The sequence below is a fragment of the Serratia sp. Z4 genome (assembly GCF_009900725.1).
Classification (GTDB): Bacteria; Pseudomonadota; Gammaproteobacteria; order Enterobacterales; family Enterobacteriaceae; genus Serratia; species Serratia nematodiphila.
On the sequence record NZ_JAAABD010000003.1, the window covers coordinates 229722 to 287392 of the forward strand.

The following is a 57671-nucleotide window of genomic DNA, read 5'->3' on the forward strand; positions in this document are numbered from 1 at the left end:
CCAACTTGTTGGTGTGCATAAGTCCTCTGCGATAACAGAAAATTAACGGAAACAGCGAATTAAAATCATAAATGGTCTGAATGGCCAAAAAATCGAAGTTTTCCACCAGAGCGCGCGCATCATAATGATCCCCGCAACCGGAAACAATGATCTGAATGACGATAAAAAAAGAAATTTTTTTCGCCTTGCCCCTTGATGCCGGGTTGGATGGCCCCATCTTATTTGCAACCGCAGCTGCTAACCGCGGGTCGCACTGAGATATCGGGCAGTTGAAAAGCAAAAAATCGCCCGCATATAGGTTAGCAACCTGACTGATTATGAATTTTTTAGTGGAGACGTTTAGATGGGCAAAATTATTGGTATCGACCTGGGTACGACCAACTCTTGCGTAGCAATTATGGATGGTGCCAAGGCACGCGTGCTGGAAAACGCCGAGGGCGACCGCACCACTCCTTCTATTATCGCATATACCCAGGACGGTGAAACTCTGGTTGGCCAGCCGGCTAAGCGTCAGGCAGTCACCAACCCTGAAAACACCCTGTTCGCCATCAAGCGCCTGATCGGTCGCCGCTTCCAGGATGAAGAAGCGCAGCGCGACAAAGCGATCATGCCGTACAAAATCGTCGAAGCCGACAACGGCGACGCCTGGCTGGAAGTGAAAGGCCAGAAAATGGCTCCGCCGCAGATCTCTGCGGAAGTGCTGAAAAAAATGAAGAAAACGGCGGAAGATTACCTGGGCGAACCGGTAACTGAAGCGGTTATCACCGTACCGGCTTACTTCAACGACGCCCAGCGTCAGGCGACCAAAGACGCCGGCCGCATCGCGGGTCTGGAAGTCAAGCGCATCATCAACGAACCGACCGCGGCGGCCCTGGCCTATGGCCTGGACAAAGAAGTCGGCAACCGCACCATCGCGGTTTATGACCTGGGCGGCGGTACTTTCGATATCTCCATCATCGAAATCGACGACGTTGACGGCGAAAAAACCTTCGAAGTGCTGGCGACCAACGGTGACACCCACCTGGGTGGCGAAGACTTCGACAGCCGTCTGATCAACTACCTGGTGGAAGAGTTCAAGAAAGATCAGGGCATCGATCTGCGCAACGATCCGCTGGCGATGCAGCGTCTGAAAGAAGCCGCTGAGAAAGCGAAGATCGAACTGTCTTCCGCTCAGCAGACCGACGTTAACCTGCCGTACATCACTGCAGACGCGACCGGTCCAAAACACATGAACATCAAAGTGACTCGCGCCAAACTCGAGTCGCTGGTTGAAGATTTGGTGGCGCGCTCCATCGAGCCGCTGAAAGTGGCGCTGAAAGACGCAGGCCTGTCGGTTTCCGACATCCAGGACGTGATCCTGGTGGGCGGCCAGACCCGTATGCCAATGGTGCAGAAGAAAGTCGCAGACTTCTTCGGCAAAGAGCCGCGTAAAGACGTGAACCCGGACGAAGCGGTTGCCGTGGGCGCTGCGGTACAGGGCGGCGTGTTGGCCGGTGATGTGAAAGACGTTCTGCTGCTGGACGTGACCCCGCTGTCGCTGGGTATCGAAACCATGGGCAGCGTGATGACGCCGCTGATCACCAAAAACACCACTATCCCGACCAAGCACAGCCAGGTGTTCTCTACTGCGGAAGACAACCAGTCTGCGGTAACCATCCACGTGCTGCAGGGTGAGCGTAAGCGCGCCAGCGATAACAAATCTCTGGGCCAGTTCAACCTGGACGGCATCCAGGCGGCGCCGCGCGGCATGGCGCAGATCGAAGTGACCTTCGATATCGATGCCGACGGCATCCTGCACGTGTCTGCCAAAGACAAGAACACCGGTCGTGAGCAGAAGATCACCATCAAGGCATCTTCTGGCCTGAACGAAGACGAAATCCAGAAAATGGTGCGCGACGCCGAGCTGAACGCTGAAGCGGACCGCAAGTTCGAAGAGCTGGTGCAGACGCGTAACCAGGCGGATCACCTGATCCACGGCACTCGCAAGCAGCTGGAAGAAGCGGGCGACAAACTGCCGGCGGAAGACAAAACGGCGATTGAAGCGGCGCTGAAGGATCTGGAAGCGGCGGTGAAAGGCGAAGATAAAGCCGAGATCGAAGCGAAGACTCAGGCACTGGTGCAGGTTTCCGGCAAACTGCTGGAAATGGCTCAGGCGCAGCAGGCTCAGCAGGGTGCTGACGCCGGCGCGGACAACGCGGCGCAGAAAGACGACGACGTGGTTGACGCCGAGTTCGAAGAAGTTAAAGACAAAAAATAATCGCCCTTAAGCGGGCACGGGGCGGCCGAGGTGCCGCTCCCGGAAACCAGCACGGGCGTCGAGGCAACTCTGCGCCCGTGCACGCATGTTAAGGGTAAGCGAAAGAATGGCGAAGAAAGACTATTACGAGATTCTCGGCGTCAGCAAGACGGCGGATGAACGTGAGATCAAAAAGGCGTACAAACGCCTGGCGATGAAATACCATCCTGACCGCAACCAGGAACAAGACGCCGAAACCAAGTTTAAAGAAGTTAAAGAAGCTTACGAAGTTCTGACCGACGACCAGAAACGCGCGGCCTACGACCAGTATGGGCACGCGGCCTTTGAACAGGGCGGCATGGGCGGCGGCGGCTTTGGCGGCGGCGCCGACTTCAGCGATATCTTTGGCGACGTGTTTGGCGACATCTTCGGCGGAGGCCGCCGTCAGCGCGCCAGCCGCGGTTCCGATCTGCGCTATAACATGGAGCTGACCCTCGAGGAAGCGGTACGTGGCGTCACCAAAGAGATCCGCATCCCGACGCTGGAAGAGTGCGACGTCTGCCACGGCAGCGGCGCCAAACCGGGCAGCTCACCGGTCACCTGCCCAACCTGTCACGGCCAGGGCCAGGTGCAGATGCGTCAGGGCTTCTTCACCGTGCAGCAGGCGTGTCCGCACTGCCATGGCCGCGGTCAGATCATCAAAGATCCGTGCAACAAGTGCCACGGCCACGGCCGGGTAGAAAAATCCAAAACGCTGTCGGTGAAAATTCCGGCCGGCGTGGATACCGGCGATCGTATCCGCCTGGCGGGTGAAGGCGAAGCCGGCGAGCACGGCGCACCGGCGGGCGATCTGTACGTTCAGGTGCAGGTGAAGGCGCACCCGATCTTCGAGCGTGAAGGCAACAACCTGTACTGTGAAGTGCCGATCAACTTCGCCATGGCGGCGCTGGGCGGCGAGATTGAAGTACCGACGCTGGACGGCCGGGTGAAACTGAAGGTGCCTTCGGAGACCCAAACCGGCAAGCTGTTCCGCATGCGCGGCAAGGGCGTGAAATCGGTGCGTGGCGGCAGCCAGGGCGACCTGCTGTGCCGCGTGGTGGTGGAAACCCCGGTCAATCTGAACGACAAGCAAAAGCAGCTGCTGCGTGAGCTGGAAGAGAGCCTGGGTGGCCCGTCCGGCGACAAGAACAGCCCGCGCTCGAAGAGCTTCTTCGACGGGGTGAAAAAGTTCTTTGACGATCTGACTCGCTAACCTGCTGTTTCTGTTGGTTTATGTGCGAACCCCGGGCATCTGTCCCGGGGTTTTTATTTGCGCGCTAAACCGCTAATTCCACAACGTAAATGTGACTTATTCGTGCTTTTTATCGATTTTTTCGAGTTATTTAGCATTTATAAACTTATTTTTTCGAACTAAAACGCCCTCTATACTCACTTCATGACTGTGGTTCGCAGGGCGCTATGTCCTGCACAGATTTGGAGAGACGTACTGTGACTAACATCATTCGTCAATTTTTACGTCAGGAAGCCGCGGGCGGTATCATTCTGATCGCGGCGGCGATCGTCGCCCTGATCATGGCCAACACCCCGGCGCAGGGGATCTATCAGGCATTCCTTAACCTGCCGGTGATGGTGAAGGTAGCTTCGCTGGAGATCGCTAAACCGCTGCTGCTGTGGATAAACGACGGCCTGATGGCCATCTTCTTCCTGGTGGTGGGGCTCGAGGTCAAGCGCGAGCTGATGCAAGGCTCGCTGTCCGGGCGTGACAAGGCGGTGTTTCCGGCGATCGCCGCGCTGGGCGGCATGTTGGCGCCGGCGCTGATTTACCTGCTGTTCAACGGCGCGGATGAAGTTACCCGCCAGGGTTGGGCGATCCCGGCCGCGACCGACATCGCCTTTGCGCTGGGCGTCATGGCGCTGCTGGGCAACCGCGTGCCAACCAGCCTGAAAGTGTTCCTGTTGGCGCTGGCGATCATCGATGACCTGGGCGTGATCATCATCATCGCGCTGTTCTACACCCACGAAGTGTCGATGGTGGCGCTGGGCGTGGCGGCGGCGGCGACGGCGCTGCTGGCGGTGATGAACTGGCGCGGCGTGGGCAAGACCTCGCTGTACATGATGGTCGGCCTGGTGCTGTGGGTGGCGATCCTCAAGTCCGGGGTGCATGCGACGCTGGCCGGGGTGATTGTCGGCTTTATGATCCCGTTGAACGTCAAAAAGGGGCCATCGCCGTCGGAAACGCTGGAGCATGAGCTGCACCCTTGGGTGGCGTTCATGATCCTGCCGCTGTTCGCTTTCGCCAACGCCGGGGTCTCTTTGCAGGGCGTATCGCTGGAGGGATTGACGTCGCTGCTGCCGGTTGGGATTGCGGCTGGCCTGTTTATCGGCAAGCCGCTGGGGATTTTCCTCTTCAGCCTGCTGGCGGTGAAAATGGGCATCGCCCGTTTGCCTGAAGGTATCGGCTTCAAACAGGTGTTTGCCGTTTCGGTGCTTTGCGGCATTGGTTTTACCATGTCGATTTTTATCGCCTCGCTGGCGTTCGGCGATGCGGATGCGGCGCTCAGCACCTATTCCCGCCTGGGGATCCTGTTGGGCTCCACCACTGCGGCGGTGGTAGGGTATGGATTACTGCGTCTGGCGTTGCCGCGCGTGCGTTAATCCTGAATGTGCCCGGTAAGGGCACATAATAAAATGGCTGGTCGGAGCTGTACGGTATAAAATATGTGCAGCTTCGGCCGTTCTTCGTTGGGACTAATGGGGCTATACGTTGTCTGAAGCAGGGAAAGGAAGTTTGTCGCTCGTCACGGCACACCGTTTGCCGCTGCGAAACGTTGTTAAGGAGAGCCGCTCGTGAGGATGTCGCATATCAACTTTAATCACCTTTACTATTTCTGGCAGGTCTGCAAGGCCGGTTCCGTGGTCGGTGCCGCCGAAGCGTTGTTTCTGACGCCGCAGACCATCACCGGCCAGATCAAAGCGCTGGAAGAGCGGTTGGACGGCAAGCTGTTCAAACGCCAGGGGCGCGGGTTGGTGCCTTCGGAGCTGGGGCAGCTGGTGTTCCGCTATGCCGACAAGATGTTCATGCTCAGTCAGGAAATGCTGGATATCGTCAACTACCGCAAAGAGTCCAACCTGTTGTTCGACGTCGGCGTGGCGGACGCGCTGTCGAAGCGGCTGGTCAGCCAGGTATTGGAAACGGCGGTGGTGGTGGACAACGAGCAGATCCACCTGCGTTGCTTTGAATCGACGCACGAGATGCTGCTGGAGCAGCTCAGCCAGCACAAGCTGGATATGATCCTGTCGGATTGCCCGGTGGACTCTAGCCAGCAGGAAGGGCTGTTCTCGCTGAAGCTGGGCGAGTGCGGCATCAGCTTTTTCTGTCGCCAGCCGGCGCCGGAGCTGCCGTTTCCGGCCTGTCTGGAGCAGCGCAAGCTGCTGATCCCCGGCCGTCGTTCGATGTTGGGGCGCAAGCTGCTCAACTGGTTCAATACGCAGGGTATTCAGGTGGAAATTCTGGGCGAGTTCGACGATGCGGCGCTGATGAAGGCCTTCGGCATGTACCACAATGCGATCTTCGTGGCGCCGACGCTGTATGCGCAGGATACCTACAACGATGACAACGTGGTGGAGATTGGGCGCATCGACAGCGTGCAGGAGGAGTATTACATCATCTTCGCCGAGCGCATGATCCAGCATCCGGCGGTGCAGCGCGTCTGCAACAAAGACTTCTCGGCGCTGTTTTCCTGCTAGCGGTTCACTGAACGCAGGACGTAAAAAAACCGGCCTGAGCCGGTTTTTTTATCAAGCAGATAACGAAATGCTTATTGCATTGCGTTGATGCGTGCAGTCAGGTTTGACTTATGACGCGCTGCTTTGTTTTTGTGGATCAGGCCTTTAGCTGCCTGACGGTCCACCAGTGGCTGCATTACCAGGAATGCATTTTGTGCTGCTTCTTTGTCGCCAGCTGCGATAGCTGCGTCTACCTTCTTGATGAAGGTACGCACCATTGAGCGACGGCTTGCGTTATGCTTGCGGCGTTTCTCAGACTGTACGGCGCGTTTCTTAGCTGATTTGATATTAGCCAAGGTCCAACTCCCAAATATATTCTATTGAGGACAATTCAAAGGCCGAGGAATATGCCCTTTTAGCCTTCGTTTGTCAATGGATTTGTGCAAATAAGCGCCGTTTGTACAGGCGGCACTCGCTACGTTGTGATGGCGCAGGATTTTACCAGCTTCGCTCTTGGGAATACAGTGTTTCGCGAGAAAATTCGCCAATGATTTGCCGCGGCGGGCGCAAGCCGTTGGCCGCGGTCGAGAATCGCCCCGGCAGCGCCGGATAAACTGTGGCGAAGCCGTTTCACGCACAGATTATCTCCGGTATGGTATGTCTATTACATAAAGGCACCAATCGCGGGTTAACCTTACCGGCTGTACAAGGTATAATCCGCCGATTTCCACTGTTTTGAGCCAGCTATGGAGCTAATTCGCGGCATTCACAATATCCGGGCGCGCCACCATGGTTGCGTGCTCACCATCGGCAACTTTGACGGCGTGCATCGCGGCCATCAGGCGTTGCTGGAACAGTTGAAGCAACAGGGGAAACGCCTCGGGCTGCCGGTGATGGTCATGATCTTTGAGCCGCAGCCGCTGGAGATGTTCGCCGCAGACAAAGCGCCGGCCCGCTTGACGCGCCTGCGCGACAAGGCCAACTATCTGGCGCAGGCGGGCGTCGATTACCTGCTGTGCGTCAAGTTCGATCCGCGTTTCGCCGCCAACACCGCGCAGGCGTTCGTCGCCGAGCTGCTGGTGGAAAAACTGGGCGTCAAATTCCTGATGGTGGGGGATGATTTTCGCTTTGGCGCCGGGCGTCAGGGCGATTTTCCGCTATTGCAGCAGGCCGGAAAAGAGTACGGCTTCGACGTGGTCAGCACCCCGACCTTCCGCGAAGGCGAGCGGCGCATCAGCAGCACCGCGATCCGCACCGCGCTGAGCGAGGACGATCTGCCGCTGGCGGAGACCCTGCTGGGCCACCCGTACAGCATTTCCGGGCGCGTGGTGCACGGCGACGAGCTGGGGCGCACCATCGGCTTCCCGACTGCCAATTTGCCGCTCAAGCGTCTGGTGGCACCGGTGAAAGGAGTGTATGCGGTGGAAGTGTACGGCCTGGGGCCGAAGCCGCTGCCGGGCGTGGCCAATATCGGCACGCGCCCGACCGTCGCCGGCGTGCGCCAGCAGCTGGAAGTGCATCTGCTGGATGTCACAATGGATCTTTACGGGCGCCATATTGAGGTGGTGCTCCGCGCAAAATTGCGCAATGAACAGCGGTTTGCTTCGCTCGATGCCCTTAAGCAGCAAATCGCCAATGATGTGGTGACGGCCCGGAAGTTCTTCGGGTTAAAAACACTGGTTTAATCGTTTACCCTAAACAATTCGAGTTGCATCGCGGCGGCAACCGCGCGAACCCCGATGAGCTTGCATAGGCAAGTGATTCGGGTGAGAAAGGGCGGCCGACAAAGATGCAGCTTGAAGTGTGACGGGTAAATAGCCGAAAACGGAAACGAGAATCTCATGAGTGACTACAAGAATACCCTGAACTTGCCGGAAACAGGGTTCCCGATGCGCGGCGATCTCGCCAAGCGCGAACCTGGCATGCTGCAACGTTGGTATGAACAGGATCTGTACGGGATTATTCGTACTGCCAAAAAGGGCAAAAAAACCTTCATTTTGCATGACGGCCCTCCGTATGCGAACGGCAGCATTCACATTGGTCACTCGGTTAACAAGATTCTCAAAGACATTATCATCAAGTCGAAAGGGATGGCCGGCTTCGACTCGCCTTATGTGCCGGGTTGGGACTGCCACGGCCTGCCGATCGAACTGAAGGTTGAGCAACTGTACGGCAAGCCGGGCGAGAAGCTGACGGCGGCCGAGTTCCGCCAGAAGTGCCGCGAGTACGCGGCCGAGCAGGTTGAAGGCCAGAAGAAGGACTTCATCCGTCTGGGCGTGTTGGGCGACTGGGATCGTCCGTACCTGACGATGGACTTCAAAACCGAAGCCAACATCATCCGCGCGCTGGGCAAGATCATCAGCAACGGCCACCTGCTGAAAGGCGCCAAGCCGGTTCACTGGTGCACCGACTGCGGCTCGTCGCTGGCGGAAGCGGAAGTGGAGTACTACGACAAGACTTCGCCGTCGATCGACGTGAGCTTCCATGCGGCCGACGCGGCTGCCGTGGCGGCCAAGTTCGGCGTGAGCCACTTCAACGGCGCCATCTCGCTGGTTATCTGGACCACCACGCCGTGGACCTTGCCGGCCAACCGCGCGATCTCGCTGCACCCGGACTTCACCTATCAGCTGGTGCAGGTTGACGGCCAGTGCCTGATCCTGGCGGCCGAACTGGTGGAAAGCGTGATGAAACGCGCCGGCATCACCGAGTGGACGGTGCTGGGCAGCTGCAAAGGCGCCGATCTGGAGCTGCTGCGCTTCAAACACCCGTTCATGGACTTCGACGTGCCGGCGATCCTCGGCGAGCACGTGACGCTGGACGCCGGTACCGGTGCGGTGCATACCGCGCCGGGCCACGGCCCGGACGACTTCGTGATCGGCCAGAAATACGGCCTGGAAGTGGCCAACCCGGTAGGGCCGAACGGCTGCTACCTGACCGGCACCTACCCGCTGCTGGACGGCAAGTTCGTCTTCAAGGCCAACGATCTGATCGTCGATCTGCTGCGTGAGAAAGGCGCGCTGCTGCACGTCGAGAAGTTCCTGCACAGCTATCCGTGCTGCTGGCGCCACAAGACGCCGATCATCTTCCGCGCCACGCCGCAGTGGTTCATCAGCATGGATCAGAAAGGCCTGCGTCAGCAGTCGCTGGAAGAGATCAAGGGCGTGCAGTGGATCCCGGATTGGGGCCAGGCGCGCATCGAAATGATGGTCGCCAACCGCCCGGACTGGTGTATCTCGCGTCAGCGCACCTGGGGCGTGCCGATGTCGCTGTTCGTGCATAAAGAGACCGAACAGCTGCACCCGCGCAGCGTTGAGCTGATGGAAGAAGTGGCCAAGCGCGTCGAGCAAGACGGCATTCAGGCCTGGTGGGATCTGGACGCGGCTGACATCCTCGGCGCGGAAGCCGCCGACTACGTGAAAGTGCCGGATACGCTGGACGTGTGGTTCGATTCCGGTTCCACCCACGCCTCGGTTGTCGACGTGCGTCCTGAATTCAACGGCCACGGCGCCGACATGTATCTGGAAGGCTCCGACCAACACCGCGGCTGGTTCATGTCATCGCTGATGATCTCCACCGCGATGAAGGGCAAGGCGCCGTACAAGGAAGTGCTGACCCACGGCTTCACCGTCGACGGCCAGGGCCGCAAGATGTCCAAGTCGATCGGCAACACCGTCAGCCCGCAGGACGTGATGAACAAGCTGGGCGGCGACATTCTGCGTCTGTGGGTGGCGTCGACCGATTACACCGGCGAGATCGCGGTGTCCGACGAGATCCTCAAGCGTTCCGCCGACTCTTATCGCCGCATCCGCAACACCGCGCGCTTCCTGCTGGCCAACCTGAACGGGTTCGAGCCGAGCACCGATTGCGTGGCGCCTGAAGACATGGTGGTGCTGGATCGCTGGGCGGTCGGCCGCGCGCTGGCGGCGCAGCAGGATATCGAGCAGGCTTACGCCAACTACGATTTCCACGAAGTGGTGCAGCGCCTGATGCAGTTCTGCTCGGTCGAGATGGGCTCCTTCTACCTGGATATCATCAAGGATCGTCAGTACACCGCCAAGAGCGACAGCGTCGCTCGCCGCAGCTGCCAGACCGCGCTGTATCACATCGTCGAAGCGCTGGTGCGCTGGATGGCGCCGATCATGTCGTTCACCGCAGACGAGATCTGGGGCTTCATGCCGGGCAAACGCGCGCAGTACGTGTTCACTGAAGAGTGGTACGACGGCCTGTTCGGGCTGGCGGAAGGCGAGCCGATGAACGACGCTTTCTGGGCTGAGCTGCTGAAAGTGCGCGGTGAAGTGAACAAGGTGCTGGAGCAGGCGCGTGCCGACAAACGCCTCGGCGGTTCGCTGGAAGCGGCGGTGACGCTGTATGCCGACAGCGAGTTGGCGGCGCGTCTGAACAGCCTGCAGGATGAGCTGCGCTTTGTGCTGCTGACCTCTGCGGCAAGCGTTGCGCCATTGGCGGATGCGCCGGCCGATGCGCAGGCCTCCGAGCTGTTGAAAGGGCTGAAGATCGCCTTCAGCACAGCGCCAGGTGAGAAGTGCCCGCGCTGCTGGCATTACACCACCGATATCGGCCTGGTGGCGGAGCATGCAGACATCTGCGGCCGCTGTGTGAGCAACGTCGCCGGTGACGGCGAGAAGCGTAACTTTGCCTGAGAACTTGCGCCTGATGAGTAAACCAATTTGTTCGACCGGCCTGCGTTGGCTGTGGGTTGTGGTGGCGGTGCTGGCGCTGGATTTCGGAAGCAAACAGTGGATCCTCGCTAACTTTACGCTGGGCCAGTCCCAGCCGTTGATCCCGTCGTTCAACCTGTTTTACGCGCGCAACTACGGCGCCGCGTTCAGCTTCCTGGCCGACCATGGCGGCTGGCAGCGCTGGTTCTTTGCCGGCATCGCCATCGCCATCGTCGCGGTGCTGCTGGTGATGATGTACCGCAGCACCGCGCAGCAGAAGCTGAACAACATCGCCTACGCCTTTATTATCGGCGGGGCGTTGGGCAACCTGTTCGATCGCCTGTGGCACGGTTTCGTGGTCGACTTCATCGACTTCTACGTCGGTGACTGGCACTACCCGACCTTCAATCTGGCGGACAGCTTTATCTGCGTGGGTGCGGCGATGATCGTGCTGGAAGGTTTCCTGTCGCCGGCGAGCAAAGGCGCAAAGAGTAAAGGTGAGTAATATGACGGCTCAGGTTATCAGTGACAGCGCGGTGCTGGTTCACTTCACGCTGAAACTGGAAGACGGTTCGACCGCCGAATCCACCCGCAGCAGCGGCAAACCGGCGCTGTTCCGCCTGGGTGACGGCAGCCTGTCGGCGCCGCTGGAAGAGCAACTGCTCGGCCTGCGCGCGGGTGACAAGTGCGCCTTTACCCTGCAGCCGGAAGCGGCGTTCGGCGCGGAGAACCCGGATCTGGTCCAGTTCTTCTCGCGCCGCGACTTCGCGGAAACCGGCGTGCCGGACGTGGGCACCATCATGCTGTTTACCGCCATCGACGGCAGTGAAATGCCGGGCGTGGTGCGCGCGGTGGCGGAAGATTCGATCACCGTCGATTTCAACCATCCGCTGGCGGGCCATCCGGTGACCTTCGACATCGAAGTGCTGGAGATCGATCCGCAGCAGGAGGAGACGCATGCAAATATTGCTGGCTAACCCGCGCGGCTTCTGCGCCGGGGTTGATCGTGCGATCAGCATCGTGGAACGCGCGCTGGAGCTGTATGGCGCGCCGATCTACGTAAGGCATGAAGTGGTGCACAACCGCTACGTGGTCGACAGCCTGCGTGAGCGCGGCGCCGTGTTTATCGAAGAGATCGCCGAAGTGCCGGACGGCTCTATCCTGATCTTTTCGGCGCACGGCGTGTCTCAGGCGGTGCGCGCCGAAGCCAAGGCGCGCGATCTGACCATGCTGTTCGACGCCACCTGTCCGCTGGTGACCAAGGTGCATATGGAAGTGGCGCGTGCCAGCCGCCGCGGCACCGAAGCGATTCTGATCGGCCATGCCGGGCATCCGGAGGTGGAAGGCACCATGGGCCAGTACAGCAATCCGCAGGGCGGCATGTACCTGGTCGAGTCGCCGGATGACGTGTGGAAACTGCAGGTGAAAGACGAAAACAACCTGTGCTTCATGACGCAGACCACGCTGTCGGTGGATGATACCTCGGACGTGATCGACGCGCTGCGTCAACGCTTCCCGAGCATTATCGGTCCGCGCAAGGATGACATTTGCTACGCCACCACCAACCGTCAGGAAGCGGTGCGCAACCTGGCCGGCGATGCGGACGTGGTGCTGGTGGTGGGGTCGAAGAACTCCTCCAACTCTAACCGTCTGGCGGAACTGGCGCAGCGCGTTGGAAAACCGGCTTATCTGATCGATTCGGCGGCGGATATTCAGGAAAGCTGGCTGAGCGAAGCGCGCAATATTGGCGTTACCGCCGGCGCCTCGGCACCGGATGTGCTGGTGCAGGAGGTGATCTCCCGCCTGAAAGCGCTGGGCGGCCTGGACGTGCATGAAATCAGCGGGCGTGAAGAGAACATCGTGTTCGAAGTGCCGAAAGAGCTGCGCGTGGACGTCCGTCAGATTGACTGAGGTGCGTGAGTGAATGACAACGGGGAGCTTAGGCTTCCCGTTTTTTTTGGAATGCCAACGGCATTGAAAATAAAATGCTGAGTATATTCAAATTTTCTGCTAACTAAAGTCAAATTTATTCTGAGTATTTGAAATAGCGGTGGCGTCATTAATTATATAGGCTGAATGAAGTCATTAAATAGAATATCATTAGGCTGCAATCTAAATAGGGCCTGGTGTCGTCAACGTGATTACAATAATTACAATAGTAGTCTTGCAGATGTTTCTTATTTTATTCTTGTCGAATCTGTTCTAGGTCGTTTAATCCTTTCTCCTTTAAATAGAGCTTCATATGCTCCAGCAATCGCCGGACTTTTAATGGCTGGATCTCCCGTCTCGGCATAATGGCATAGCAATTAATTTCCGGTAATCGCCAGTCGGGCAATATTTCAATCAGCTCGCCGCTGCGCAACTCTCGTTCAACGTTGGCGAAGAAATTGCGAATGATGCCTTTGCCGGTCAGCGCCAGCTCCTTCATCGCCATGCCGCTGTTGGTGAACAGTCGCCCGGTCATGCGCATGCGGTGCTCGCCGCCGTCGCGATGGATCAGGCGAACAAACTGCGGATTGCCGAGCGGCGTAAAGGTGACCCAATGATGATGGGTCAGCGCCTGAGGCGAATCCGGCACCCCGTGGTGTGCCAGATAGGCCGGGGACGCGCACAGCACTTCGCGGCAGCGCGCCAGCCGCGTTGAGACGTAGCTGGAGTCAGCCAGCGCGCCGCCGCGTATTGCCAGATCGATGCGTTGCGCGATGAGGTCTATTCTCTCATCGTGGATTTCCAACCGCAGCGTGATGCGCGGGTGTTCGTCGAGGAAGCTCTGCAGCGCCGGCACCAGATAATGGGTGGCGAATTCGGTCGAGGTGGCGACGCGCAGTTCACCGACCAGCTCACCGCGCAGCGCGGCGATCCGCTGTTGCCCGCGCTCGGCGGCGTGGATCATCAGCAGACAATCTTCATAAAAGCACAATCCGGCTTCGGTCAGGCTCAATGAGCGCGTCGATCGCAACAGTAATTGAATGCCCAGATGTTCCTCCAGCTGGCGAATATGCTGGCTGACGGCCGATGTCGTCATGCCCAATTCTTTTGCCGCCATGCTGAATGCGCCACAATCGACCACTTTTGAGAAAATGGCCATGCGTTTTAAAATATTGCTCATAGTTTGTTAAGCACAACTTAACCTAGATTGTGATTTATACGGGCTAATAATATAGCACCATCTTTCCTATATTGCCTGAAGCATATAAACGACGGGCTGATTATTATTTTGCATGCGTTTTATCTCTTTTTGATAAATCTTATTGCGCTTGCCAATAATACACCCGCGCCACATCGCAACAGGAGCTCATTGTGGATAGCGCACAGAAAAAAGAAGAAATAGCATTAAAAATCCTACGTGAATTATTGCAATATCGACGTCGCCTCATCGCCGACGATGCTTCTCTGGCTGAAGAAGAGCGGCAGGTCACTCAGGTGCAATTGCCGCGCATTCGGGCATTCATTGAAAACGACCAGCGCATCGAATTCGTGCTGCCGGCTTTTCCGACCAAGTCACCCAACGCCAATAAGGTGATAGGCGCGGTGCCGGACATGGCGGAGCGGCTGTCGCTGATCTTCCTCAACTCGCTGTGCCAGCGTATTCAACTCTATTACCCGCCGGGCGCGCATATCGTTATCTGTTCCGACGGCCACGTGTTCGGCGATCTGATCCGCGTCAGCGACGAAGCGATCAACCATTATCAACGCGAGATTGAAAGCCTGCTGCATGAAGTGGGCGCAACCCACCTGAGCGTGTTCAACCTCGGCGATGTCAAAGGCCTGGCGGAGCATACCGATGACTACGATCTGCTGCGCCGGCTGTTGGTGGACGGTTATGCCGAATCGGAAGAGGCGATCAAGCGCCAGCTGATGCAGGACGAGCAGGGATTAATGCTGTATCGCGCCATCACGCGCTTCTTGTATGAAGACAGCCTCCTGCCGGGCTACAGCGGTTCCAACGCCGCGCTGCAAAAAGACGCCAAACGGCGCGCCTGCGGCGTTATCCAGCGCAGCTGGGCCTGGGGCAACCTGCTGGCCCAGCATTTCCCGGCGGCGATCCGCCTGTCGATTCACCCGCAGCCGGCCGACAGCCTGAAGATAGGCATCCACATGATGCCGACCAAAGACGACTGGCTGACGCCGTGGCATGGCGTGGCAGCCAACGTGAACGGCCAGTTCGTGCTGATGAAGCGTAAAGATGCGCAGAGCCTGGACGGCGAATTGGTGGAGATCCGCGGCACGCCGAGCCATTACCTGATCGAACAACCGCAGATGGCCTGAGGCCGCTGCAGGCTTTTGCGCCCGAAATCCTGGCGGACGCGTTTTGACGGCACGTTGCCGTGTGAGCAGCACATTCGATGCAAGGAGAATCACCGATGAATAACCAACCGCTTAATTGCCATATTCAACCGAATACCCCGTTCGGCGCGATCCTGACGCCGCAGCATCCGGGGCAAAAGATCGGCGAACTGCCGGTGGCAGCGCTGCGGGCGCTGGCGCAGGAGCATCACTTGCTGGTGCTGCGCGGATTCGACTCCGGTTTTAGCGATGGGGAGGTTTTGACGCGCTACGCCGAGCAGTGGGGCGAGATCATGATGTGGCCGTTTGGCGCGGTGCTGGACGTGAAGGAACATCCGGACGCCAAGGATCATATTTTCGACAGCAGCTACGTCCCGCTGCATTGGGATGGCATGTATAAGCCGACCATCCCCGAGTTCCAGTTATTCCACTGCGTGGCGGCGCCGTCGCCGGACGAAGGCGGATGCACCACCTTCGTCGACACCACGCGCTTGCTGGCCAATGCGGACGAAGCGTTGCTGGAGCAGTGGCTGTCGGTCTCGATCACCTACCGCATCAAGCAGGTGGTGCACTACGGCGGTGAAGTCTGTTCGCCGCTGGTGGTGCAGCACCCGAACGGCAGGGGCTTGATCATGCGCTACAATGAACCGCCGACGGAGGGGAAAAAATTCCTCAATCAACATGCGCTGGAATATCACGGCGTGCCGGAACAACAGCAGGAACAGTTCCACCACACTCTGCAGCAGCATCTGTACGATCCGCGTCACTATTATGCCCACCAATGGCAACAGGGCGACGTGGTGGTGGCGGACAACTTCTCGCTGTTGCACGGCCGCGAGGGCTTTACCGCCCGTTCCGCGCGTCATTTGCAGCGCGTGCATATTCAAAGCAATCCGGTGTGCGCCAATCTGGCGCTGAAGCCGGCCAACGCAGAAGCTTAAAAGGAGCATTATGGCAAGGATACTGATGGCGGCGGTCGCCACTCCGGGGCACGTCTACCCGATGTTAGCTATCGCTCGCCACCTGATTGCCCAAGGGCATCAGGTGCGGGTGATGACCGGCGCGCTGTTCCGCGAACGCGCCGAGGCGGCGGGCGCGAGCTTCGTGCCGTTCGACGCGCAGGTGGATTTCGATTACCGCCACCTGGAGCAGCACTTCCCCGAGCGCGCCGCCCTGCCGCCGGGCAATGCACAGATGGCGCTGGCGCTGAAAGATTTCTTCGCCGCGCCGATCCCGCTGCTGGATCGGCAACTGCGTGCGACTATCGCTGCCGAAGACACCGATCTGCTGATGGTGGAGAACTGCTTCTACGGCGTGCTGCCGCTGCTGCAGTCTGCCGAACGGCCGCCGGTCTTCGGTATCGGCGTTACGCCGCTGTCGTATTCTTCGCGCGATGCTATTTTTTATGGCCCGCGCATCCCGCCGGCGCTGCTGCCGCAGGCGTTGACCCGTGAGCAGTTGGTGGATGAAGAAACGCGCGTGCTGCTCGATGAAGTACAGCAGAGCTTCGATGCGGCGCTGGTGCAGGCGGGCGGGCGGGCGCTGGATCGCCCGTTCACCGACGCGCTGATCGGCGGCTGCGAGCGTTTCCTGCAGCTGGCTACCACGGCGCTGGAATATGAGCGCGACGATCTGCCGAGCGGCGTGCGCTTCGTCGGCCCGCTGCGCAGCGGCGGCCAGCCGGCGTCGGAAGAGACGCTGTGGGAGGCGGACGACCGCCGGCCGCTGGTGATCGTGTCTCAGGGCACGTTGGCCAATGTCGATTTGCATCAGCTGATCGTGCCGACGCTGCAGGCGCTGGCGCATCTGCCGGTGCGGGTGTTGGCCACCACCGGCGGGCGGGCGACGGAAGGACTGATGGACGCGCTGCCGGCCAATGCCAGAGTGCGGGAGTTTATCTCCTTCGAACGCTGGTTGCCGGAGACGGCGCTGCTGATCACCAACGGCGGTTACGGCTCGATCAACTATGCGCTGAACAGCGGCGTGCCGCTGATCGTCGCCGGCACCGGCGAAGACAAACTGGAGGCGGCCGCGCGCGTGGTCGCCGCCGGCTGCGGCATCAGCCTGCACACCAGCACGCCAAGCCCTGAACAGATCCTGGCGGCGGCGACGCGCATTCTGCAGCAGCCGATCTATCGCCAGCGCGCGGCGCTGGTGCGTGAGGACTATGCCCGCCACGATGCGCTGACGGCGATCGCCAACGAAGTGGCCGCCATTACCGCCTGACATCGCCGCACTCCGTTCCTCAGGCGCCGTTTTCGGCGCCTTTTTTCTGCATTTTTTTGCCATGGAAACTGCATGATTATGTACAATCGTCGCAGGCCGCCAAATCGGTTGAATGTTAATCTCACGACAGCGCCGCTGATGAAAACGGGGGAATATCATAATTTTCTAATTATGAAATGAATCCTCTGGCGGCGCTGCAGCGGGGCAGTTACCCTGAATCGATAGCCTAATGGGATAGGCGTCAAATCAAGAAGAGAGCAAGCATGAGTGATTCACAAATCCGCATTGCGATTGCGGGCGCCGGCGGCCGGATGGGCCGTCAGTTGATCCAGGCGGTGCAGCAGGCGGAAGGCGTGGTGTTGGGCGCGGCGTTGTCGCGCCCGGGTTCAAGCCTGATCGGCGTCGATGCCGGCGAGTTGGCGGGCATTGGCGCGCTGGGCGTCAAGGTAAGCGACAGCCTGGAGAAAGTGGCGAGCGAGTTCGACATTTTGATCGACTTCACCCGCCCGGAAAGCACGCGGAACTACCTGGATTTTTGCGTGGCGCACCACAAGGCGATGGTGATTGGCACCACCGGCTTCGATGACGCGGGCAAGAAGGCGATCCGCGCTGCAGCGCAGCATATCGGCATCGTGTTCGCCGCCAACTTCAGCGTCGGCGTCAACCTGGTGCTGAAACTGCTGGAGAAGGCCGCGCAGGTGATGGGCGACTATACCGATATCGAAATCGTCGAGGCGCACCACCGCCACAAAGTGGATGCGCCGTCGGGCACGGCGTTGGCGATGGGCGAAGCGATCGCCGGCGCGCTGGGGCGCGATCTGAAAAGCTGTGCGGTCTATGCGCGCGAAGGCCATACCGGCGAGCGCGATCCGAAGAGCATCGGCTTTGCCACCATTCGCGCCGGCGACATCGTCGGCGAGCATACCGCGATGTTCGCCGACATCGGTGAACGGGTGGAAATTACCCATAAGGCTTCCAGCCGCATGACTTTTGCCAGCGGTGCGGTGCGCGCGGCTGCCTGGCTGCATAACCGGGATAAAGGTTTATTTGATATGCGAGACGTGTTGAATTTGGACCAGTTATAATTGATTTGCATACCATCGTGATGTGGTTGTATTGATCATAATGCTATGATAATCGGGCAATAATTTTATTGTCCTTTTTTTTAACATGATAAATATCATGTTGATTTTATTTCATTGCCAAAGCTGTTATTTGTCTGTGTTTACTTTGCTAATCATCTCCTTTTTTTCCACCCTCGGCTTTTTCAGCGTCTTTTTTGTCCCATTCCGGCGCTATTTTCCGTCATTCTTCCCCGCAACCGTTTTCCAGCCCCGGTTTTCTGTGTTTTTATCGCCGCTCAAGCCGCATGAGCGCCGAGAACTGCAAAAATAAAACAAAAAACGGCAGTTTGGGTAGACAAGCCAGGCACTCATCATTAAAATGCGCCCAATTTGCCAAAAATTGGCCTCGCGGACGGTTTTTGCATTGATTTAGATCGCGATATCTGAATTAATATGCAAATATTGTGATTGATTATTCCTTGGAGGGTGTTTTGATAAAGTCAGCGCTATTGGTTCTGGAAGACGGAACCCAATTCCACGGTCGGGCCATCGGGGCAGAGGGAACGGCAGTGGGGGAAGTGGTCTTCAATACGTCGATGACCGGTTATCAAGAAATCCTCACTGATCCTTCCTATTCCCGCCAGATCGTTACTCTTACTTATCCTCATATCGGCAATGTCGGCACCAATGCTTCCGACGAAGAATCCTCCGCAGTACACGCCCAAGGCCTCGTCATTCGCGACCTCCCGCTGATCGCCAGCAACTACCGCAACGAAGAAAGCCTGTCCGACTACCTCAAGCGTCACAACATCGTGGCGATCGCCGATATCGATACCCGCAAATTGACCCGCCTGCTGCGCGAGAAGGGCGCCCAGAACGGCTGCATCATCGCCGCCGATTCGCCGGACGCCGCGCTGGCCCTGGCCAAGGCGCAAGGTTTCCCGGGGTTGAAGGGCATGGATCTGGCGAAAGAGGTCACCACCCAAGAGGCCTACAGCTGGCAGCAAGGCAGCTGGACGCTTGAAGGCGACCTGCCCGAAGCCAAAACCGCCGCGGAACTGCCGTTCCACGTGGTGGCTTACGACTACGGCGCCAAGCGCAACATCCTGCGCATGCTGGTGGATCGCGGCTGCCGCCTGACCGTGGTGCCGGCGCAGACCCCGGCCGACGAGGTGCTGAAAATGAATCCGGACGGCATCTTCCTGTCCAACGGCCCGGGCGATCCGGAGCCGTGCGACTACGCCATCACCGCCATCAAACAGTTCCTGGAAACCGACATTCCGGTGTTTGGCATCTGCCTGGGCCACCAGCTGCTGGCGCTGGCCAGCGGGGCGAAAACCATGAAGATGAAGCTCGGCCACCACGGCGGCAACCACCCGGTGAAGGATCTGGACAACAACACCGTGATGATCACCGCGCAGAACCACGGCTTTGCGGTAGATGAGAACAATCTGCCGGCGAACCTGCGTGTGACGCACAAATCGCTGTTCGACCACACGGTGCAGGGCATTCACCGCACCGACAAAGCGGCGTTCAGCTTCCAGGGCCACCCGGAAGCCAGCCCAGGCCCGCACGACGCCGCGCCGCTGTTCGATCACTTTATCGAACTGATTGAGACTTACCGTTCTAACGCCAAATAATCAGGAGCAGTAAAAAATGCCAAAACGTACAGACATAAAAAGCATCCTGATCCTCGGCGCTGGCCCGATCGTTATCGGCCAGGCGTGTGAGTTCGACTACTCGGGTGCCCAGGCGTGTAAAGCGCTGCGCGAGGAGGGTTACCGCGTCATTCTGGTCAACTCCAACCCGGCGACCATCATGACCGACCCGGAAATGGCCGATGCGACCTACATTGAGCCGATCCACTGGGAAGTGGTGCGCAAGATCATCGAAAAAGAGCGCCCGGATGCGGTGCTGCCGACCATGGGCGGCCAGACGGCGCTGAACTGCGCGCTGGAACTGGAGCGTCAGGGCGTGCTGGCCGAGTTCGGCGTTACCATGATCGGCGCCACCGCCGATGCGATTGACAAGGCCGAAGACCGTCGCCGTTTCGACGTGGCGATGAAGAAAATCGGTCTGGATACCGCGCGTTCCGGCATCGCGCACACCATGGAAGAAGCGCTGGCGGTGGCCGCTGACGTCGGCTTCCCGTGCATCATCCGTCCTTCCTTTACCATGGGCGGCACCGGCGGCGGCATCGCCTACAACCGCGAAGAGTTCGAAGAGATCTGCGAACGCGGTCTGGATCTGTCGCCGACCAACGAGCTGCTGATCGACGAATCGCTGATCGGTTGGAAAGAGTACGAGATGGAAGTGGTGCGTGATAAGAACGACAACTGCATCATCGTCTGCTCCATCGAAAACTTCGACGCCATGGGCATCCACACCGGCGACTCGATCACCGTCGCGCCGGCCCAGACCCTGACCGACAAGGAATACCAAATCATGCGCAACGCCTCGATGGCGGTGCTGCGTGAGATCGGCGTTGAAACCGGCGGCTCCAACGTGCAGTTCTCGGTCAACCCGAAAACCGGCCGCCTGATCGTTATCGAAATGAATCCGCGCGTGTCGCGCTCTTCGGCGCTGGCGTCGAAAGCCACCGGCTTCCCGATCGCCAAGATTGCCGCCAAGCTGGCGGTGGGCTACACCCTCGATGAGCTGATGAACGACATCACCGGCGGCCGCACCCCGGCGTCGTTCGAGCCGTCCATCGACTACGTCGTGACCAAGATCCCGCGCTTCAACTTCGAGAAGTTCGCCGGCGCCAACGATCGCCTGACTACCCAGATGAAGTCGGTCGGTGAAGTGATGGCCATCGGCCGCACCCAGCAGGAGTCGCTGCAGAAAGCGCTGCGCGGTCTGGAAGTGGGCGCCACCGGTTTCGACCCGAAAGTGAGCCTGGACGATCCGGAAGCGCTGACCAAAATCCGCCGCGAGCTGAAAGACGCCGGTTCCGACCGCATCTGGTACATCGCCGACGCCTTCCGCGCCGGTCTGTCGGTCGACGGCGTGTTCAACCTGACCAACGTCGACCGTTGGTTCCTGGTGCAGATTGAAGAGCTGGTGCGCCTGGAAGAGCAGGTGGCCGACGCGGGCATCAACGGCCTGAACCAAGAGTTCCTGCGCACCCTGAAGCGCAAAGGCTTCGCCGATGCGCGTCTGGCCAAGCTGGCCGGCGTCGCCGAGAGCGAAATTCGCAAGCTGCGCCACAGCTACGGCCTGCATCCGGTGTACAAGCGCGTGGATACCTGCGCGGCGGAATTCGCCACCGACACCGCCTACATGTACTCCACTTATGAAGAAGAGTGCGAGTCCAATCCGACCAACGACCGGCCGAAAGTGATGGTGCTGGGCGGCGGGCCGAACCGTATCGGCCAGGGCATCGAGTTTGACTACTGCTGCGTGCACGCTTCGCTGGCGCTGCGTGAAGACGGCTACGAGACCATCATGGTCAACTGTAACCCGGAAACCGTCTCCACCGACTACGACACCTCAGACCGCCTGTACTTTGAGCCGGTAACGCTGGAAGACGTGCTGGAAATCGTGCGCATAGAGAAGCCGAAGGGCGTAATCGTGCAGTATGGCGGCCAGACTCCGCTGAAGCTGGCACGCGAGCTGGAAGCCGCAGGCGTGCCGGTTATCGGCACCAGTCCGGACGCCATCGACCGCGCCGAAGACCGCGAGCGCTTCCAGCAGGCGGTCAACCGTCTGGGCCTGAAGCAACCGGCCAACGCCACCGTCACCGCCATCGAACAGGCGGTGGAGAAGGCGGCGGCCATCGGCTATCCGCTGGTGGTGCGTCCTTCCTACGTGCTGGGCGGCCGGGCGATGGAAATCGTTTACGACGAAACCGACCTGCGCCGCTACTTCCAGACCGCGGTCAGCGTGTCCAACGATGCGCCGGTGCTGCTGGATCGCTTCCTGGACGATGCGGTGGAAGTGGACGTCGATGCCATCTGCGACGGCGAGCGCGTGCTGATTGGCGGCATCATGGAGCACATCGAGCAGGCGGGCGTGCACTCCGGCGACTCCGCGTGTTCGCTGCCGGCGTACACCCTGAGCCAGGAAATTCAGGACGTGATGCGTCGTCAGGTGGAAAAACTGGCGTTCGAGCTGCAGGTGCGCGGCCTGATGAACGTGCAGTTCGCGGTGAAAGACAACGAAGTCTACCTGATTGAAGTCAACCCGCGCGCCGCGCGCACCGTGCCGTTCGTCTCCAAAGCCACCGGCGTGCCGCTGGCCAAAGTGGCCGCGCGCGTGATGGCGGGCAAAACGCTGGTCGAGCAGGGCGTGACCGAAGAGATCATCCCGCCGTACTATTCGGTGAAAGAAGTGGTGCTGCCGTTCAACAAATTCCCGGGCGTCGACCCGATTCTGGGGCCGGAAATGCGCTCTACCGGGGAAGTGATGGGCGTGGGCCGCACCTTCGCGGAAGCCTTCTCCAAAGCGATGCTGGGCAGCAACTCGGGCATGAAGAAGCAGGGCCGCGCGCTGCTGTCGGTGCGCGAAGGCGATAAAGCCCGCGTGGTCGATTTGGCCGCCAGCCTGCTGAAGCAGGGCTTCGAGCTGGACGCCACCCACGGCACCGCGGTGGTGCTGGGCGAAGCGGGCATCAACCCGCGCCTGGTCAACAAGGTGCACGAAGGGCGTCCGCACATTCAGGATCGTATCAAGAACGGCGAGTACACTTACATCGTCAACACCACGGCAGGCCGTCAGGCGATTGAGGACTCCAAGCTGATTCGCCGCAGCGCACTGCAGTACAAGGTGCACTACGACACCACGCTGAACGGCGGCTTCGCCACCGCGATGGCGCTGAAAGCGGATCCGACCGAGCAGGTGACGTCGGTGCAGGAAATGCACGCGCGCATCGGCAAGTAACCGCGCGATAACGCAACGTAAGGGGCGCTGCAGATGCAGCGCCCTTTTTTATTCAGCGAATTTGTCGGCTGGCGTTAAAAATTTCCGCTATCAATCAGTGGGCAAACTGTCACTCTGTGTGATTGGTATATGCTTGGTGTATTGGCAAGGAACGAAGGAACGACGATAACAATGATTCTCATAATTTATGCTCACCCGTATCCCCGGCATTCGCATGCCAATCACCGCCTGCTGCAGGCGGTGAAGGATCTCCCCGAGGTGGAGGTGCGCTCGCTGTATGAGCTGTACCCCGATTTCAATATCGACATCAACGCCGAGCAGCGGGCGGTGGAGCGCGCCGACCTGGTGGTGCTGCAACATCCGATGCAGTGGTACAGCTTCCCGCCGTTGTTGAAGCTGTGGATCGACAAAGTGCTGGAGCACGGCTGGGCCTACGGCCACGACGGCAATGCGCTGGTGGGTAAAGACTGCCTGTGGGCGGTGACCAGCGGCGGTGACGAGCACCACTTCGAGCTGGGCGACTTCCCCAACTTCGCCGCGCTGGCGCAGCCGCTGCAGGCCACGGCGATCTATTGCGGCATGAACTGGCAGCCGTACTTCGCCGTGCACAACACCTTTACCTGCAACGAACCGGCGCTGATCGCCGCCGGCGAAGCCTACCGCCAGCGGTTGGTCGACTACCTGATGGAACATGCCGAAGCGGAAACCCGGGAGGCCAGCCATGGATAATCACCACATGATGATCGAGGGGCTGATCTATCTCGGTTCCGCCGCGCTGTTCGTGCCGATTGCGGTGCGCCTGGGGCTGGGTTCGGTGCTCGGTTACCTGATCGCCGGCTGCATTATCGGTCCCTGGGGGCTGAAGCTGGTGTCGGATGCCGAGTCTATCCTGACCTTCGCCGAGATCGGCGTGGTGCTGATGCTGTTTATCATCGGCCTGGAGCTGGATCCCAAACGGCTGTGGACGCTGCGCGCCTCGGTGTTCGGCGGCGGCAGCATTCAGATGGTGGGCTGCGGCCTGGCGCTGAGCGCCTTCTGCTACTTCCTCGGCCTCAACTGGAAGGTGGCGCTGCTGATTGGCCTGACGCTGGCGCTCTCATCCACCGCCATCGCCATGCAGGCGATGAGCGAACGCAATCTGACGCCGTCGCCGATCGGCCGCAGCGCGTTTGCGGTGCTGCTGTTCCAGGATATCGCGGCGATCCCGCTGGTGGCGATGATCCCGCTGCTGGCCAGCAGCGGCGCCACCACGACGCTGGGCGCTTTCGTACTGTCGGCGGCCAAAGTGGTGGGCGCGTTGACGATGGTGGTGCTGCTTGGCCGCTACGTCACCCGCCCGCTGCTGCACTTCGTCGCCCGTTCGGGCATGCGCGAGGTGTTCAGCGCCGTGGCGCTGTTCCTGGTGTTCGGCTTTGGCATCCTGCTGGAGATGGCCGGGTTATCGATGGCGATGGGGGCGTTCCTCGCCGGGGTGCTGCTGGCGAGCTCGGAATACCGCCACGCGCTGGAGAGCGATATTCAGCCGTTCAAGGGATTGCTGCTGGGGCTGTTTTTCATCGGCGTCGGCATGTCGATCGACTTCGGCACGCTGTTCCATCATCCGTTGCTGATCGCCTCGCTGCTGCTGGGCTTTATGTTGATCAAGGCGGCGTTGCTGTGGCTGATTGGGCCGCTGCTCGGCGTGCCGAAGCGCCAGCGCGGCCTGTTCGCCATTCTGCTGGGGCAGGGCAGTGAGTTCGCCTTCGTGATTTTCAGCGCCGCACAGCTGGCCGGCGTCTTGCCGGTTGAGTGGGCCAAGTCGCTGACGCTGGCGGTGGCGCTGTCGATGGCGGCCACCCCGCTGCTGTTGGTGATCGCCGCGCAGCTGGAGAAAAATGCGCCGAAAGAGGATCGCCCGGCTGACGTCATTGATGACGAGAATGCCAGCGTGATCATCGCCGGCTTCGGCCGTTTCGGCCAGATCGCCGGTCGTTTGTTATTGGCCAACGGCGTGCACACCGTGGTACTGGATCACGATCCGGACCATATCGAAACGCTGCGCAAATTCGATACCAAGGTGTTCTACGGCGACGCCACGCGCGCCGATCTGCTGGAGGCCGCCGGCGCCGCTCACGCCAAGGTGCTGATCAACGCCATCGACGACGTGGAAGACAGCCTGGCGTTAACCGAGCTGGCCAGGCAGCACTTCCCGCATCTTAAGGTGGTGGCGCGGGCGCGCGACGTCGATCATTGGTATCAGCTGCGGCAGCTGGGGGTGGAAAAACCGGAGCGCGAAACCTTCGAAAGCTCGCTGCGCGTCGGCCGTGAAACGCTGGAGTTGCTGGGGCTGGACGCCTATGAGGCGCGCGAGAAAGCGGACACGTTCCGTCGCTATAACCTGAAGATGCTGGAAGATACGCTGGATAATTACCAGGATACTGAATTCCGTATCGCCAGCCTGCAGCGGGCCAAGGAGATGCTCAGCGCGGCCATCGAGCAGGATCAGAATCGGCTGGCGCGGGTGCAGCAGACCGGCTGGCGCGGCAGTATCGACGGCAAGGCGCCGGAGGATGAAGTGGTGGAAGCCAAAGGATAAGGGGAGGGGCGCCGTGATGGCGCCCCTTTTTTTGCTTAGCTCAGCGCGACCTTGATGCCTAAGGCGATTAACATGCCGCCCAGCAATTTGTCGACGATCTTCTGCGTCTTTTCCAGCCCGCGGCGCACCGGCCCGCTCTGGATCAAAAATACCAGCAGCGGCCACCAGATGACCGACAGGCCGAGAATAATCCCCGCGTACCACAGCTTGTCACCCAGACCGGAATCGATCTGCAGCACCTGGGTGAAGACCGCCAGGAAGAACAGGGTGGCTTTCGGATTCAGCAGGTTGCACAGGTAGCCTTGCGCAAAGGCGCTCTTCAGGCTGACCTGCTGCTGCGGCAGATTGCTGACGTTCATTTTGCCGCCGCCGCGCGACAGCAGCGCCTGGATGCCGATCCACACCAGATAGACCGCCCCGGCGTATTTCAGCAGGTTGAACAGCCACGGCGTGGTGGTGATCACCACCGCCAGCCCGGCGACGCAGTAGGACATGTGGGTGGCGACGCCACAGATCACGCCGAAGGCGGTCATCATGGCGGCCAGCCGCGGGTAGCGGGCGGCGTTTTTGATCACCAGGAAAAAATCCGGGCCGGGGGAGAGCATGCCGAGGGCGGCAATGCCGGCGACGAACAACGAAGTTTCAAGCATGGGAGACGTCTCGCGCAAAAGGCAGCAATCTGGCGATAATAACGCCGCTTCCTCTGATGCGCATCAACCCAATGAGGTATTGTTAGGCTCTATGATAATAATTCATCTACCGCCCGCGACGGAGCACCATGCAGCAGACTACCGCCACAGACAGGCCGGAACCGCACCGGCAACAGCGTGAAATCACCCGACTGTGCATTCAATGCGCGTTGCTGCTGTTGCAGCACGGCGCCGAGAGCACGGTGGTGGAACAGTTATCAACTCGCCTGGGACTGGCGCTGGGCATGGACAGCGTGGAAAGCTCGATCTCCGCCAATGCGGTGGTATTGACCACTCTTAGCCATGGTGCCTGTCTGACCACCACCCGTAAGAACGTCGATCGCGGCATCAATATGCAGGTGGTGACCGAAGTGCAGCATATCGTGATCCTCGCCGAGCATCGCCTGGCGGATGCGCACGACGTGGCGCGCCGCTTTGAAAGGATCCGGCCGCTGCGCTACCCGCGCTGGCTGGTGGTATTGATGGTGGGGCTGTCCTGCGGGTGCTTCAGCATGCTCAACGGCGGTGGCGGCGACGCCTTCCTGGTGACCTTTATCGCCAGCGGCACGGCGATGTTGGTGCGCCAAATCCTCACCGCCCGCCAGATGAATCCGCTGATCAATTTCTGCCTGACGGCATTTGTCGCGACGTCGATCTCCGGACTGCTGCTGCGCCTGCCGGCGTTTAAAGACACCTCGAGCGTGGCGATGGCCGCCAGCGTGCTGCTGCTGGTGCCGGGCTTCCCGCTGATCAACGCGGTGGCCGACATGTTCAAGGGGCATGTGAATACCGGGCTGGCGCGCTGGGCGATGGCCAGCCTGCTGACGCTGGCGACCTGTATCGGGGTAGTGATGGCGATGTCGCTGTGGGATCTGCGGGGGTGGTCATGAATCTGCTGTGGGCCTTGTTGCAGGAGATGCTGTTGGCGGCGGTGCCGGCGCTGGGCTTCGCCATGGTGTTTAACGTGCCGCTGCGTGCGCTGCGCTATTGCGCATTGCTCGGGGCTATCGGGCGCGGTTCGCGCATGCTGATGATGCATGCCGGCATGAACATCGAGTGGGCCTCGCTGCTGGCGGCGATCCTGATCGGCATCATCGGCATTTACTGGTCGCGCTGGCTGCTGGCGCACCCGAAGGTGTTCACCGTGGCGGCGGTGATCCCGATGTTCCCCGGCATTTCCGCCTATACCGCGATGATAACTGTGGTGGAGATCTCGCATCTGGGCTACAGCGAGGCCTTGATGGAGACCATGATCACTAACTTCCTCAAGGCCAGTTTTATCGTCGGTGCCTTGTCGATCGGCCTGTCGTTACCGGGCCTGTGGCTGTACCGCAAACGCCCCGGCGTGTGAAATTTCCCGGCGGAAGAACGTTGGTTATTAGATATGCTGATAAGAGCTATCTTATATATTCATCTTGCTTGATTAGCCTATCGACGGCACTCAGGCCTTTACGTATAGTGTCACCAATTTTGCTGCCTACACAGGGTTAAACAATGATTATCAGCCTGATCGCTGCCTTGGCGGCGGATCGCGTTATTGGCATGGAAAACGCCATGCCGTGGCACCTGCCGGCGGACCTTGCGTGGTTTAAACGCAACACGTTGAATAAGCCGGTTATTATGGGCCGCAAGACCTTCGAGTCCATCGGCCGCCCGCTGCCGGGCCGCCACAATATCGTTTTGAGCAGCCGCCCGGGCAGCGAAGCCGGGGTGACCTGGGTAACCTCGCTGGATGAGGCGCTGGCCGCCGCGGGCGACGTGGAGGAAGTGATGGTGATCGGCGGTGGGCGCATCTATACCCAGTTGCTGCCGCGCGCCGACCGTCTGTACCTGACGCACATCGACGCCGAAGTCGGCGGCGATACCCACTTCCCGGATTACGAGCCGGACGAGTGGGAAACCACGTTCAGCGAGTTCCACGACGCCGACAATCTGAACTCGCACAGCTACTGTTTCGAAATCCTGCAGCGCCGCTGATCTCAGCGCGTTAGCCAGTTATCCCCGGGGGCGCAAGCAATTGCGCCCCCGGTCTTTTTACGCCGGTCATTCGTAACCTTTCCGTCACATTACCTGATTAGTATGAAGCCCAACTCCGAGCGCCACGGCAACTCTGGTGAATCTTGACCGCGGCGCCATAACTAAAAAGGTAACCACGTTATGACCAAGCAAATTGAGCAATTAGACGCCGACCGCCTGATCGATCCCACTCGCCGCAAGCTGTTGCTCGGCAGCGCCGGCGCCGTCGGCCTGGCCGGCTTTCTCGGCGGTGGCATCTGGTCGGTCTCCGCCGAGGCGTTGGCCGAGGATCTGCCACCGAACAGGCTGCTGGGCTTTCAGGGCATCGCCGCATCTATCGCCGACGAGGTGACCATCGCGCCGGGCTACCGCGCGGAGGTGCTGATCTCCTGGGGCGAGCCGCTGGTGGACGGCGCGCCGGCCTTCGATCCGCAGGGCAACAACAGCGCCGCCGATCAGGAAAAACAGTTTGGCGACAACAATGACGGCATGAGCTTCTTCCCTATTGATGACAATCACGGCGTGATGGCCATCAATAACGAATACGTCAACGAACAGTATCTGTTCGCCCACGGCGGCGCCAAAGCCACCAGCCTGGAAGAGGTGCGCAAATCGCAGGCGGCGCACGGCGTCTCCATTGTGGCGGTCAAGCGGGTTGGCGACGGCCAGCGCTGGGAGGTGGAGCGCCCGTCGCGCTATAACCGCCGCATCACCGCCAACAGCGAAATGCAGTTCAGCGGCCCGGCCGCCGGGCACTCGCTGCTGCAGACCGCCGCCGATCCGAGTGGCCGCAAGGTGTTGGGCACCTTCGGCAACTGCGCCAACGGCAAGACGCCGTGGGGCACCTATCTGACCTGCGAGGAAAACTTCGATACCTATTTCGGTACCCGTCAGGCCGATTATCGCACCACGCCAGAACAGAAGCGCTACACGCTGAAGGCCAGCGAACCGGAGCGCAACTGGCCGGACTATGACGAGCGTTTTGATGTGGCGAAGAATCCCAACGAATTCAACCGCCACGGCTGGATTGTCGAGATCGATCCGTTGAATCCGACCTCGACGCCCATCAAGCACACTGCGCTCGGCCGTTTCAAACATGAAAACGCGGCGGTGACCGTGGCCAAAGACGGCCGTCTGGTGGTGTATATGGGCGACGACGAGCGCGGCGAACATATCTATAAGTACGTCTCCAAAGGCGTGGTCGACGCCGCCAATCCGGCCAACAATCGCACGCTGTTGGACGAGGGGACGCTATACGTGGCGCAGTTCGACGGCGATGAAGCCGGCACACCGCTGAAGGGCAAAGGGCGCTGGATTGCGCTTGAGTTCGGCAAGAACGGCCTGACGCCGGAGAACGGTTTCCGCGATGAGGCCGAAGTGCTGATCTTCGCCCGCAAGGCGGCGCAGCAGGTCGGCGCCACCAAAATGGATCGCCCGGAGTGGATCGCGGTGAACCCGCATGACGGCCGCGCGTACTGTACGCTGACCAACAACAGCAAGCGCGGTGAGGAAGGGATGCCGCTGAACGCCGCCAACCCGCGGCCTAACAATATCTATGGCCAAATCATTCGCTGGGACGAGGGCGGCGACGCCACCGCCGACGTCTTCGCCTGGGACATCTATGCGCTGTGCGGCAACCCGATCGCCCACCCCGAAGGCGTCAACCGCGGCACGCCGAACATCACGGCGGAAAATACCTTCAACAGCCCGGACGGGCTGGGCTTCGATCGCGCCGGCCGCCTGTGGATCCTCACCGACGGCAAGTACAGCAACAAGGGCGATTATGTCGGGCAGGGCAACAACCAGATGCTGGTGGGCGATCCGGTCAGCGGTGAGATCCGCCGTTTCATGGTGGGGCCGAAGTCCTGCGAACTGACCGGCATCACTTTCACCCCGGACTACAAGACGATGTTCGTCAACGTGCAGCATCCGGGAGAAGAGGGCGATTCGCACTTCCCGAACAACAGCCCGCGCCCGCGTTCATCGGTATTGATGATCACGCGTGAAGATGGCGGGGTGATTGGGGCGTAAGGCGATAATATAGAAAACAAAGGCGGCCACGGGGTCGCCTTTGTATTTTCAGGATGCGGCTAATCTGCCGGCGTGGTCAGACGCCTCGCCCCGATTGGCGGGCTGCGTGAAGTAACGGCGGTCTTCCCAGCGCAGCATCGTCAAGTCGCCGCCCCAGCAACAGCCGGTATCCAGCCCGATCACGCCTTCCGGCGTGCCCTTGCCTTCGAGCGAGGCCCAGTGGCCGAAGATGATGGTGTATTCCGGGTCCACCAGGCGCGGCAGCTCGAACCACGGCTTCAGCGGCGCCGGCGCGCTGCCCGGCGCATCTTTGCAGATCATGTCGAGCTGGCCGTTGGGGAAGCAGTAGCGCATGCGCGTGAACGCATTGGTGCTGAAACGCAGGCGCGCCAGGCCGCTCAGCTCCGGCGCCCAGTTGTTCGGCATGTCACCGTACATGGCGTCGAGGAATAGCGGATAGCTGTCGCTGCTCAATACCGCTTCCACTTCGCGCGCGCACATTTTCGCGGTGTCGATATCCCACTGCGGGGTGATGCCGGCGTGCGCCATCACCAGCTTTTGCTCATCATCCACCTGCAGCACCGGTTGGCGGCGCAGCCAGTTGATCAGCTCGTCGGCGTCAGGCGCCTCCAGCAGCGGGGTGATGCGATCTTTGGGTTTGTTGCGGCTGATGCCGGCGTAGACCGCCAGCAGGTGCAGATCGTGGTTGCCCAGCACCATGCGCACCGCCGGACCGAGCGAGCGCACGTAGCGCAGCACGTCCAGCGAGGCGGGGCCGCGCGCCACCAGATCGCCGGTCAGCCACAGTTGATCGCGCTCGGGATCGAACGCAACCTGAGCCAGCAGCGACTTCAGTTCATCGAAACAGCCGTGAACGTCGCCGATAAGGTATGTCGACATAATTAATGGATCAGCGTTGGAATGGCTAAGCGAAACACGGGAATAGCGGTGCGGAACGGCTGACCCTGATGGTCAACCATTTCGTAATGGCCTTCCATGGTGCCCAGCGGCGTTTCCAGAATGGCGCCGCTGGTGTACTGAAACTCTCCGCCGGGCGGAATGACGGGCTGTTCGCCGATCACGCCTTCGCCCTGGACTTCGGTTTGGCGGCCGTTGCTGTTGGTGATCAGCCAGTAACGGCCCAGCAGTTGCACGTTGGTCCGCCCCAGATTGCGGATGGTGATGGTATAGGCGAAGACGTAACGCTCTTCTTCAGGGATCGACTGTGATTCCACATAGATGCTCTGAACCTGAATACACACGCGGGGCGAATCAATCATGACAACAACTCCTTATTGCTGCGGCGCCGGATTGGCTGACAGCCAGTTCGCCAGCTTGCAGTACTGCGCCACAGAAATATTTTCTGCTCTGAGCGAAGGATCAACGCCCAGCTCCGTCAGCTGCTCCGGCGTGAACAGGTCGCCCAGGCTGTTGCGGATGGTTTTCCGCCGCTGGTTGAACGCCTGCGTGGTGATGCGGCTCAGCATGCGCACGTCGCCCACCGGGTTCGGCAGCTCGGTGTGCGGGACCAGGCGCACCACGGCGGAATCGACTTTCGGCGGCGGCGCGAACGCGGTCGGCGGCACTTCCAGCACCGGAATGACGTTGCAGTAGTACTGCGCCATCACGGTCAAACGCCCGTAGGCCTTGCTGTTCGGGCCGGCCACCAGACGGTTGACCACCTCTTTTTGCAACATAAAGTGCATGTCGCGGATTGCCTGAGTATAGCTGAAAAGGTGGAACATCAGCGGCGTCGAAATATTGTACGGCAGGTTACCAAATACGCGCAGCGGTTGGCCAGCTTCCTCGGCCAGTTCGGCGAAATTCACCGTCATGGCGTCCTGCTGGCGGATGGTCAGCTTGTCTTTCAGCCGCGGATGGTTCTCCAACCGGGTGGCTAGATCGCGGTCCAGTTCGATCACCGTCATGCGGTCCATGCGCGCGCCAACCGGCTCGGTCAAGGCGCCGAGGCCGGGGCCGATCTCGACCACCGCTTCGCCCGGCTGCGGGTGAATGGCGGAGACAATGCTATCGATGACAAACTGATCGGTTAAAAAGTTTTGTCCAAAGCGTTTGCGGGCAAAGTGCCCTTGGTGGACTCTGTTATTCATTACAATTAATTATCATTTTAATGGCGAGATTCAGGGCCGTTTGGAAACTGCCGACATCGGCGGTGCCGGTGCCGGCCAGTTCCAGAGCGGTACCGTGGTCGACCGAGGTGCGTATGAAAGGCAAACCGAGGGTGATATTCACCGCGCGGCCGAACCCTTGGTATTTTAGCACCGGCAGCCCCTGATCGTGATACATCGCCAGCACCGCATCGGCATCTTGCAGATATTTGGGCTGGAACAGGGTGTCCGCCGGCAGCGGGCCGATCAGATGGATACCGTCAGCGCGCAGCGCGTCGAGCGCCGGGATGATGGTGTCTATCTCTTCGCGCCCCATATGGCCGCCTTCCCCGGCGTGGGGATTCAGACCGCAGACGTAAATGTGCGGCTGAGCGATGCCAAATTTGGTTTTCAGATCGTGGTCGAGAATGCGAATGACTTCGAACAGGCTCTGCTGCGTGATGGCGCCCGGCACCGCCAGCAGCGGCAGGTGGGTGGTCGCCAGCGCCACGCGCAGCTCTTCGGTCGCGAGCATCATCACCACGCGATCGCAGCGGCTGCGGTCGGCAAAGAATTCGGTATGGCCGATAAACGGCACGCCGGCGTCGTTGATCACGCCTTTGTTCACCGGGCCGGTGATCAGCGCGGCAAATTCGCCGTTCAGGCAGCCGTCGCAGGCGCGCGCCAGGGTTTCCACCACGTAGGCGCTGTTGCCGACGTTCAGTTCACCGGCGGTGACCGGCTGAGCGAGCGACACCGGCAGCACGGTCAGCGTGCCGGCGCGTTGCGCCTCGGCCGGTTGCTGCGGTTGGTAGTCGCGCAGCGTCAGCGGCAGGCCCAAACGCCTGGCGCGTTCAAGCAGCAGGGCCGGATCGGCGCACACCACCAGCTCAACAGGCCAATCCTGTTGCGCCAGGGCAGCTACCAAATCCGGCCCCACCCCGGCGGGTTCGCCGGGGGTAATGACGACGCGTTTATTGCTGCGCATCGCTGCCATCGAGGATCTTCACGTAAGCCTGGGCGCGCTGTTCCTGCATCCAGGTCTGCGCCTCTTCGGCGAATTTACGGTTGAACAGCATGCGGTAAGCGCGATCTTTCTGCGCGGCGTCGGTTTTATCCACCTGACGGGTATCCAGCAGCTGAATCAGGTGCCAACCGAAGGAAGAGTGCACCGGTGCGCTGATTTCACCTTTGCTCAGCTTCAGCAACGCATCGCGGAAGGCCGGATCGTAGATGTCCGGGGAGGCCCAGCCCAGATCGCCGCCCTGCATGGCGGAACCCGGATCCTGCGACAGCTGTTTGGCTTCGTCGGCGAATTTGGCGCGGCCGCTCTTGATGGCTTCCGCAACGGATTGCAGCTTGGCGCGCGCCTGATCGTCAGTCAGCACCACCGAAGGCTTCAGCAGGATGTGACGGGCGTGCACTTCGGTGACCGACACCGACTGGCTGGCGCCGCGGATATCGTTCACTTTCAGGATGTGGAAGCCGACGCCGGAACGGATTGGGCCGACGACGTCGCCTTTCTTGGCGCTCACCAGACGTTCAGCGAACAGGGTCGGGATCTCTTGCAGCTTGCCCCAGCCCATGTTGCCGCCTTTCAGCGCCTGAGAGTCGGCGGAGTAAGTGATCGCCAGCTTGCCGAAGTCGGCGCCGCTGTTGATCTCACCCACCAGGCGTTTGGCCAGCTCTTCGGCTTTGTCGACCTGCTGCTGCGACGGGTTTTCCGGCAGCGGGATCAGGATGTGGCTGATGTTCATTTCGGTGTCGCTGCCGTTCTGCGCGCCCACCTGTTTGGCCAGCGCGTCCACTTCCTGCGGCAGGATGGTGACGCGGCGGCGCACTTCGTTGTTACGCACTTCGGAAATCAGCATCTCTTTACGGATCTGCGAACGGTAGGTGTTGTAGTTCAACCCTTCGTACGACAGGCGGCTGCGCAGCTGATCGACGTTCATGCGGTTCTGCGCGGCGATGTTGGCGATCGCTTTGTCCAGCTCGGCGTCGGAGACGGTGATGCCCATTTTCTTGGCCATCTGCAGCTGGATGTTATCCATGATCAGACGTTCGATGATCTGATGGCGCAGCGTCTTGTCGTCCGGCAGTTGCTGACCGGCCTGCTGGGCGTTGAGCTTCACCGACTGCAACAGTCCGTTGACGTCGCTTTCGAGTACCACGCCGTTATCCACGACGGCGGCGACTTTATCCACTTCTTGGGGTGCTGCGAACGCGGCATTGGCGCAAACCACCAATCCGAGAATAAGCGTTCTCCAGTTCTTCATACATTTCCCATTATGTAATCCGCAAATGCGGGTGAAAGTTCTCGTTTTCAAAGTGTTGCAAAGCGTCAGAATGCGCGCTGATACGGCAGGATGCCGGAGCGCAGCATTTCTGCGGAGCCGAGACTATGATCGCTGCTCAGGCCGCGCAGTTCGACGTTGAACGAAACTCTGTTGTCGTAAACGCTGGTATTGTTGCTGTTGTTCCAGTCGGTGATCTTGCGCTCATAGCCCAGCGTCACCGCCCAGCAGCAGGTGTTGTACTTCAGCCCCACCAGCTGATCGGCGGATTGTTTGGCACGGGTGTCGTAGTAGTACGCCCCGACCACTGCCCAACGATCGGCGATCGGCCAGCTGCCGGTGATACCCACCTGCGAGATGCCGTCCTGGAAGGCCGGAACCGTTTTGGTGTTCAACGCCGTCTGGATATATTCCGGCGTGGCGTAACGGTAGTTCAGCTGCACTACGCGCTCGGCATCCTGGCGGTATTCCACCACGCCGTTGCCCAGCGAGACGCTGTTCAGGCGGGTGTCATACTGCAGGCCGCCGCGCAGGCCCCAACGATCGTCGATTTTCCAATAGGTATCGCCGGCCCAGGCCACGCTGCCGGTATCGTCGTTGTTGTCGTACCCGGTTACCCGATCGCCGGTGCGCGAACGGCTGAAGTAGTAGATTTGACCCACGGAAGCGTTAAAACGTTCAACCAGCGCGTCATCATAAATGCGGGTGGTCAAACCGGTAGACACGCGGTTCTGCGAAGCGATGCGATCCAGGCCGCTGTAGGTGCGATCGCGGAACAGGCCGGAGTAGTCGGTCTGCAGCAGCGTGGTGTCGTAGGTGTAGATGTTGCTCTGGTCACGGTACGGCACGTACAGGTACTGCACGCGCGGCTCCAGCGTCTGGGTGGCGCCTTCGGCCCAGATCATCGGCCGCTCGAACACCAGCTTGCCGTCGACCTTGAACTGCGGCAGTACGCGGTTGACCGAATCATCGAGCTCCGGCGCGGCAGCGTTTTTGCGGCTCTGGTAGTTGGCGGCGAAACCGTCAGGAATATCCTGCTGGTAATGGGTCGCCATCACCTTGGCTTCGGTGTTCAGGCTGGCCCAGCCGTTGGTGAGCGGCAGGCTCAGCGTCGGCTCCATATGCAGACGGGTGGCGTCCGGGCTGTATGGGTTGACGCTGGTGAACTTGGCCGCCTGGCCGTAGATATGGAAATCGAACGGACCGAGGTCGTTCTTGTAGTAGTTCAGATCCAACTGCGGTTGGACTTTATACGAGTCCGACTGTGAGCGATCGGTATCGTCGTAAATCTGGAACTGTTTGGAGCTCAGCGTGGCGTTCCAGTTCTCGTTGGCGTAGCCGAGGCTGAATTTCTGCGTGGCGTAGCCGTCGGTGGTGGAGCCGTATTTGGAGTCCAGATCGGTGAAGTACTTGGAATCGCTGACCTTGGTGTAATCGACGTTGAAGCGCCACACCTGATCCATAACGCCGTTGTGGTTCCAGTAGAACAGCCAGCGTTTGTTGTCGTCATGATCTTTGCCGTATTCCTTGTCGTCCGGCAACCAGTCGAACTCCATCAGGCCGAGGCCCGGCTGCACCAGATAACGGAACTCGGTCTGCCACTGCAGGCCGCGCTTGGACATATAGTGTGGCGTGATGGTGGCGTCGTAGTTCGGCGCGATGTTCCAGTAGTACGGCAACATGAACTCGAAGCCGTTGTTGCTGCCGTACTTGGCGTTCGGGATCAGGAAGCCGGAACGGCGCTTGTCGCCGACCGGCAGCTGCAGGTACGGGCTGTAGAACACCGGCACGCCGCCGATGCGGAAGCGGGCGTTCCATATTTCCGCCACCTGCTCTTCGCGATCGTGGATCACTTCGGAACCGACCACGCTCCAGCTGTCGTCGCCCGGCAGACAGGAGGTAAAGGTGCCGTTTTCCAGGATGGTGTAACGGTTGGCGCCGCGCATTTTCATCTTGTCGGCGTCGCCGCGCCCCTGACGGCCTACCATCTGGTAGTCGCCTTCATAGACGTCGGTATCTTTGGTATTCAGGTTAGACCAGGCCTTCGGGCCTTTCAGTTTGATCTGATTGTCGCTGTAGTGCACGTCGCCGGTGGCGGTGACGGTACGCACCGGTTCCGTCTGGCCGGGGTTTTGCGTCTGATTCAGCTCAACTTCTTTGGCGGTCAGGGTGCTGTTGCCCTGCTCGATATGCACGTTGCCGCTGAACAGGGCGCTTTTCGGGTAGTCGGCGCGCGAGTCATCGGCATTGATGGTCACCGGCTGGCTGTTCGGATCGCCGCTGACCAAAGGCTTGTCGTAAACAGGAACGCCAAGCATGCATTGCTCGGCCAGATCAGCCAGCGCATGCTGACTGTAGAGTGCCGTCCAAATCATCGTGGCCAGCAGTGTTGGGAAACTTTTTTTCATACGCGGTTTTGGTGTTCCGTCATCAGAGGCGTCGTGTCCGGCAAACGGTCAGAGACTATATTACTCATCTGCGTTGCGCTAGTGCTAAATCCAGCCGTTTACTTGCGTCGTCGTTAGGCGCAAAGATAAATGACAGGTATGATAATCCAAATTCTAGGAAAAATCGCCTGCGCCCTTTCCTGAAACGGAGGAGAGCGGGCGGCTTTCGGCATGATAATTGAGGAGTATATGCAGTATTGGGGAAAACTGCTCGGCGTCATCGTCGCCATCTGGTCTGGCGCGGGATTCTGGGGTGTAGTTCTGGGGCTGATTATCGGTCATATGATCGATACGGCGCGCAGCAACAAGCGCAGCCGGGGGTTTTTCACCGACCAGCAAACGCGGCAAACGCTGTTTTTCCGCACCACTTTTCAGGTGATGGGCCACCTGACCAAATCCAAAGGGCGCGTCACCGAGGCGGATATCCAGATCGCCAGCCTGTTTATGGATCGCCTGCAGCTGCACGGCGAAGCGCGCACCGCGGCGCAGCAGGCGTTCCGCGAGGGCAAACAGAGCCAGTTCCCGCTGCGTGAGACGCTGCAGCAGTTTCGCAGCATCTGTTTCGGCCGCTTCGATCTGATTCGGATGTTTCTGGAAATTCAGATTCAGGCGGCGTTTGCCGACGGCTCGCTGCACCCGAACGAACGTCAGGTGCTGTATGTCATCGCCGAAGAGCTGGGCATTTCGCGCGCGCAGTTCGATCAGTTCCTCAGCATGATGGAGGGCGGGCGTCAGTTCGGCGGCGGTCAGCAGGGCGGGTATTCGCAGGGCGGCTATCAGCAGGCTCAGCGCGGCCCGACGCTCGACGATGCGTGCAAGGTGCTCGGCGTGCGCAGCAGCGACGATGCCGCCACCATCAAACGCGCCTACCGCAAGCTGATGAGCGAACACCATCCGGATAAGCTGGTGGCGAAAGGCTTGCCGCCGCAGATGATGGAAATGGCCAAGCAGAAAGCGCAGGAGATCCAGGCGGCGTACGACCTGATCAAACGCGAGAAAGGTTTTAAATAACGATACCCGTCATACTTCGAGCTGCAGGTGTGTTGGCTGCCCGCGCTTACCCCGGTCACGTACTTTTTGTACGCTCCCGGGGCTGCGCTTAGTTGCCGCCTTCCTGCAACTCGAATTATTTAGGGTATCTCAGGGTGATGAGCTCAGAAATCCGGCTCGGCGCGAAAGTGCATCGGCGTCTGGAAGGCGGGGTGGGTGATGCGCAGCTCTTGCGCATGCAGCTGTAGCCGTGGCGCCATCGCCTTAGCCTCCGGCGGGGCGTAGAAACCGTCGCCGAGGATCGGGTGCCCCAGCGCCAGCATGTGCACCCGCAGCTGATGTGAACGGCCGGTGATCGGCGTTAGCTTCACGCGCGTGCTGCCATCGGCGTCTCGCGACAGCACCAGATACTCGGTTTGCGCCGCTTTGCCGGTGTCAAAACACACCTTTTGCAGCGGCCGGTTCGGCCAGTCGCAGATCAGCGGCAAATCCACCAGTCCTTCGTCATGTTCCATATGCCCCCAAACGCGGGCGATATAGGATTTCTTCGGTTCGCGTTCGCGGAACTGACGCTTCAGCTCACGCTCGGCGGCCTTGTTGAGCGCCACCACGATCACCCCGCTGGTGGCCATGTCCAGCCGGTGCACCGATTCGGCGGCCGGATGATCGGCCTGAATGCGGGTCATCAGGCTGTCTTTGTTTTCCGGCGCGCGGCCGGGCACCGACAGCAAGCCGCTGGGCTTGTTGACCACCATGATGTGTTCATCCTGATACAGGATGTGCAGCGGGTCCTGCGGGGGATTGTAGGGTTCCATCTTGGCTCCGCGAAAAGGGCCGACCGGGGAGACGGTGGCCTCCCCATGTCGCGCCGGTTACTGGTGGGTGACTACCACCAGACGAATGGCGTCCAGGCGCCAGCCGGCTTCATTGAGGTTGGCCAGCACCTGACGGCGGTTGAACTCCAGCGCTTCGACTTCGTCGTCGCGGATGTTCGGGTTGACCGCCTTCAGCGCTTCCAGACGCGCCAGCTCGGCGCTCAGCTTGTCGTCCGCCTCTTGCTTCGCTTGTTCGATAAGCGTGCGCGCCTGCGCTTCCACCAGGCTTTCCGCCTGCTGCAGCATGGCGTGCACGTCTTGCTGCACGGCATTGACCAGCTTGCTGGAAGTGTGGCGGTTGACCGCGTTCAACTGGCGGTTGAAGCTTTCGAACTCGACCTGCGCCGCCAGGTTGGTGCCCTTGCGGTCCATCAGCATGCGGATCGGCGTCGGCGGCAGGAAGCGGGTCAGCTGCAGGTGCTTCGGCGCCTGGGCTTCCACCACGTACACCAGCTCAACCAGCAGGGTGCCCACCGGCAACGCTTTGTTTTTCAACAGGGACACCGCGCAGCTGCCGGTATCGCCGGACAGGATCAGATCCAGGCCGTTGCGGATGATCGGGTGTTCCCAACTGACGAACTGCGCGTCTTCGCGCGACAGCGCCCGATCGCGATCGAAGGTGACGGTGCAGCCGTCCTGCGGCAGGCCCGGGAAGTCCGGCACCAGCATATGGTCGGACGGCGTGAGCACGATCAGGTTGTCGCTGCGGTCTTCCTGATTGATGCCGACGATGTCGAACAGGTTGAGCGCGAAGCCCACCAGGTTGACGTCGTTATCCTGCTCGGCGATGGCGGCGGCCAGCGCCTGGGCTTTTTCGCCGCCGTTGGAGTGCATCTCCAGCAGGCGATCGCGGCCCTGTTCCAGCTGCGCTTTCAACTGGTCATGCTGCTGGCGGCAGGCGTGGATGAATTCGTCCAGGCCTTCCTGCTCGGTCGGCGCGGCCAGATAGCCGATCAACTGCTCGTAGCAGCTGTCGTAGATGGTGCGGCCGGTCGGGCAGGTGTGTTCGAAGGCGTCGAGCCCTTCGTGGAACCAGCGGCCCAGCACCGCCTGCGCGGTGTGCTCCAGGTAAGGCACCATGATTTGGATATCGTGCATCTGGCCGATACGGTCCAGACGGCCGATACGCTGCTCCAGCAGATCCGGGTTGAACGGCAGATCGAACATCACCAGCTGGCTGGCGAACTGGAAGTTGCGGCCTTCGGAACCGATCTCGGAACACAGCAGCACCTGCGCGCCTTCTTCTTCGGAGGCGAAGTAGGCGGCGGCGCGGTCGCGCTCGATGATCGACAGCCCTTCGTGGAACACCGCGGCGCGGATCGCTTCACGCTCGCGCAGCACCTGCTCCAGCTGCAGCGCGGTGTCGGCTTTGGCGCAGATCACCAGCACTTTTTCGTTGCGGTTGGCCAGCAGGTAATCCAGCAGCCACTCGACGCGCGGGTCGAAGTTCCACCAGGTGGCGTTTTCGCCTTCGAATTCCTGGTAGATTTGCTCCGGGTACAGCATGTCGCGCGCGCGGGCTTCGACGGACTTTTTGGCGCCCATGATGCCGGACACTTTGATCGCGGTCTGATATTGGGTCGGCAGCGGCAGCTTGATCTGGTGCAGGTTGCGGTGCGGGAAGCCCTTCACGCCGTTACGGGTGTTGCGGAACAGCACGCGGCTGGTGCCGTGGCGATCCATCAGCATCGAAACCAGCTCCTGACGCGCCTGCTCGGCGTTGTCGCCTTCGCTGTTGGCGGCTTTGAGCAGCGGCTCGATGTCCTGCTCGTCGATCAGCTCGCCCAGCAGGTTAAGCTTGTCGTCGGCCAGGCGTTCACCGCTCAGCAGCAGGGTGACGGCGTCGGCCACCGGACGGTATTTCTGCTGCTCGGCGACGAACTCGCCGTAGTCGTGGAAACGGTTCGGGTCGAGCAGGCGCAGGCGCGCAAAGTGGCTCTGTTGACCGAGCTGTTCCGGGGTGGCGGTCAGCAGCAGCACGCCGGGGATATGCTCGGCCAGCTGTTCGATCACCTGATATTCGCGGCTTGGCGCCTCTTCGCTCCAGGCCAGGTGGTGCGCTTCATCGACCACCAGCAGATCCCACTGGGCGTCCGCCAGCTCTTCCAGGCGCTGCTTGTTGCGGCGCACGAAGTCCAGCGAGCAGATCACCAACTGTTCGGTCTCAAACGGGTTGCTGCTGTCGAGTTTGGCTTCGGCGTAGCGGCTGTCGTCGAACAGCGAGAAGTAGAGGTTGAAGCGGCGCATCATCTCCACCAGCCACTGGTGCTGCAGCGTTTCCGGCACCACGATCAGCACGCGTTCGGCGCGCCCCGCCAGCAGCTGCTGGTGGATGATCATGCCGGCTTCGATGGTTTTGCCGAGGCCGACTTCGTCCGCCAGCAGAACGCGCGGCGCATGGCGCTGGCCGACTTCATGAGCGATGTGCAGCTGGTGCGGGATCAGGCTGGCGCGCATGCCGCGCAGGCCGGCGAACGGCAGGCGATACTGCTCGCTCTGGTATTTGCGGGCGCGAAAACGCAGCGCGAAACGGTCCATGCGGTCGATTTGGCCGGCGAACAGGCGATCCTGCGGTTTGCTGAAGGTCAGCTTGCTGTCCAGCAGCACTTCGCGCATCGCCACGCCGCTTTCCTGGGTGTCCAGGCGGGTGCCGATATAGGTCAACAGACCGTTTTCCTCTTTCACCTCTTCCACCTGCAGCTGCCACCCCTCGTGGCTGCTGACGGTATCGCCCGGGTTGAACATCACGCGGGTGATCGGCGAATCGTTTCTGGCATAGAGGCGGTTTTCACCGGTGGCGGGGAAAAGCAGGGTAATCATGCGCGCGTCCAGCGCCACGACGGTGCCCAGTCCTAATTCGCTTTCCGTGTCGCTGATCCAGCGTTGACCAAGAGTAAAAGGCATATATTGTCGGCTCGATTCTTTGTAAGTAAGTCTTGTTACCGGGCGGGAAGGGCCGCGGCACCTGTACTGAACGTCTGCTAATCCCGGTTTGTTTTAAATTTGGCGGGCAATAGCCGTTCACGCCATGCAGACGTCGCGAGACGGCAGGGCTAAGCGTGGTTCAGTTTTGGGAAGGGCGCTATGGTAATGGAAGGCGGCGCGTTCGTCACCTGCAAAACCGGATGATTTTTCTTAACCTGGCGCAATCTCAAAACAGCCCCATCTGCCCGGTGACCAGCGTGGTGAAATCGTCGTGCAAGAAAGGGAGTATAGCGTCTGCCACCGGTTGCAGCTGCCGTTCAAGGTAGTGCTGATAATCGATGGGCGAATGGCGGGTTTCCAGCGGTTCCGGCCCGGCCACGGTCATCACGTAGCTGATCCAGCCGCCGTTCTGATACTGCAGCGGCCTCCCCTGGCTGCGGTTGTAGTCGTCGGCGATGCGCGCGGCGCGGGCGTGCGGCGGCACGTTGCGCTGATAGTCATCGAGCTTTCTGCGCAGCCGTTTGCGGTACACCAGTTGATCGTCGAAGTCGCCGTTCAGGGTTTTGCCGACGTAATCGCGCACATAGTCCTGGTAGGGCTGTTGTTTGAAGATACGCTGATAGAGCTGCTGCTGGAACTGCTGCGCCAGCGGCGTCCAGTCGGTGCGCACCGTTTCCAGCCCTTTGTACACCATCTCTTCCTCGCCGTCGGCGCGCGCGATCAGGCCGGCGTAGCGTTTTTTGCTGCCCTGTTCGGCGCCGCGAATGGTCGGCATCAGGAAGCGGGAATAGTGGGTTTCGAACTCCAGTTCCAGCGCGTTCTCCAGCCCGAACTGCTGCTGCAGATGCTGTTGCCACCAGGCGTTGACCCGCTGCACCAGCGCCCGGCCGATCTGAGCCGCCTGCTGCTCGTCATGCGGCTGTTTCAGCCACACGAAGGTGGAGTCGGTGTCGCCGTAAATCACCTGATAGCCTTCGGCCTCGATCAACTCGCGGGTTTGGCGCATGATCTCGTGGCCGCGCAGGGTGATCGACGACGCCAGCCGCGGATCGAAGAAACGGCAGCCGCTCGATCCCAGCACGCCGTACAGCGCGTTCATGATGATCTTCAGCGCCTGCGACAGTGGCTTATTGTGCTGGCGTTTGGCGGCCTCGCGCCCCTGCCAGATCTGTTCGACGATCGCCGGCAGGCAGTGTTTACTGCGCGAGAAGCGGGCGTTGCGAAAGCCGGGCACCGAGTCGGCGTCGCTTGGGTGGCGCATGCCTTCCACCAGCCCGACCGGATCGATCAGGAAGGTGCGGATGATCGACGGGTACAGGCTTTTATAGTCCAGCACCAACACCGAATCGTACAGGCCGGGCCGGGAATCCATCACAAAGCCGCCGGGGCTGTGTTCCTCCGGCTGTTCGCCGAGGTTGGGGGCGACAAAGCCCAGGCGATGCATGCGCGGCATATAGAGGTGGCTGAAGGCCGCCACCGATCCGCCGCTGCGGTCGGCCGCCAGCCCGGTGACGGTGGCGCGCTCCAGCAGGAAGTTGAGCAGGTCGGCCTTGGCGAAGATGCGCGTCACCAGCTCACAGTCCTTCAGGTTGTAGCGAGCCAGCGCCGGCTTGTCTTCGGCGAAGCGCCGGTCGATCTCCGCCATGCGTTGATAAGGATTGTCGATCGCCTTGCCTTCGCCCAGCAGTTCCTGCGAAACGTATTCCAGGCTGAAGGAGGGAAAGTTCCAGGTGGCGGATTTCAGCGCCTCGATGCCATCGATGATCAGGCGGCCGGCGGCGGCGGCGAAAAAGTGATTCTGCTTGAAGCCGTGCTCGCGCCACTCCAGCAGGTTGCCGCCGCGCCCCAGCCGCAGCGGGATTTGGTAGCGCTCGGCGTGCTTTTGCAGCACCCGCAGATCGAACTGCACCAGGTTCCAGCCGATGATGGCATCGGGATCGTGCCGCTCCAGCCAGGCGTTCAACCGCTCCAGCAGCTGAGGGCGGCTGGCGCAGTATTCCAGATCGAAATCCAGCGGCTCATCGCCGCCGTTGGCCGGTCCCAGCATGTAGACCTGCCGCTGGCCGCAGCCTTCCAGCGCGATGGAGTAAAGCTCGCCGTGGGCGGTGGTTTCGATATCCAGCGACACCAGTTTTAGCGTTGGGCGGTACTCCGGCGCCGGCTTCATTTGGCCGCTGAGCAACGGCCCATTGCCGTCGCCCTGGCCGTTGAACCACACCGGCGCGGTGATGAAGCGTTCCATCAGGTAGCGCTCCGGCGGGCGAATGTCGGCCTCGTAGACCGCAACGCCGCCTTCCCGCAGCAGTTTTTCCAGCTTGATGAGCTGACGGTGCTGGCGGCAGTACAGCCCTAGCATCGGGCGATGGTGAAAATCCGTCAGCGCCAGCGGTTTCAGTTCGACTTGCCGCTCTTCCCGCAGCAGCAGTTCCGCGCGCTGCCTTTGTTCGGCGGGGATAAACGCCACCGAGGTTTGCGGCGGCAGGCGTAGCTGACGCGGGCCGGCGTCGGTCGCCAGCCAGAATTCGACCTCGGTGCCGGCGGGCGTGTCGCGCCAGTGGCGAGTGAGCAGGAACCCCTGTTGCAGTGCTGTCATAACCCCTTCGTCTTCCGCCGGGCGGCGGGCGCGACATTCAGCGAGATGTCGGTTTTGGCGCTAATATAGATAAATTACAGTATGGGTTTTTATACAGTGATTGTCCATCGCCGCGCGGCGTTGCCAAATACGCATACAATTGATCGATTGACTCGTCTGCGGCGGCACTGGAAAATCCTCCGCCCGTTTGGCCCGAATAATCCACAGAGGTGTAATGGAAGCCTATTTACAAGATTTGATCACCCAGTCACTGGCTTTCACCCTGATGGTCGTTCTGCTGGTCGCTTTTCTGGAGTCGCTGGCGCTGGTGGGGCTGCTGTTGCCCGGCACTGTGATGATGGCCAGCATCGGCGCGTTGATCGGCAGCGGCAAGGTGGACTTTTACTACGCTTGGGCGGCGGGCATCGTCGGTTGCCTGCTCGGTGACTGGATCTCTTATTTCGTCGGCCGCGCGTTCAAGGGGCCATTACACCGTTGGTCTTTCCTGAAGAAAAACAAGGCGCTGCTAGACAAAACCGAGCACGCCTTGCACCAGCACAGCATGGCGACCATTCTGATCGGCCGTTTCGTCGGCCCGACGCGCCCGTTGGTGCCGATGGTGGCCGGGATGCTCGATCTGCCGCCGTACAAGTTCGCGCTGCCGAACATCATCGGTTGCCTGACCTGGCCGCCGGTTTATTTCTTCCCCGGCATTCTGGCGGGCGTGGCGATCGATATTCCCGCCGGCGCCGACAGCGCGATGTTCAAGTGGCTGCTGCTCGCGGCGGCGTTGCTGGTCTGGCTGGCGGTATGGTTGAGCTGGCGCTGGTGGCGTGAGGGTAAGCGCAGCGCCGATCGGCTGAGCCGTTGGCTGACACCGCTGCGGCTGCGCGTGGTGTGCGGATTGAGTTGGCTGGCGGCGCTGGCGGCCGGTTATGCGCTGAGCCAGCAGCCTCTGATGCCGGTGTATCGCCACCTGCTGTGGCAGGTGTTGTCCGGGCAATGATTGCGGGGGCATTAGCCCCCGTTCGCCTTACTGGAAGAACGCTTCCAGCTGTTCAAATACCCGCACGTCTTCGCTGTGGCGCTTCACCTGCAGCACATCCTCCAGCTTTTCCACCTGGCTTATCATCTGCTCCAGCCGCTGATCGTCGGCGACCAGTAGCCAAATGCGGCTTTGCTGGCCGTCTTTCAATGGCAGGCACAAAATGCCTTCGACGTTGAACGCGCGGCGGGCGAACAGCCCGCAAACGTGCGACATCACGCCGGGATGGTTGCGCACCGCCAGCTCCAGGATCACCTGGGGTTTATCTTGTGGTTGCAGCATGGCTTATTCTCCAATCATGTCGATGTTGGCGGCGCCCGGCGGCACCATCGGGAACACTTTTTCGTTGATATCGATCAGCGCGTGGATCAGGCAGGGACCCGGGCGCTGGATCGCCTCGGCCAGCGCCGCCTGCGGATCTTCCGCGGCGTTCAGATCGCAGGTATCCAGCCCGAATCCGGCGGCGATTTTCAGGAAGTCGGTACGCTTCGGATAGGCGGCGGCGAAGATGCGCTGCTGGTAGAACAGGGTTTGCTGCTGGTGCACCAGCCCCAGCGCCTGGTTGTTCATCAAAATGATTTTCACGTCCAGATCGTGCTCGACCGCTGTGGCCATTTCCTGAATGTTCATCATCAGGCTGCCGTCGCCGGAGAAGCACAGCACTTTGCGCTTGGGCTCCGCCAGCGCCGCGCCGATCGCCGCCGGCAGACCGAAGCCCATGGTGCCCAGGCCGCCCGACGTCAGCCACTGGCGCGGCCGGCTCAGCGGATAGGCCTGCGCCACCCACATCTGATGCTGGCCTACGTCGGTGGTGATAATAGCGCTGTCGTCCACGCAGCGCGCGGCGGCCAGCACCAGGCCGTAATGGCTCAGCGGATCGTCGGCGTTCGGCATGTTGAACGGGAATTCGCGCTTCAGGTCGTTGACGGTGTTCAGCCATTCGCTGCGCGGCTGCGTGCCGATCTGCGGCAGCAGCTGTTGCAGCACCTGGCCGACGTCGGCATGGATCGCCACGTTGGCCTGTTTGACCTTGCCCAGCTCGGCGCGGTCGATATCCACATGAATGATGGCGGCGTTAGGGCAGAACTGCTCGGTTTTGCCGATCGCCCGATCGTCGAAGCGCGCGCCCAGCACGATCAGCAGATCGGCCTCCTGCAGAATGAAGTTGGTGCTGCGCGCGGCGTGCATGCCCAGCATGCCCAGTGACAGCGGGTGTTCCACCGGCATCGCGCCCAGCGCCATCAGCGTCATGGTGGTGGGCAAACCGGCGCGCTCGGCCAGCTCCAGCGCCTGCCGGTGAGCGTCGGCGCAGATGATGCCGCCGCCCAGGTAGAGGATGGGGCGTTTCGCCTGATTGATCATCGCGGCGGCCTGCGAAACCAGCGCCGGATCGAAGCTCGGAGCGGCGTCCGGCACGGCGATCGGCGGCAGCTCTTCCAGCGTGATGGTGGCGGTTTGCACATCTTTCGGCACATCGATCCAGACCGGGCCGGGGCGGCCGGACTCGGCGATGCGGAAGGCGTCGCCAATCACCTGCGGCAGTTCGCGGATATCGCGCACCAGATGGTTGTGCTTGGTGATCGGGATGGAAATGCCGTAGGTGTCCACTTCCTGGAAGGCGTCGGTGCCGATCATCGAGGAGGGCACCTGACCGGTGATGCACACCAGCGGAATGGAGTCGAGTTTGGCGTCGGCGATGGCGGTGACCAGGTTGGTGGCGCCCGGCCCGCTGGAGGCGATGCACACCGCCGCCTTGCCGTTGGCGCGCGCCATGCCTTGCGCCATAAAGCCCGCGCCCTGTTCGTGGCGCGCCAGCACGTGGTGAATGCGGGTGCTTTGGCTCAGCGCGTCATACAGCGGCAGCGCGGCGCCGCCGGGAATGCCGGCGACGGTGGTGATGCCCTGACGCTCCAGCAGATGAACGATCAATTGTGCGCCGGTGAAGCTGGTGCCCGGTTGAGGCGTGCCCGAAGTTGCCATGTTCCTGTCCTTTCTCAAGGCCGGTGAGCTTTGCTGGGCAGGGTGCTAAAACAAGAAACCCCGCCCGGTTTGCGCCGGCGGGGTTTGGGAATCGATGCGTTGATTCGGACCCTACGGCGCATTGCCGACGACCACCACCACACGCACGACGACCACCGCGGCTGGTAGCGCGGTAACTAGTAGGGTCGAAGTCAGCGAGGATGCGATCACAGGGAACCTTATCATCAGTAAAAAAAGTCAGGTTTTTATAAAAACACAGGCGCAAAATTCGCACAACAGGTTTATTGGCGCAGCATAAAAAACGCGCGTCAGATCACGCTTTGCCCGAAATGCCCAGCACGCGCGCTTCGGGCGCGCTGCCGTCCATCAGGGCCTGCGTCGGGCCGTCGTAATAGATGCGGCCGTCGACCACCAGCAGCGTGCGCGGCGCGATGCGTGCGGCGTCGTCGAGGTTGTGCGACACCATCAGCAGCGTCAGGTTGCGCTGTTCGCATACCGTCTGCAGCAGTTGCAACATCTCGTTGCGCAGCGCCGGATCGAGCGCCGAGAAGGGCTCGTCGAGCAGCAGGATCGGCCGTTGGCGAATCAAACAGCGCGCCAGCGCGGCGCGCTGACGCTGGCCGCCGGAAAGTTGCGACGGCAGGCGCTCCAGATGCTCTTCCAGACCGACCTGACGGGCGATCTGCGCCCGCTGTTGGCGCTGCTGTTCAGTCAAGCGCAGTCCGGGATCCAACCCCAGCCCGATGTTCTGCGCCACCGTCAGATGCGCGAACAGGTTGTTCTCCTGAAACAGCATCGATACCGGCCGCTTGGCCGGCGGCGTGGCGGTGTGGTCTTCGCCGTTCAGCAGCAGCCGGCCGCTGGCCGCCGGCAGAAAACCGGCGATCAGGCTCAGCAAGGTGCTTTTACCGGCGCCGCTGGGGCCGAGCACCGCGACGCGCTCGCCCGGCTGGATGCGCAGGTCAAAGCGCATCGGCAGGTGGTCATACAGGTAGGTCAGTTTTTCAAGCGTCAGCATGGCGGCCCGGTAAGCGTTCAATCAGGGTAAACAACAGGAAGCACAGCAGCAGCAGCAGCAGCGCGGTCACCGCCCCGTCGTTGCTGCGATAGGCGCCAATCTGCTGATACAGGTAAAAAGGCAGGGTACGGAAATGCTCGTTGCCAAACAATGCGACCACGCCGAAGTCGCCGATCGACAGCACGCAGGCGAAGGCCAGCGCCTGTGCCAGCGGGCGGCGCAGGGCGCGCAGCTCAATCAGCCGCAGCCGTCGCCAGCCGCGGATATCCAGCGACAGGCACAGCGGGTTGTAACGTTCGGCGAGGTCGCGCATCGGGTTCTCCAATACCTTCAGCGCATAGGGCACCGCCATCAGCGCATTGGTGAGGATCACCAGCGCATAGGGCGACTGCGGCAACCCAATTGTATCGCTCAGCAGCAGGAAGAAGCCGGTGGCCAGCACGATGCCCGGCATCGCCAGGATCACCATGCCGCTGAGCTCCAGCGCCTGGCCGCCGCGCAGCTGCTGCCGCAGTTTCAGCTCGCGGCTGCTCCACAGCAGCATCATCGTGAGCGCCACGCACAGCAGCCCGGCGCCGAGGGCGATGCGTAGCGACGTGAACAGCGCCTGCCATAGCACCGGCTGGCGCAGTACGTTGAGGATAGCCTGGTTGGCGCCATCGGCGATCACCGCCAGCAGAGGCGGCAGCAGCAGCAACAGCGCGGCGGCGATCAGCAGAAAATCGCCGACGCGTCGCCACAGGCTGTCATCCGGATTGCGCCAGCGCTGGGCGTGGGTATGCCCCACCGGCAATGCCTGGCTCAGGCGCTGACTGATCAACACCAGCCCGAGACAACAGCCCAGCTGGATCAGCGCCAGCATGGCGGCACGCCCCAGATCGTAGTCGTAACTCAGCGCCTGGTAGATCGCCAGTTCGATGGTGGTGGCCTGTGGCCCGCCGCCCAGCGACAGCACGGTGGCGAAGCTGGCGAAGCACAGCATGAAGATCAGCGCGCCGCTCGGCAGGATTTGGCGGCGCAGCGCCGGCCATTCGACGAAGCGGAACTGCTGCCAGCCGCTCATACCCAGTTGAGCGGCCAGCTGGCGCTGCTCTACCGGAATGTTCTCCAGCGCCTGCAGCAACAGGCGGGTGGCCAGCGGCAGGTTAAAGAACAGGTGCGCCAGCAGAATGCCCTGCAGACCGTAGGGCGAGAAACCATACTCGACGCCCAGCCAGCCGCACAGCGTCGCCAGCCAGCCCTGGCGCCCATAGACGCTGAGCAGGCCGAATACCGCTACCAGCACCGGCAGCACCAGCGTCATGGCGCACAGCCGCAGCAACAACTGCCGGCCGGGGAAACGGCGGCGATAGAGCGCGCGCGCCAGCAGAATGGCGGGCAGCACCGAAATCAGCGCCGACAGCAGCGCCTGCAGGAAGGTGAAGCGCACCACGTGCCACAGGTAACTGTCCTGCCACAGGCTGCGCCAGTCGCTGTCCGGCGCGTGACGCCACAGCGAACCCAGCGCCAGCGCGGCGACGAGCAGGATCAGGCCGGCGGCCAGCAGCCCCGGCCAGAGCCAGCGGGGGATCAGCGGCTGACGGCGGTTTGCCATGCCCGGATCCAGCCGCCGCGTTGTGTGGCCACCTCTTCGGCGCTGTATTGCAGCGCGGTCTGCGGCACGTTCATCTGCTCAAAGCCGACGGGCAGCGGGGTGTTGATCACCGGGTACATCCAGTTGCCGGTCGGGATGGTGTTCTGGAATGCCGGCGTCACCATGAACCGCATGAAACGCTCGGCCAGCTCAGGCTGTTTGGCGGCTTTCAGCTTGCCCGCCACTTCCACCTGCAGGTAGTGGCCTTCGCTGAACGTGGCGGCGGCGTAAAGGTCTTTTTTCTCTTCGATCAGGTGGTAGGCGGGAGAGGTGGTATAGCTGAGCACCAGATCGCCTTCGCCTTTCAGGAACAGGCCGTAGGCTTCGCTCCAGCCTTTGGTGACGGTGACGGTCTTCTTCGCCAACTGCTGCCAGGCGGCCGGCGCCTTGTCGCCATACACTTTTTGCATCCACAGCAGCAGGCCGAGCCCCGGCGTGCTGGTGCGCGGATCTTCGTAGATCACTTTCCAGTTGCGGTCGCTGCTGACCAGCTCCTGCAGGCTTTTCGGCGGGTTCTTCAGTTTTTCTTTGTTGTAGACGAAGGCGAAGTACCCGTAGTCGTAAGGCACGAAGGTCGCGTCCTGCCAGCCGCCCGGCACCGTCAGCCTGGCGGTATCGACGCCGCTCGGCGCGAACAGGCCGGTTTGCTGCGCCGCCTGCAGCAGGTTGTTGTCCAGCCCCAGCACCACGTCGGCGGCGCTGTTCTTGCCCTCCATGCGCAGGCGGTTCAGCAACGAGACGCCGTCTTCCAGCGCCACGAACTTCAGTTCACAGTCGCATTCGGCCTCGAAGGCTTTTTTCACCGCCGGGCCAGGGCCCCAGTCGGCGGCGAAGGAATCGTAGGTGTAAACCGTCAGCGTCGGCTTGGCGAACGCCGGCGCGGCGCACAGCAGCAATAAGCAGGGCAGATATTTTTTGACCACGTTGCACTCCTGAAAAATAAGGGGGCAAGGGCATCTGAGGGGGCGAGGCGGCGTCGCCGGTTCGCTGGGCTCAAATCCCTCCGCCGGTATTGACCGGATCAGGTTCGACGGGTGTGCTCTCAGCGGAAAATCAGGCTTATTACGCGGCCCGGCTCTCCGCACCCCGTTGAGACGGCGCTATTGTAAAGATTAACCGACTTGGGCGAAAGGCGCTTATGTCTCCGGCGGGGCAAACCAGGCGGACTTGAAGTCGAACCAGCCGAGGGTGTTCATCCGCACGCCGCGCATGCTGCGCTGGCCGTGCAGCTGCAGCCAGTGGTGGAACAGCGGATGCAGCTGGTGGTTGCTGACCAGACGCTGGCAGAACTCCGCCAGCGGCAGACGGTTGGCGCGCCACAGCGCCGCGTCCTGCGCCAGATCTTCGTTCATGCAATGCTGCATCAGCGGCAGTTCGTACAGCGTGGCGAACAGCGAAAACTCCAGCGGCAGATAGAAGTTGGCGCTGCCAAGCCACAGATCGCTGCGCGCGTCGCCCTGGTGCCAGGTGGCGTAATCCACGCTTTGCACGATCAGGCGGATGCCGTGCTGCGCCAGCAGCGGCTCGATCGCCTGACGGATGGCGTGAAACTCCGAATGCTCATTGAAGTGGGTCATCGTCAGTTCGGTCAGCCCCGCCGGTTTGGGCTGCTGCGCCAGCGCGCGGTTGTGGTGCCAACGGGGCAGCAGGCCGTACGCCGGCGACCAGTAGCGTTGGTAGAGCGGCCCGGCGTGGCTCAGCAGCGAAATGGGATTGATCAATTCGCACAGCCAGCTGCGAATGGCGGGATCGGCGGCCTGCGGGGAGCGCCGGTCGAACAGCAGGAAATAGCAGCCCTCTTCCAGCCGGCTTTCCAGTTCGTTGTTGCCGGTTTCATCGCCCTGCAGCTGTACGCCGGAATGCACCAGTTCTTCGGAGAACTCCGGCAGCACCCAGATATTCACCTCGTCGATCAGCGCCCGGTAGCCAAAATAGTCGTCGAAGGCGTGGATCTTCATCTGGCTGGGGAGATTGCGCACTACGCGATAGGGGCCGGTGCCGATCGGATGGCGGGCGAAATCCGGCAGTTCGCGCCATTCGCGCGGCAGGATCATGGCGTGCACGCTGCCCAGCAGCCAGGGCAGCCAGTGGTCGGGGCTGCGCAGATGCACGTCAATCACGAATGGCGTCGGCGAGGTGACGCTCTCTATATGCGAGAACAGCGGTTGCGAGGTCAGACGCGAAAGAGAAGTAATGACGTCCGCCATCTCCAGCTCGCGGCCGTGATGAAAATGGATCGCCGGGCGCAGGTAAAATCGCCAGTGCAGTGGCGTCAACGCCTGCCAATGGTGAGACAGATCGGACTCCAGTTCCCCGTTTTCCTCATTTATGCGCGTCAGACCGTTGAAGATCTGGCGCGCCAGATGGGTTTCCGAACGCCGCAGCGCCGAGCCGGGCAGCAGGTTGTACAACTGCCGGTAGTAGAGCACCCGCAGGATGTGTTTCCCCTGGCGGAAGCTACGCCCCAGCTGCGACAGCAGCATCTGGCGCACCACATTTTTGTCGCCCACCAGTTGCACCAGCTGATCGATGCGATCCTGTTCCAGCAGCTCCTCGGCCCGCTGTTGCTGCAGCGCCAGGCCGGTGTAGTGGAAGGTTAGCCGCGAACGCTTGCCGCGCCCCGACTCCGCCTGCCAGGTGAGCCAGCCTTCCCGCTGCATGGCGCTCAGCAGGGAGCGCACGTGGCGCCGCGAGCAGCTGAGCACCTCCGCCAGATCCTGCAGCGTGGTGTCGGTGGTTTCACCGTGGCAGCGCTGCCACAGGCGGATGAACTGCTGCTGCAATCTGGACGTGGACATAAAAGAGGAACGCTCCTGCTTCAACTCGTCAATTTTTCTTTCCCTATATTACGCCGATAATTTTCATCAATGAAAGGGGAGGGCGTAATCATGAAAGCTTTCTTATCCAGGCAGTTCTATCAGCGCTATTTCAGCGCGGTGCGCCGCCAGCGAGCCGACTGGCTGAGCGTGGTGCCCGAACAGGCGCGGCTGGCGATGCTGGCGCACCTGACGCAATGGGACATTAAAGAGATGACCGATAAGCAGTATCGCGAGCACCTGTAGGGGCTGCGGCAACAAGTTTCTGAGTAATGGTGCTGTTTCACCAGCCAGTGGGGTGACCCACTGGTTTTTTTATGCGCGGTCATGGCGATGCGCTTGCATTTTTCTCGCCGTGGCTTAAGGTTCTTTCTTCTGCTTTGAGGTCAGGGAAGACGATATGCAACGCATGAGCCGGTTGTCACTGCGCATTAACCCCATCTTTGCCGCATTCCTGCTGATCGCTTTTCTCTCCGGCATCGCCGGCGCGTTGCTGACGCCGACGCTCAGTCTGTTTCTGACCACCGAGGTCAAAGTGCGGCCGCTGTGGGTAGGGCTGTTTTACACCGCCAACGCCGTGGCCGGCATCGTGGTCAGTTTTCTGCTGGCCAAGCGCTCCGATACCCGCGGCGATCGGCGCCGGTTGATCCTGCTGTGCTGCCTGATGGCGGTCGGCAACTGCCTGCTGTTCGCCTTTAACCGCGACTATCTGACGCTGATCACCGCCGGGGTGCTGATGTCCGCCGTTGCCAACACCGCCATGCCGCAGATTTTCGCGTTGGCGCGGGAATACGCCGACAGCGAGGCGCGTGAGGTGGTGATGTTCAGCTCGGTGATGCGCGCCCAGCTTTCGCTGGCGTGGGTGATCGGCCCGCCGCTGTCGTTTGCGCTGGCGCTGAACTATGGGTTCACCGTGATGTTCCTGATCGCCGCCGCCACCTTCGCGGTTTGCGTGCTGCTGGTAGGGTTTATGCTGCCTTCGGTGCCGCGTGCGGCGGAGAATGGGGAGCTGCAGGGCGGGATGTCTGCGCCGATCGCGCCCGCCAGCGCCTGGCGCAATCGCGATGTGCGGCTGCTGTTCATCGCTTCGATGCTGATGTGGACCTGCAATACCTTGTATATCATCGATATGCCGCTGTATATCACCGCCGATCTCGGGCTGCCGGAAGGGCTGGCCGGGGTGCTGATGGGCACCGCCGCCGGGTTGGAAATCCCGGCAATGCTGCTGGCCGGTTATTACGTCAAACGCTTCGGCAAGCGTAACATGATGCTGCTGGCGGTGACGGCGGGCGTGCTGTTTTATCTCGGGCTGACGGTGTTGGCGACCAAGCCGGCCCTGATCGCGCTGCAACTGCTCAACGCGGTGTTTATCGGCATCGTCGCCGGTATCGGCATGCTCTATTTTCAGGATTTGATGCCGGGCCGGCCGGGCGCCGCTACCACGCTGTTCACCAACAGCATCTCTACCGGGGTGATCCTGGCCGGGGTGCTGCAGGGCGTGCTGGTGGAGAATTTCGGTCATGGTTCGGTGTATTGGATGGCGGCGCTGCTGGCGCTGGCGGCGCTCGGGATGAGCGCCAAAGTGCGTGAAGTGTGAGGTTAAACGACGGCATTCTTGATGCAAGTCATTGAGAAGGCTAAACCGGGCGCTCAAGCTGAAGGCATATGGCGCGCGATCGTTGCGCCCACGCCCGTCTCGCTATTGAGATGCCGCCCTGTCGTTTAGAACAGTGGGAACGTTATGGATAAACTCACACCGCTCAAACCGCTTCCTTCCCTGTGCGCCCTTGGCGCCACGCTGATTATCTGGTTCCTCATTCCCGTGCCGGAGGGCGTTGCGCCCAACGCCTGGCAGCTGCTGGCGCTGTTTATCGGCACCATCATCGCCATCATCGGCAAGGCGATGCCGATCGGCGCGGTCTCGGTGATCGCCATCGCTCTGGTGGCGGTAACCGGCGTCACCAACCCCGGCAAGCCGGGCGCCGCGCTGGACGACGCGCTCAGCGGCTTTTCCAACCAGCTGATCTGGCTGATCGGCTTTTCTATCATGATCTCCCTCAGCCTGAACAAAACCGGGCTGGGCGCGCGCATCGGCTACTACTTTATCTCGCTGTTCGGTAAAAAAACGCTCGGCATCGCCTACGCATTGACGTTGGCGGAAACCACGCTGGCGCCGGTGACGCCGAGCAACACCGCGCGCGGCGGCGGCATCATTCACCCGATCATGAAATCGATCGCCGACAGCTTTGGTTCCAAACCCGAGCTTAATACCGCCGGCAAGATCGGCCGCTATCTGTCGCTGGTGAACTACAACATTAACCCGGTCACCTCGGCGATGTTTATCACCGCCACGGCGCCTAACCCGCTGATTGTCAGCCTGATCGCCAAAGGCACCCACGGTAGCTTTGAATTGTCCTGGTCAATGTGGGCGATCGCCGCCCTGGTGCCAGGGCTGTGCTCGCTGATCGTGATGCCGCTGGTGATTTATCTGCTGTACCCCCCGGAGGTGAAAAGTACGCCGGATGCGCCGCGTTTCGCCCGCGAAAAGCTGCAGGCGCTGGGGCCGGTGACGCTGCCGGAGAAAATTACCCTCGGGGTGTTCGCGCTGTTGCTGGTGTTGTGGGCCGGCATACCGGCGATGATCTTCGGCCCGGCGCTGGCGGTCAATCCCACCACCGCGGCGCTGATAGGCCTGGCGGTGCTGCTGGCCACCGGCGTGCTGAGCTGGGAGGATGTGCTGAAGCATAAAGGCGCCTGGGACACCGTGGTGTGGTTCTCGGCGCTGGTGATGATGGCCAGCTTCCTCGGCAAGCTGGGGCTAATAGGCTGGCTGTCGCAAACCGTCGGCAACGGCATCGACCGTATGGGCATGAGTTGGGTGGGCGGCACGATCTTGCTGACCCTCATCTATTTGTATTCACACTATTTCTTTGCCAGCACCACCGCGCACGTGACGGCGATGTTCGCCGCCTTCTTCGCTGCCGGCATCGCGCTTGGCGCGCCACCGGCACTGCTGGGCCTGATCCTGGCGTTTTCTTCCTCGCTGATGATGTCGCTGACGCATTACGGCACCGGCACCGCGCCGATCATCTTTGGCTCCGGCTACGTGACGCTGGGGGAGTGGTGGAAAGCGGGATGGGTGATGAGTGTAATTAACCTGCTGATCTGGATAGTGATCGGCGGCGCATGGTGGAAGCTGCTGGGCTACTGGTGAGGAAAAAATTCACCCGCCGGGCGGCGGGTGAAGGGGATTAATTCAGAAACGCCGGCTGCTGCGCTTCGTAGCGGGAGATGTCCGCTTCGTGCTGCAGCGTCAGGCCGATGCTGTCCAGCCCGTTGATCATGCAGTGGCGGCGGAAGCTGTCTATTTCGAACGGATAGCTTTTGCCGCCGGCGTTGACCGTCTGGTTCTCCAGATCCACCACGAACTCCGTCCCTTCGTTGGCGTCCACCAGCTTGAACAGCTCATCCACCTGCTGCTCGCTCAGCGTCACCGGCAACAGCTGGTTGTTGAACGAGTTGCCATAGAAGATATCGGCAAAGCTCGGCGCAATCACCACTTTGAAACCGTAGTCGGTCAGCGCCCAAGGAGCGTGTTCGCGCGAGGAGCCGCAGCCGAAGTTCTCCCGCGCCAACAGGATGCTGGCGCCTTTATAGCGCGGTTTGTTCAGCACGAACGCCGGGTTCGGCTGCTGGCCGGCGTCGTCGAGGAAGCGCCAGTCGTTGAACAGGTGCTGACCGAAACCGGTGCGGGTCACCTTCTGTAAAAACTGCTTGGGAATAATGGCGTCGGTGTCGACGTTGGCCGCATCCAAAGGCACCACTAAGCCGGTATGTTGAGTAAATTTAGCCACGTTAGCCCCTTAGTGAATATCACGGATGTCAGCGAAGTGACCGGCGACGGCGGCCGCGGCGGCCATTGCCGGGCTGACCAGGTGGGTGCGCCCACCGCGGCCCTGGCGCCCTTCGAAGTTACGGTTGCTGGTGGACGCGCAGCGCTCGCCCGGATTCAGACGGTCGTTGTTCATCGCCAGGCACATCGAGCAACCCGGCAAGCGCCATTCGAAACCGGCTTCGATAAAGATTTTGTCCAACCCTTCGGCTTCCGCCTGGGCCTTCACCGGGCCGGAGCCCGGCACCACGATGGCCTGTACGCCGCTGGCGACCTTGCGCCCCTTGGCGATCGCCGCCGCCGCGCGCAGATCTTCGATGCGTGAGTTGGTGCAGGAGCCGATGAACACTTTGTCGATCGGCACCTCGGTCAATTTGATGCCCGGTTTCAAATCCATGTAGGCCAACGCTTTCTCGGCGGAGGCGCGCTCGACCGGATCGCTGAACGATTCCGGCGCCGGGATCGCCTGATTGACGGCGATCACCTGGCCAGGGTTGGTGCCCCAGGTGACCTGCGGCGCGATCTCTTCGGCGTGCAGCGTCACTACGGTATCGAACTGGGCGTCGGCGTCGGACTTCAGCGTGCGCCAGTAAGCGACCGCCTGCTCCCAGTTTTCGCCGGTTGGCGCGAACTGACGCCCCTTCAGGTAGGCGAAGGTGGTGTCGTCCG

At 60.9% G+C, this 57671-nt stretch carries 48 protein-coding genes and 1 riboswitch (2 of these 49 cut by a window edge); of the genes, 26 read left to right on the top strand and 22 right to left on the bottom strand.

Annotated features, from left to right (window positions below; translation table 11 throughout):
• Nucleotides 1-19: the 5' end (the start) of an acetate uptake transporter gene (satP, locus tag GT753_RS15050; RefSeq protein WP_015376609.1), read on the bottom strand. The gene continues 581 nt to the left of window position 1, outside the view; 19 of the gene's 600 nt are visible here — the first part of the coding sequence; it begins with the start codon at nt 17-19; its stop codon lies off the left edge, out of view.
• Between the two features lie 324 nt (nt 20-343).
• Between satP and dnaK the strand changes: the two genes are divergently transcribed.
• The 4 genes from dnaK (at nt 344) to nhaR (ending at nt 5983) form a co-directional block, all read left to right on the top strand.
• On the top strand, nt 344-2257 hold the full coding sequence (gene dnaK / locus GT753_RS15055) for a molecular chaperone DnaK (RefSeq protein WP_004932972.1): 1914 nt from the start codon (nt 344-346) through the stop codon (nt 2255-2257).
• A gap of 106 nt (nt 2258-2363) precedes the next feature.
• A complete protein-coding gene (gene dnaJ, locus GT753_RS15060; RefSeq protein ID WP_004932969.1) occupies nt 2364-3488 on the top strand; it encodes a molecular chaperone DnaJ in 1125 nt (374 codons plus the stop codon).
• 236 nt (nt 3489-3724) lie between these two features.
• Complete coding sequence (nhaA, locus tag GT753_RS15065; RefSeq protein ID WP_021505367.1) at nt 3725-4891, top strand: Na+/H+ antiporter NhaA; 1167 nt, start codon at nt 3725-3727, stop codon at nt 4889-4891.
• A gap of 192 nt (nt 4892-5083) precedes the next feature.
• Nucleotides 5084-5983, top strand: a complete 900-nt coding sequence (nhaR, locus tag GT753_RS15070) for a transcriptional activator NhaR (RefSeq protein ID WP_004932962.1) — start codon at nt 5084-5086, stop codon at nt 5981-5983.
• Nucleotides 5984-6054: 71 nt separating this feature from the next.
• Here the strand turns inward: nhaR and rpsT are convergent, their stop codons facing one another.
• Nucleotides 6055-6318 (bottom strand): 30S ribosomal protein S20, encoded by a 264-nt coding sequence (gene rpsT, locus GT753_RS15075; protein WP_004932960.1) that lies wholly within the window; start codon nt 6316-6318, stop codon nt 6055-6057.
• A 390-nt stretch (nt 6319-6708) separates the two neighbouring features.
• On the opposite strand from rpsT, the gene ribF reads away from it, so the two are divergent.
• The 5 genes from ribF (at nt 6709) to ispH (ending at nt 12549) form a co-directional block, all read left to right on the top strand.
• A complete protein-coding gene (ribF, locus tag GT753_RS15085) occupies nt 6709-7647 on the top strand; it encodes a bifunctional riboflavin kinase/FAD synthetase (RefSeq protein WP_015376612.1) in 939 nt (312 codons plus the stop codon).
• Between the two features lie 156 nt (nt 7648-7803).
• Nucleotides 7804-10620: an isoleucine--tRNA ligase gene (ileS, locus tag GT753_RS15090; protein ID WP_049241985.1), complete on the top strand. Its 2817-nt coding sequence runs from the start codon at nt 7804-7806 to the stop codon at nt 10618-10620.
• Between the two features lie 13 nt (nt 10621-10633).
• Nucleotides 10634-11143: a signal peptidase II gene (lspA, locus tag GT753_RS15095; RefSeq protein WP_004932951.1), complete on the top strand. Its 510-nt coding sequence runs from the start codon at nt 10634-10636 to the stop codon at nt 11141-11143.
• A gap of 1 nt (nt 11144) precedes the next feature.
• Complete coding sequence (fkpB, locus tag GT753_RS15100) at nt 11145-11615, top strand: FKBP-type peptidyl-prolyl cis-trans isomerase (RefSeq protein WP_004932949.1); 471 nt, start codon at nt 11145-11147, stop codon at nt 11613-11615.
• Nucleotides 11596-12549: a 4-hydroxy-3-methylbut-2-enyl diphosphate reductase gene (gene ispH, locus GT753_RS15105; protein ID WP_004932946.1), complete on the top strand. Its 954-nt coding sequence runs from the start codon at nt 11596-11598 to the stop codon at nt 12547-12549. Before fkpB ends, ispH begins: the two co-directional genes overlap by 20 nt.
• 271 nt (nt 12550-12820) lie before the next feature.
• Here the strand turns inward: ispH and GT753_RS15110 are convergent, their stop codons facing one another.
• Nucleotides 12821-13747 carry a LysR family transcriptional regulator gene (locus GT753_RS15110; protein WP_004932941.1) on the bottom strand — a complete coding sequence of 309 codons (927 nt, stop codon included), beginning with the start codon at nt 13745-13747 and terminating at the stop codon, nt 12821-12823.
• A 191-nt stretch (nt 13748-13938) separates the two neighbouring features.
• Between GT753_RS15110 and pvcA the strand changes: the two genes are divergently transcribed.
• The 8 genes from pvcA to kefC all read left to right on the top strand — a co-directional run bounded on the left by pvcA (nt 13939) and on the right by kefC (nt 25671).
• Nucleotides 13939-14907: an L-tyrosine isonitrile synthase gene (gene pvcA / locus GT753_RS15115; protein WP_004932937.1), complete on the top strand. Its 969-nt coding sequence runs from the start codon at nt 13939-13941 to the stop codon at nt 14905-14907.
• 95 nt (nt 14908-15002) lie between these two features.
• Entirely contained in the window at nt 15003-15866 is an 864-nt protein-coding gene (locus GT753_RS15120) for a TauD/TfdA family dioxygenase (protein WP_004932933.1), read from the top strand.
• A 25-nt stretch (nt 15867-15891) separates the two neighbouring features.
• Nucleotides 15892-17151 carry a glycosyltransferase gene (locus GT753_RS15125; RefSeq protein ID WP_160125757.1) on the top strand — a complete coding sequence of 420 codons (1260 nt, stop codon included), beginning with the start codon at nt 15892-15894 and terminating at the stop codon, nt 17149-17151.
• Between the two features lie 263 nt (nt 17152-17414).
• Nucleotides 17415-18236 carry a 4-hydroxy-tetrahydrodipicolinate reductase gene (dapB, locus tag GT753_RS15130; RefSeq protein ID WP_160125731.1) on the top strand — a complete coding sequence of 274 codons (822 nt, stop codon included), beginning with the start codon at nt 17415-17417 and terminating at the stop codon, nt 18234-18236.
• Nucleotides 18237-18706: 470 nt separating this feature from the next.
• Nucleotides 18707-19855 carry a glutamine-hydrolyzing carbamoyl-phosphate synthase small subunit gene (gene carA / locus GT753_RS15135; protein ID WP_004932920.1) on the top strand — a complete coding sequence of 383 codons (1149 nt, stop codon included), beginning with the start codon at nt 18707-18709 and terminating at the stop codon, nt 19853-19855.
• Between the two features lie 16 nt (nt 19856-19871).
• Nucleotides 19872-23096, top strand: coding sequence for a carbamoyl-phosphate synthase large subunit (gene carB, locus GT753_RS15140; RefSeq protein ID WP_049187986.1), 3225 nt, complete (start codon nt 19872-19874; stop codon nt 23094-23096).
• A gap of 171 nt (nt 23097-23267) precedes the next feature.
• A complete protein-coding gene (kefF, locus tag GT753_RS15145) occupies nt 23268-23825 on the top strand; it encodes a glutathione-regulated potassium-efflux system oxidoreductase KefF (RefSeq protein WP_160125732.1) in 558 nt (185 codons plus the stop codon).
• Nucleotides 23818-25671 (top strand): glutathione-regulated potassium-efflux system protein KefC, encoded by a 1854-nt coding sequence (gene kefC, locus GT753_RS15150; protein ID WP_033651689.1) that lies wholly within the window; start codon nt 23818-23820, stop codon nt 25669-25671. Before kefF ends, kefC begins: the two co-directional genes overlap by 8 nt.
• A gap of 35 nt (nt 25672-25706) precedes the next feature.
• Here kefC and GT753_RS15155 read toward each other — a convergent pair whose 3' ends face one another.
• Complete coding sequence (locus GT753_RS15155; RefSeq protein WP_015376619.1) at nt 25707-26321, bottom strand: LysE family translocator; 615 nt, start codon at nt 26319-26321, stop codon at nt 25707-25709.
• 128 nt (nt 26322-26449) lie between these two features.
• On the opposite strand from GT753_RS15155, the gene GT753_RS15160 reads away from it, so the two are divergent.
• The 4 genes from GT753_RS15160 to GT753_RS15175 all read left to right on the top strand — a co-directional run bounded on the left by GT753_RS15160 (nt 26450) and on the right by GT753_RS15175 (nt 30407).
• On the top strand, nt 26450-27250 hold the full coding sequence (locus tag GT753_RS15160) for a threonine/serine exporter ThrE family protein (protein WP_015376620.1): 801 nt from the start codon (nt 26450-26452) through the stop codon (nt 27248-27250).
• A complete protein-coding gene (locus GT753_RS15165) occupies nt 27247-27711 on the top strand; it encodes a threonine/serine exporter (RefSeq protein ID WP_015376621.1) in 465 nt (154 codons plus the stop codon). Before GT753_RS15160 ends, GT753_RS15165 begins: the two co-directional genes overlap by 4 nt.
• Nucleotides 27712-27854: 143 nt before the next feature.
• Complete coding sequence (gene folA, locus GT753_RS15170) at nt 27855-28337, top strand: type 3 dihydrofolate reductase (RefSeq protein WP_016929122.1); 483 nt, start codon at nt 27855-27857, stop codon at nt 28335-28337.
• A 180-nt stretch (nt 28338-28517) separates the two neighbouring features.
• Entirely contained in the window at nt 28518-30407 is a 1890-nt protein-coding gene (locus GT753_RS15175) for a PhoX family phosphatase (protein WP_088381233.1), read from the top strand.
• A 48-nt stretch (nt 30408-30455) separates the two neighbouring features.
• Here the strand turns inward: GT753_RS15175 and apaH are convergent, their stop codons facing one another.
• The 6 genes from apaH to lptD all read right to left on the bottom strand — a co-directional run bounded on the left by apaH (nt 30456) and on the right by lptD (nt 37217).
• Entirely contained in the window at nt 30456-31307 is an 852-nt protein-coding gene (gene apaH, locus GT753_RS15180; protein ID WP_015376623.1) for a bis(5'-nucleosyl)-tetraphosphatase (symmetrical) ApaH, read from the bottom strand.
• A 2-nt stretch (nt 31308-31309) separates the two neighbouring features.
• A complete protein-coding gene (gene apaG / locus GT753_RS15185; RefSeq protein ID WP_015376624.1) occupies nt 31310-31687 on the bottom strand; it encodes a Co2+/Mg2+ efflux protein ApaG in 378 nt (125 codons plus the stop codon).
• A gap of 12 nt (nt 31688-31699) precedes the next feature.
• A complete protein-coding gene (rsmA, locus tag GT753_RS15190; RefSeq protein ID WP_004932881.1) occupies nt 31700-32518 on the bottom strand; it encodes a 16S rRNA (adenine(1518)-N(6)/adenine(1519)-N(6))-dimethyltransferase RsmA in 819 nt (272 codons plus the stop codon).
• Nucleotides 32511-33512, bottom strand: coding sequence for a 4-hydroxythreonine-4-phosphate dehydrogenase PdxA (pdxA, locus tag GT753_RS15195; RefSeq protein WP_021505353.1), 1002 nt, complete (start codon nt 33510-33512; stop codon nt 32511-32513). Before pdxA ends, rsmA begins: the two co-directional genes overlap by 8 nt.
• Entirely contained in the window at nt 33490-34791 is a 1302-nt protein-coding gene (gene surA / locus GT753_RS15200; protein ID WP_004932876.1) for a peptidylprolyl isomerase SurA, read from the bottom strand. Before surA ends, pdxA begins: the two co-directional genes overlap by 23 nt.
• 65 nt (nt 34792-34856) lie before the next feature.
• Nucleotides 34857-37217, bottom strand: a complete 2361-nt coding sequence (gene lptD / locus GT753_RS15205; RefSeq protein ID WP_021505352.1) for an LPS assembly protein LptD — start codon at nt 37215-37217, stop codon at nt 34857-34859.
• Nucleotides 37218-37445: 228 nt separating this feature from the next.
• Here lptD and djlA point away from each other — a divergent pair, with 228 nt between their 5' ends.
• On the top strand, nt 37446-38267 hold the full coding sequence (gene djlA, locus GT753_RS15210) for a co-chaperone DjlA (RefSeq protein ID WP_015376627.1): 822 nt from the start codon (nt 37446-37448) through the stop codon (nt 38265-38267).
• Between the two features lie 143 nt (nt 38268-38410).
• Here djlA and rluA read toward each other — a convergent pair whose 3' ends face one another.
• The 3 genes from rluA to GT753_RS15225 form a co-directional block, all read right to left on the bottom strand.
• Entirely contained in the window at nt 38411-39061 is a 651-nt protein-coding gene (gene rluA, locus GT753_RS15215; protein WP_004932866.1) for a bifunctional tRNA pseudouridine(32) synthase/23S rRNA pseudouridine(746) synthase RluA, read from the bottom strand.
• Between the two features lie 57 nt (nt 39062-39118).
• Entirely contained in the window at nt 39119-42025 is a 2907-nt protein-coding gene (rapA, locus tag GT753_RS15220; RefSeq protein WP_031300401.1) for an RNA polymerase-associated protein RapA, read from the bottom strand.
• A 247-nt stretch (nt 42026-42272) separates the two neighbouring features.
• Nucleotides 42273-44639, bottom strand: a complete 2367-nt coding sequence (locus GT753_RS15225; protein ID WP_076740935.1) for a DNA polymerase II — start codon at nt 44637-44639, stop codon at nt 42273-42275.
• A gap of 214 nt (nt 44640-44853) precedes the next feature.
• On the opposite strand from GT753_RS15225, the gene GT753_RS15230 reads away from it, so the two are divergent.
• Nucleotides 44854-45624 (top strand): DedA family protein, encoded by a 771-nt coding sequence (locus GT753_RS15230; RefSeq protein ID WP_015376631.1) that lies wholly within the window; start codon nt 44854-44856, stop codon nt 45622-45624.
• Nucleotides 45625-45651: 27 nt separating this feature from the next.
• On the opposite strand, the gene ilvN is transcribed toward GT753_RS15230, so the two are convergent.
• The 7 genes from ilvN to sgrR form a co-directional block, all read right to left on the bottom strand.
• The gene (gene ilvN / locus GT753_RS15235) at nt 45652-45945 is read right to left on the bottom strand and encodes an acetolactate synthase small subunit (protein WP_016929110.1); all 294 of its coding nucleotides are present in this window, start codon (nt 45943-45945) and stop codon (nt 45652-45654) included.
• Between the two features lie 3 nt (nt 45946-45948).
• Entirely contained in the window at nt 45949-47643 is a 1695-nt protein-coding gene (gene ilvB, locus GT753_RS15240) for an acetolactate synthase large subunit (protein ID WP_160125733.1), read from the bottom strand.
• 111 nt (nt 47644-47754) lie between these two features.
• Nucleotides 47755-47868, bottom strand: coding sequence for an ilvB operon leader peptide IvbL (gene ivbL, locus GT753_RS15245; RefSeq protein ID WP_154747116.1), 114 nt, complete (start codon nt 47866-47868; stop codon nt 47755-47757).
• A gap of 88 nt (nt 47869-47956) precedes the next feature.
• On the bottom strand, nt 47957-48661 hold the full coding sequence (gene thiQ / locus GT753_RS15250) for a thiamine ABC transporter ATP-binding protein ThiQ (protein WP_160125734.1): 705 nt from the start codon (nt 48659-48661) through the stop codon (nt 47957-47959).
• Nucleotides 48648-50255: a thiamine/thiamine pyrophosphate ABC transporter permease ThiP gene (gene thiP, locus GT753_RS15255; protein WP_160125735.1), complete on the bottom strand. Its 1608-nt coding sequence runs from the start codon at nt 50253-50255 to the stop codon at nt 48648-48650. The genes thiQ and thiP overlap by 14 nt, the downstream gene beginning before the upstream one ends.
• Nucleotides 50231-51217 carry a thiamine ABC transporter substrate binding subunit gene (gene thiB, locus GT753_RS15260; RefSeq protein ID WP_044029701.1) on the bottom strand — a complete coding sequence of 329 codons (987 nt, stop codon included), beginning with the start codon at nt 51215-51217 and terminating at the stop codon, nt 50231-50233. The genes thiP and thiB overlap by 25 nt, the downstream gene beginning before the upstream one ends.
• A gap of 57 nt (nt 51218-51274) precedes the next feature.
• Nucleotides 51275-51393: riboswitch (TPP riboswitch) on the bottom strand.
• A gap of 37 nt (nt 51394-51430) precedes the next feature.
• Complete coding sequence (gene sgrR, locus GT753_RS15265) at nt 51431-53092, bottom strand: HTH-type transcriptional regulator SgrR (protein ID WP_160125736.1); 1662 nt, start codon at nt 53090-53092, stop codon at nt 51431-51433.
• 90 nt (nt 53093-53182) lie between these two features.
• On the opposite strand from sgrR, the gene sgrT reads away from it, so the two are divergent.
• The 3 genes from sgrT to GT753_RS15280 all read left to right on the top strand — a co-directional run bounded on the left by sgrT (nt 53183) and on the right by GT753_RS15280 (nt 56324).
• A complete protein-coding gene (sgrT, locus tag GT753_RS15270) occupies nt 53183-53356 on the top strand; it encodes a glucose uptake inhibitor SgrT (RefSeq protein WP_004932838.1) in 174 nt (57 codons plus the stop codon).
• 154 nt (nt 53357-53510) lie between these two features.
• Nucleotides 53511-54707, top strand: coding sequence for a sugar efflux transporter (locus tag GT753_RS15275; protein ID WP_160125737.1), 1197 nt, complete (start codon nt 53511-53513; stop codon nt 54705-54707).
• A 144-nt stretch (nt 54708-54851) separates the two neighbouring features.
• Nucleotides 54852-56324 carry a DASS family sodium-coupled anion symporter gene (locus GT753_RS15280; protein ID WP_015376639.1) on the top strand — a complete coding sequence of 491 codons (1473 nt, stop codon included), beginning with the start codon at nt 54852-54854 and terminating at the stop codon, nt 56322-56324.
• Nucleotides 56325-56361: 37 nt separating this feature from the next.
• On the opposite strand, the gene leuD is transcribed toward GT753_RS15280, so the two are convergent.
• Both leuD and leuC read right to left on the bottom strand, forming a co-directional pair.
• Nucleotides 56362-56964 carry a 3-isopropylmalate dehydratase small subunit gene (leuD, locus tag GT753_RS15285; protein ID WP_004932829.1) on the bottom strand — a complete coding sequence of 201 codons (603 nt, stop codon included), beginning with the start codon at nt 56962-56964 and terminating at the stop codon, nt 56362-56364.
• A gap of 9 nt (nt 56965-56973) precedes the next feature.
• On the bottom strand, nt 56974-57671 hold the end of the coding sequence (leuC, locus tag GT753_RS15290) for a 3-isopropylmalate dehydratase large subunit (protein ID WP_044029698.1). It continues 703 nt past the right edge of the window; only the last 698 of its 1401 coding nucleotides appear in the window; its start codon lies off the right edge, out of view; it ends in the stop codon at nt 56974-56976.

Coding starts and splice junctions, on each gene's coding strand:
- dnaJ (WP_004932969.1), top strand. CDS start 2,364: ATGGCGAAGAAAGACTATTACGAGATTCTCGGCGTCAGCAAGACGGCG.
- rsmA (WP_004932881.1), bottom strand. CDS start 32,518: ATGAATAACAGAGTCCACCAAGGGCACTTTGCCCGCAAACGCTTTGGA.
- apaH (WP_015376623.1), bottom strand. CDS start 31,307: ATGTCGACATACCTTATCGGCGACGTTCACGGCTGTTTCGATGAACTG.
- GT753_RS15175 (WP_088381233.1), top strand. CDS start 28,518: ATGACCAAGCAAATTGAGCAATTAGACGCCGACCGCCTGATCGATCCC.
- GT753_RS15160 (WP_015376620.1), top strand. CDS start 26,450: ATGCAGCAGACTACCGCCACAGACAGGCCGGAACCGCACCGGCAACAG.
- GT753_RS15120 (WP_004932933.1), top strand. CDS start 15,003: ATGAATAACCAACCGCTTAATTGCCATATTCAACCGAATACCCCGTTC.
- GT753_RS15155 (WP_015376619.1), bottom strand. CDS start 26,321: ATGCTTGAAACTTCGTTGTTCGTCGCCGGCATTGCCGCCCTCGGCATG.
- ispH (WP_004932946.1), top strand. CDS start 11,596: ATGCAAATATTGCTGGCTAACCCGCGCGGCTTCTGCGCCGGGGTTGAT.
- GT753_RS15165 (WP_015376621.1), top strand. CDS start 27,247: ATGAATCTGCTGTGGGCCTTGTTGCAGGAGATGCTGTTGGCGGCGGTG.
- lspA (WP_004932951.1), top strand. CDS start 10,634: ATGAGTAAACCAATTTGTTCGACCGGCCTGCGTTGGCTGTGGGTTGTG.
- ivbL (WP_154747116.1), bottom strand. CDS start 47,868: ATGATAAGGTTCCCTGTGATCGCATCCTCGCTGACTTCGACCCTACTA.
- GT753_RS15230 (WP_015376631.1), top strand. CDS start 44,854: ATGGAAGCCTATTTACAAGATTTGATCACCCAGTCACTGGCTTTCACC.
- GT753_RS15125 (WP_160125757.1), top strand. CDS start 15,892: ATGGCGGCGGTCGCCACTCCGGGGCACGTCTACCCGATGTTAGCTATC.
- thiP (WP_160125735.1), bottom strand. CDS start 50,255: ATGGCAAACCGCCGTCAGCCGCTGATCCCCCGCTGGCTCTGGCCGGGG.
- ilvN (WP_016929110.1), bottom strand. CDS start 45,945: ATGCTGCAACCACAAGATAAACCCCAGGTGATCCTGGAGCTGGCGGTG.
- ribF (WP_015376612.1), top strand. CDS start 6,709: ATGGAGCTAATTCGCGGCATTCACAATATCCGGGCGCGCCACCATGGT.
- dapB (WP_160125731.1), top strand. CDS start 17,415: ATGAGTGATTCACAAATCCGCATTGCGATTGCGGGCGCCGGCGGCCGG.
- apaG (WP_015376624.1), bottom strand. CDS start 31,687: ATGATTGATTCGCCCCGCGTGTGTATTCAGGTTCAGAGCATCTATGTG.
- GT753_RS15280 (WP_015376639.1), top strand. CDS start 54,852: ATGGATAAACTCACACCGCTCAAACCGCTTCCTTCCCTGTGCGCCCTT.
- ilvB (WP_160125733.1), bottom strand. CDS start 47,643: ATGGCAACTTCGGGCACGCCTCAACCGGGCACCAGCTTCACCGGCGCA.
- GT753_RS15110 (WP_004932941.1), bottom strand. CDS start 13,747: ATGAGCAATATTTTAAAACGCATGGCCATTTTCTCAAAAGTGGTCGAT.
- dnaK (WP_004932972.1), top strand. CDS start 344: ATGGGCAAAATTATTGGTATCGACCTGGGTACGACCAACTCTTGCGTA.
- fkpB (WP_004932949.1), top strand. CDS start 11,145: ATGACGGCTCAGGTTATCAGTGACAGCGCGGTGCTGGTTCACTTCACG.
- rapA (WP_031300401.1), bottom strand. CDS start 42,025: ATGCCTTTTACTCTTGGTCAACGCTGGATCAGCGACACGGAAAGCGAA.
- folA (WP_016929122.1), top strand. CDS start 27,855: ATGATTATCAGCCTGATCGCTGCCTTGGCGGCGGATCGCGTTATTGGC.
- surA (WP_004932876.1), bottom strand. CDS start 34,791: ATGAAGAACTGGAGAACGCTTATTCTCGGATTGGTGGTTTGCGCCAAT.
- kefF (WP_160125732.1), top strand. CDS start 23,268: ATGATTCTCATAATTTATGCTCACCCGTATCCCCGGCATTCGCATGCC.
- kefC (WP_033651689.1), top strand. CDS start 23,818: ATGGATAATCACCACATGATGATCGAGGGGCTGATCTATCTCGGTTCC.
- djlA (WP_015376627.1), top strand. CDS start 37,446: ATGCAGTATTGGGGAAAACTGCTCGGCGTCATCGTCGCCATCTGGTCT.
- sgrT (WP_004932838.1), top strand. CDS start 53,183: ATGAAAGCTTTCTTATCCAGGCAGTTCTATCAGCGCTATTTCAGCGCG.
- pdxA (WP_021505353.1), bottom strand. CDS start 33,512: ATGGCAGCGATGCGCAGCAATAAACGCGTCGTCATTACCCCCGGCGAA.
- ileS (WP_049241985.1), top strand. CDS start 7,804: ATGAGTGACTACAAGAATACCCTGAACTTGCCGGAAACAGGGTTCCCG.
- GT753_RS15275 (WP_160125737.1), top strand. CDS start 53,511: ATGCAACGCATGAGCCGGTTGTCACTGCGCATTAACCCCATCTTTGCC.
- sgrR (WP_160125736.1), bottom strand. CDS start 53,092: ATGTCCACGTCCAGATTGCAGCAGCAGTTCATCCGCCTGTGGCAGCGC.
- lptD (WP_021505352.1), bottom strand. CDS start 37,217: ATGAAAAAAAGTTTCCCAACACTGCTGGCCACGATGATTTGGACGGCA.
- carB (WP_049187986.1), top strand. CDS start 19,872: ATGCCAAAACGTACAGACATAAAAAGCATCCTGATCCTCGGCGCTGGC.
- GT753_RS15225 (WP_076740935.1), bottom strand. CDS start 44,639: ATGACAGCACTGCAACAGGGGTTCCTGCTCACTCGCCACTGGCGCGAC.
- rluA (WP_004932866.1), bottom strand. CDS start 39,061: ATGGAACCCTACAATCCCCCGCAGGACCCGCTGCACATCCTGTATCAG.
- thiQ (WP_160125734.1), bottom strand. CDS start 48,661: ATGCTGACGCTTGAAAAACTGACCTACCTGTATGACCACCTGCCGATG.